The following is a 57,671-nucleotide window of genomic DNA, read 5'->3' on the forward strand; positions in this document are numbered from 1 at the left end:
GGATCCAGCCATGCCAAGGCTGCTTTTTTAATTTTATGTTCCTGCTCAACAGGAGTCCCGCCGCCTTCTAGGCCTGACCACAAGCGAAAAACAAGTTCAACTGTCGTATTGCAGAAGATCTCAGACAGGAAAACTTCTTTATGATTGGAGTCTACTCCCTGATAAGGCTGACCATTTACATAAAGTAATGATTCAAATCCGGAGTTATTACCCGACCCTGTTTTACCAAAATCAAATAGTCCAACAACATCATGACCTTCCCAACTATTTGGAATATGAACTTCTGTCTTAAGCCATAAATAGGAATCCCTGCCGGACCAATTATCCCCGACTTTCATTTCATGCCATACACCATTTTCCGGCGGCCTGGTTCCAACTTCTCCCTTTTCATCCTGCTGACTGTCAAATGTTGAAATATGAAACAGATCGCGATAACGGAATTTTTCCAGTTCTTGAATACGGGCATGAAGTTTTTCATTCTTAAAAAACATTTAATATCCACCTTTCCGATTTAACAAATCACCCTTCTTTTCACCTGAACGCAAAAAAGTTCGTATGGCCACCTTTTAAAATCGGTGACCATACAAATTTCTATTACTCTTTCGTAACATTCTCCGAACCAGCATCCCGCTTAACATCTTTAGCAAATCTTTCCATAGCTTCTTCAGGAGTCATCGAATCCGTTGTTACCGCCTCTACTGCAGCCTGAATATTGGTCGAAATAGTTGGATACGTACTATACGATGGCCGGAAATGTGTATATTCAAGTAAATCCGTCATTTTATCCTGGTACGTGATTTTTAAATACTCATCCAATTTTGCAATATCTTTTCGCGGTGTCAGTTGTGTCCCATACCTTAAGTTTTCCTTACTAGTTGCCAATTTGATAAATTTCCATGCAAGATCTTTCTTATCCGCCTTGGCAGGGATGGCAAGTGTCCAGCCCCCAGATACAGTGGTTTTCCCGGGTTCTTGTCCGTTTTGTGTGGGCATAGCAGTAAATCCGTACGTTTCACTCCACTCCGGCCAAGGTACTGCCCCATCTTCAACCCAATTTCCTGACATCCAATTTCCATCCAGTGCTATCCCAACTTCCCCTTTCGGCATAAGCTGCTGGGCTATTTTCGTACCTGCCTGACCTGTGATACCCCAACTCAGACTTGGACCAAGATCTTCTTCATAAATGGTATCAAAAAATTGTAACGAATCGACGAATCCATCACTTTCAATCACCCATTTACCGCTATCTTCATGATAAAGCTTGCTGCCTGTTCCGGTGAGCAGCATCAAGAAACTTTGCATTGTAGTTGCTTCCCCCATTGCTTTTCCGGAATTCAGCCAAAAAGGAACTTCAACTTCTCCTTTAAGCTTTTTAGCAGCATTTATTACATCTTCCCAGCTTTCAGGCTTCCATGGTGTTGGAATCCCTACTTTTTCAAAAACCTTTTTGTTATACCAAAGCCCTCTTACATCTGTCGAAAAAGGAACACCATATATCTTGCCATCGCTGCCGGTTACCCCGCTTTTAACGGAATCATAAAATTTATTCCAATCATTCCATTTGTTAACCCTGTCTGAAATAGGTTGTAAATAGCCAGCTTCAGCATCTGCCTTGACCTGATACGAATCTTCCTGAATTATATCCGGGGCGGTTTCTTCAGATTTCATCATTAAAACCTTTTTACTCGGATAATTTCCTTCACTGCCGGTTATTGTGGATAATTTCACAGAGACATCCTTATGTTTCTTTTCGAATTCTTTTTTAACAGATTCCAGCCAATTCGTTGCTTGTTCATCTGGCGTTCTATAAACAATCTCCAGTACATTTTCCCCGGAGTCCTCTCCATCGGCTGAACCGCTGCAGGCTGCCAGCAAAGCTAATGGAACAAGAATTACAACCAGCATCACGATTGTTTTTCGCTTTATCCATTTCATGTAAATTACCTCCTTGATTCGAAATCTCAACTTATCTTGTTGCGCCAACAGATCGTTCTGTTATACACCTCCCGTTAATGATCAGACTAACTTTTGGATCATAGAAGACCGAACAATTAATCAAATGGTTTAAATAAGAATCCATATAAAACGCTTACATAACTAGATATAAAAAATAATCGCGCTTAATAAAGGCTAGTTTTAAAAATAGTTTTAATAAGTGATTGGAGATAATATAACATTTCAGAATATTAGTGTCAATACATATTTTCAGAAATTTAAAACGCCATTAGGTTATTCAAATTAAGAAGGGACAATAAAACAGGCTGGGACAAAACGTGCTTTATTAAAATAAAATCCAAACCATACGGAAAGGGCATATATCCAATACGGAAATATACGTTGCAAAATTCCTGCATCGTCTGTCTTTTCATTTACACGTTATCGATATGTCCCAACCCTACATAGATTTTGATAAGTGGATTAAATTGCTTATACCCAACTTACAATAAACTCCGCATTACCCGACAGAGAATAGGAACCAATACCGTTCGGCAAAATAAAATGCATTCCTTTTTGAATTTCAAAACGCTTGCCATGCACTTCCAGCACTGCTTCACCATCAATGACACTAACCTGCAAAAAGTCCTCTGATAATTTTTGCTTTGCTTCGCCTTCCAAATTCCAGTGACTAACAGCAAAATAATCGTTTCTGGCAAGCTTTTTCATAAATAACCCTCCAGAAACCATCTCGTTTTGATCCAAAGCCGGATCCTGATGCGGTACGGCACTCACCTGTTTTGCTTTCTCCAGGTGCAATTCCCGTTTGTTCCCTTCTGCATCCGTCCGGTCATAATCATACACACGATAGGTAATATCAGAGCTCTGCTGGGTTTCCAGAATGACAATACCTTTTCCAATTGCATGAATGGTACCGCTTGGCACATAAACAAAATCCCCTGGCTTCACCTTCACACGCCTTAAGAGACTATTCCATTCCCCATCGTCAATCATTTGTACGAATTCATCATATGTGGAAGCTTGGTGCCCAAAGACAATTTCCGCATCCGGTTCTGCATCCAACACATACCAACATTCCGTTTTCCCATACGGTTGGTCTTCCACCTTAAACGCATATGTATCGTCCGGATGAACTTGCACAGATAAATCAGCATTTGCATCCAATATTTTAACGAGAAGCGGGTATGCTTCATCATTTTCTGTTGCTTTATGGAATAATTCCCCATGGTTCTCCCATGCATCCTTAAGTGTCTTACCTTTCAATGGTCCGTTTTCAATGATGCTTGGACCATTCGGATGTGCCGAAATAACCCATGCCTCGCCAGTCTGATCGGAAGGGATGTCATAATTGTATTCTGTCTTTAACTTTTGGCCGCCCCAAATCCGCTCCTGGAAAACAGGCTTTAGAAAAATTGGTTCATTATACATTGGGTAATCTCTCCATTCTTTAACCATATAGAAATATTCTACCATAAAGTTAATCATTCCAAATCAAACAACTCCACTAAAAGCAGTGAAACCGCCCCGAGAATTGTTGCATCACCACCCAACTTACTGATGACAACTTCTGTTTTTGCCGTTTCTGAAGTCAAAGCAAGCTGTTTAATGCTTTGACGGGCGGGTTCAAGAATAAAGGCTTCGGCATTTGTAACGCCGCCACTTAAAATTATTTTCCCGGGATTAAACATATGGATTAAGTTAGTTAACCCGATTCCAATATATGTACCGGTTTCTTTCAGAATATTATCGCATATTTTATTACCGTCACACGCCAACTGAAATACTTTTTGACCCGTTAGTGACTCAATCTCAGGCTGGGTAATAAGCTGCAATGCCCTTTTCGCCCGTCTCACAATGGCAGGTCCGGAAACCATTGTTTGCAAGCACCCGCGATTTCCGCATTCACAAATTTCTCCTTGCAGATCAATCATCATATGGCCGATTTCACCGGCAATATCCGTCGCCCCATGGTAAAGCTTACCGTTGATGACATGACCGGCTCCGACACCTCGCCCAAGGTTTACCGCAGTCATACTTTCAACATGACCATGATTTCCAAACCAGGATTCCCCCAGTGCCATTGCCCGTGCATCGTTCTCCACTTTTGCCATAATCCCAAATTCCTTTTCCAGTTCTGCTTTAATTGGGATGTTGGACAGGTTCAGGTTTGGGGCATAAATGGATGTACCTGTTTCCACATTAACTACACCATGCATCGCAATTCCAATCCCGACCAATTTTTCCATTTCAACCGTAAATGTTTTCAGTATCGCCCCGATCGTTTCTTTCAGGATTTTCAGAAATTGGTTATTCGTTATGGGAAGTACTAATTTTTGGGAGGTCCGTTCCACAATCACACCCGACAAGTCTGCCAAAACACAATCAACCGTTTCCGGTCCTGCATCAACGCCGATAATATAAAAGTGCTCATTATCAATCATAAGCATTGTCGGTTTCCTGCCGCCCTTAGATTCCCCAACATCACTTTCCATAACAATCCCCTGTTCAATCAACTCTTTTACAATACTTCCTACAGTCGGGGGTGTAATGGCCGTATCCTTAGCAATTTGCGCTCTCGATATTGGCGCATCTGTGCGTATTTTATTGAGTATGATTGACTTATTCATCGATTTCATCCATTGAAAAGTACCCCGTCGCATCACTTTATCCTCCATTATATGTACTTATTGCAGTATATCACAGCTGATTTATCCCCCCTCACAGTATGGTTGGTAACATGTTGCCGAATCTCACCGGGCTTTCAGCATGGTTTAATCCAAATTTTTGCTTTTGGCTTAAGTTGTCACGGAATCGGCTTAAATTGTCACAGAATCCGCTGAAAACGCCCTCAAGCCGGCCCAAGTTCACAAATTTTCCGCTTAAGTTCACAATTACTCCTCCCTTATCCCATACCTGCCAGGCGGACCACGCATTTCATTACATACCCCGGCTTTAATGAGTGAATAAATAGTCTCGTATTCTATAATAAGTTAGGTTAAAAGAACGAAATTTCTGTCATTTTGTTGAATGGTGACTGGAAAAATTTTATAATGGGCTATGATATTAAATTAAATTAATTTACTAAGGATGGTGATTATAGTGTAAGCACTTAAAAGAAGAATAGTCAAGGTGATTAAAAACTATTAATCGAAAGGAGAAAGCAAATGTACAAAAAACTGATTGGTTTTGTTACGTTGGTTTCTCTTCTCTGTCTCAGCTCACACATGATGTCAACCTCCGCAGAAGAAAAAAGCACTCCGGAATGGAATAACAATCCGGAAACCGTTGAAGTAAACCGGGAGCCGGCACATGCAACATTGATGCCGTATAAAGATGTTAAATCAGCTTTAAAGGGTGATCCAACAAATTCAAATTATTATAAGTCTTTAAATGGAAAATGGAGATTCAAATGGTCCAAAAATCCAGCTGAAAGGCCCAAAAACTTTTATAAGGCGGATTATAATGCAACAAACTGGGATAAAATTAAGGTTCCAAGCAACTGGCAAGTAAAGGGGTACGGTCACCCCATTTATTTAAATGCCCGTCACCCATGGATTGGTTATGAGCGATTACAGGCACCTATGGCCCCTACGAAATACAACCCGGTTGGCTCTTATCGGACCAAGTTTACAGTACCTGGTAATTGGAAAAAGCGGAAAACCTTTATTTCTTTCCAGGGAGTAAAATCCGCATTCTATTTGTGGATCAATGGGGAAAAAGTAGGCTACAGTGAGGGAAGTTTTACACCAGCGGAATTTGATATCTCAAAATACCTGAAGAATGGAACAAATACGTTGGCTGTGGAAGTTTATCAATGGTCAGACGGAAGTTGGCTTGAGAATCAGGATATGGTTGACTTAAGCGGTATATTCCGCGATGTATATCTTTTTTCGATGCCTGAAATTCACATGCAGGATTTCAAAGTTACAACTGATTTGGATAAAGAATACAAGGATGCAACGTTGAACGTTAATGTAGATGTGTCAAACTATGGAAAAAATAATCCAAAAACGCATTATATCGAGGCAATGCTCTATAATGAGAAAGAAGAAAAAATTTTGAAACAGCCAATTAAAATGGATGTATCGTTCAATGGTGAAAAAGAGGTAAGCATTGAAAAAGAACGATTCGTGGAAAATCCATTAAAATGGTCTGCGGAGCATCCGAACCTTTATACACTCGTACTCCGTTTAAAGGATTCATCGGGGGATACCATTGAAATCGAAAGCACAAAGGTTGGTTTCCGTGAATTTGAAATGAAAAATAATATAATGCATATCAATGGAAAGCCGATTACATTTAAAGGTGTTAACCGTCATGAGATGAGTCCTTACACAGGCCAGACCCTCACAAAAGAACGAATGATTGAAGAAATTAAAATGATGAAGAAGTTTAATATTAACGCAGTACGAACATCTCATTATCCTAATGATCCACTATGGTATAAACTAACGGATAAGTATGGGTTATATGTAATTGACGAAACTAATCTTGAGTCACATCGTTCAGCAGGGGAACTGCCTAAGAGTGACCCCCAATGGCTGCCATCTGCAATGGACAGATTAAAAAGGATGGTCGAAAGGGACAAGAACCACCCATCTGTCCTCATCTGGTCCCTGGGAAATGAAGCTGGCGAAGGAGACACGTTTAGAAAAATGTCTGATTGGGTTCATGAAAATGATCCGACAAGAATTGTACACTACCCTGGAATGGGCCATGGTCCTGTCCCGGAAGATATGTCAGATATTGCAACAGATATGTACCCAAAAGTTGAACTTGTTGAAGCTTATGCAAAATCAGATGCCAACAGACCTTATATAATGTCGGAATATGCACATGCAATGGGGAACAGTGTTGGAAACCTGTATCAATACTGGGAAGTGGTTGATAAATATCCGAAGATCCAAGGCGGCTTTATTTGGGATTGGGTAGACCAGTCAATATGGTGGCCAACACCTGATGGATATGAAGAAGATGGATTCTTCTCTTATGGTGGTGACTGGAAGAAAGGCTACCCAAACAGTGACAATTTCCTGGCAGACGGGCTGGTTTATCCTGATTTATCCGTACAGCCGGAACTATGGGAAGTTAAAAAAGTATACCAGAACATTGAAATTGACTCTATTAATCTTAAAAAAGGAAAGGTCAAGATTAAAAATGAGCATCTTTTTACAAATGTAAATGCGTTCAATGTTTCATGGGAACTAATGGCAGATGATAAAGTTGTACAAAAAGGACAGTTGAAGAACTTGGATATTGCACCGTTAACCAGTAAGGAGATTGCTGTTCCTTTTGAAAAGCCTCAACTTAAATCTGGAGTAGAATACTGGCTGAACTTCAGCTTTACACTCAAAGAAGACAAATTATGGGCAAACAAGGGCCATGAGATAGCCTCCGAGCAATTTAAAGTACCGTTTGAGACACCTGAAATACCGGTAAAAAATTTAACTGAAATGGCAGATTTGAATGTAGATCAATCAGATAACTCGATTAAAATAACCAGTGAAAACTTTGAAGTGATTTTTGATAAGAAAACAGGTACCCTTTCATCCTATAAGTTTGATGGAACTCAACTCATCAAAAACGGTCCAGTTCCAAATTTCTGGAGGGCACCTACGGACAATGATAATGGTAACGGAATGCCAGATCGAACCGGTACTTGGCGGGATGCCGGAACGAATCGTGACATTAATGGGGTGACAGTTGAGAAAATCGGCAATAAAGCAGTTCGGATAAGTGTTGATAACACACTGCCAACAACAAATACATCGCAGTATAATGTTTCTTATGTTGTTTTCGGAAGTGGCGATATTGTCGTGAACAATACACTGAAACCCGGCGAGCACCTGCCTGAAATTCCAAAAGTCGGAACAACGCTTATGTTGCCGAAAGAATTCAATAACATCTCCTGGTATGGTAAAGGTCCGCAAAACAATTATTGGGATCGTAAAACCGGGTATGATGTAGGTGTATATGAAGGTACTGTGGAAGAACAATTCGTTCCGCAAGTTGAAACCCAGGAAACAGGAAATAAAACCGAAGTCCGTTGGGTTACAATGACAAACGAGCAGGGTAATGGATTGATGGCAATCGGTTTGCCGCTGCTGAATGTCAGTGCACTGCCATATACAGAATCTGATCTGGAAAATGCTGACCATCCATATGAATTAAAGGAAAGAGATGCTATTGTGTTGGATCTGGACTATAAACAAATGGGACTTGGCGGAGATGACAGCTGGGGTGCAAGAACACATCCGGAATTCACGCTGCATGCTGATAAGACATACTCTTACAGTTACAGATTACGTCCAATTACCCATCAAATGTCATCACCAATGGAGTTAAGCAATCAGAGGGTAACGACTGATTTGGTGAAAAATATTACAATTGACGGTGAATCTTTAGAAAGCTTCAATACAGAAGTAACCGACTACACCAAAACCTATTTGAAAGGAACCATTGATGAGGTGCCTGAAGTGGAAGTCACACCAATAAGTGAAGATGTAACGGTTGAAATAACACCGGCAGAGGAACTTCCGGGTAAAACAGTCATTGAAGTCACTTCAGATGATGGACTTTTGACTGCCACCTATGAAATTAACTTTGAAATCGTGGACGAGCTGTATTTAAGTGATACCGAATGGAAAAGCGCTACAGTCGGCTGGCGAACCATTCAGATGAACAGATCCATCGAGGGGAATCCAATACGGCTATGGGATGGAAGTAAAACAGTTACCTTTGATAAAGGTATAGGAACACATGCCCATTCTGAGATAGTCTATGATCTGGAAGGAAAAGGCTATACACATTTTCAATCATACGTTGGTATAGATCAGGAAATCCACAATGGGTCCATTTCATTTGAAGTGTGGCTGGACGGTGAACTTGCCTTTAACAGCGGTGTTATGCATAACAATACACCAATGAAAAAAGTCGACCTTAACATTGAGGATAAAAAGACAATGAAACTGGTTGTAACTGAAGCGGGCGATGGCAACGCTGAGGATCACGGAAACTGGGCCGGCGCTAAATTTACAGCTGAATAAAGAACAAGAACTCCGATTCCCATTTGAGAATCGGAGTTCTTTTTTGAAAAAACCTGACATCGGACTGTTCCAGTTCTATCGGCGAAATTCTATCAATCAGGTCTATCAGGAATTTTCACCTTCCTATCAGCAAAAACCAGGTTCTATCAGGATTTTCTACCATTATATCAGGAATTTATCCTTTAACCGATCCCGCCAGCAGCCCGCGTACAAAATACTTCCCTAGTATGATATAAACGAGCAGTGTCGGCAGTGCTGCAACAAGCGCACCGGCCATCTGCACATTCCACTGGACAATCTGACTGCCGGACAAATTCTGCAGCGCAACCATTACCGGTTGATTCTCATTCGTTGTAACGGTTACGGCAAAAAGGAATTCATTCCAAATGTTCGTAAACTGCCAGATTGCCACAACGACAAATCCTGTTATCGACAACGGGATCATTATATGCCGGAACACACCAAGAAAACTTGCTCCGTCAATTTTTGCTGCTTCAATCATCTGATCCGGAATACTCGCATAAAAATTCCGGAACATCAGTGTTGTGATTGGCAGGCCGTACACAACATGTACCAGCACGAGCCCTGCAATCGTGTCATACAGTCCAATTGTCCGCAAAAACTGAATCAACGGAATCAAAATACTTTGATACGGGATAAACATGCCGAATAAAATAATCGTAAATATTGTTTCGGAGCCTTTAAACTTCCACTTGGATAATACGTATCCATTCATCGCACCGAATAACGCTGACAACAGTGTCGCCGGGATGACCAGGTAAATACTGTTCATAAAATTAGGCGCCAGTTCCATAATCGCCTGCCCGTATGAATTGAAATTAATGGACGTCGGCAAAGCCCACATTTGCTCCAGTGAAACCTCATCAAGCGGTTTTAGGCTTGTTACGATAATGACATAAACAGGCATCAGAAATAATACTGCAAACACAACCAATACCAAATACTTTATCACTTTCCCAATCGGAAATGCTGCCATTACTGACCACCCCTTCTGCTGTTCCACAAATATGGAATGATGAATACTGCCACCAGAAGCAGCATGATAATTGCAATCGCAGCACCATTTGCATAATAATGCCCCTTAAATGTTGTCTCAAACATGTATACTGCTGGTACATCGGTGACAAAGTTTGCACCGGACCCTGTCATGGCGTATATCAAGTCAAAAATTTTCAATGAAATGTGCGCCATAATAATAATGACGCTAACCGTAATCGGCATCAGCATTGGAATGACAACTTTCCAGTAAATCTGGAACTCACTCGCACCATCAATACGTGCCGCTTCACGCAGTTCATCCGGTATGCCCCGCAAACCTGCCAGATACATCGCAAGTGAAAAGCCGGTCATCTGCCAGACAGCTGCAATTACAACTGCGATAATTGCAACCGGTATCCCGAACTCAATACTCCCCCACTCAAAGCCAGCTAGAATATTCGTATCTGTATACCATTTCGGCGTAATGCCAAAAAACTTCAGAAACTGATTAAATCCGGTTGACGGGTTCAGCAGCCATTGCCATACAACCCCCGTCACAATGAAAGACAGTGCCATCGGAAACAAGAAAATATTGCGGAAAAATGATTCACCTTTTAACTTCTGATCAATCAATATCCCGAGTCCAAGTCCCATTACAATTACCAAACCAATGAAAAAGATTGTGAAAAATACGGTATTCCGTAAATCAGCCTGGAAACGAAAGTCCTGGAATAAAAAGAGATAGTTTTTCAGGCCGGCGAAAGAAAAGTCAGGTGTCAGCGTGTTCCAGTTACTGACAGAAACGTATCCGGTCCATCCGATAAACCCGTATACGAAAATGAGAATAAGGATAATTGACGGCATCAGAAATGCGACCGCTGTCCAGTGGTCCTTCGTGAGTTTCTTTCGATTCTTTCGCTTACCTACTGCTTCACTCACCATACATCCCCCTTTCGAAGAGGTTTTTATTTTATCTAAAAAAACGAAGAGGCTGCCCCCAATTCCAGGCAGCCTCAGGGATCATACATTTACATTTCAGAAGATGCAGCTTTTAATGCTTTAATAAAGTTATCAACATCACGCTGTGTTACAAAAATATTTACTGCCTGATTAGCTTTGGTCAGAAAACCTGCAGCTGCCGCAGATCCGTGCGCCAGACTTGGTACCAATCGTGCGTCTTTAAAGTCTTTCATTGCTTCTTTTCCATATGCGTCATATTTTGATTTGTCAGCATCCGTACGTGCCGGAATCGAACCTTTAAGCGGATTGAAAATATCCTGTGCTTTTGTGGACCCAAGGAACGTCAGGAACTTCTTCACGTCTTTCGGATTGGAAATCCCTTTCGGCAAGCCGAATGTATCGGTAATAACCGCAAATTCACCTTTTGTTCCAGGAAATTCGAAATAGCCAAAGTCTTTATTTGTTTTCATATTCAAATCGTTGACAAAATAACCTTTTGCCCAGTCACCCATATTCAGCATTGCCGCTTCCCCGTCAGCAACAAGCTGTGCGGAATCCTGCCAGTTGCGGGCGGAATGGTCTTCATTCACATAATCAAGGATTTTTCCAAACTTTTCTGCTGCCTTGACGACACGTTCATCGTCCCAAGCAATTTCACCTTCAAATAACTTCTTGTAATCGTCGGGACCGAGCACGCTCAACAGGGTATTTTCAAAAATTTGCGTTGCCGGCCAGGAGTTTTTGTCTCCCAATGCCATTGGAGTAATCCCCGCTTTTTTCAATTTATCAGCCGCAGCAAGGAATTCATCCAACGTCTTCGGCACATCAATATGATGTTGTTCAAAAACTTTCTTATTGTAGAAAATCACATTTCCTCGGTGAATATTTACCGGAACCGAATAAATTTTCCCATCTTTACTTACAAGATCAATCAGTTCTTCCGGAAACTTATTTTTCCAGCCATTCTTTTCATACAAATCGTTCAGTGACTCCATTTTTCCGGCTGCCACCCAGCCTTCATTTAATTCATCCCCGCCGTGAACCTGGAATGTGGACGGTGGATCGTCACCCTGCATCCGGGTAGCAAGAACCGCCTTCGCGTTTGTACCGGCACCACCGGCAACCGCAGCATTCTTCACTTTAATGTCCGGATATTTCTTCTCAAAGGCATCAATTAAAGCAAGCAGGCCATCTTCTTCCCCTGCCCCTGTCCACCAGCTGAAAATTTCAACGGTGTTCGATTTTTCTCCGCTGTCTGAACCCGAACTTCCTTTTGCATCGTCCGATCCACCGCTGCATGCAGCAAGAACCAGTACGATAGCAGTAAAAAGTACAATACCATATAATTTCCTCAAAACATCTGCCCCCTTATTGAATGATAACGTTTTCAAACCCTATTATATAATTTTCTGAAGACAGACTTGTGCTTCAATTTCTGTATTTTTTTATGATTTTCTGCATTATTTTAAGATTTGCTGCTGAAATTTTTTCGGAGACATGTGGAAATGCTTTTTAAATACCCTGCTGAAGTAATTCGGATCCTTATACCCGAGCATGTAGCATATTTCCTTAAGGGTATATTCATTTTCCATCAGCAACTGTTTCGCCTCATTCATTCGCTTCTCTGTTACATATTCAACAAACGTACAGCCAAATTCCTTCTTGAACACATTGGAAAAATAATTCGGGCTTAGTTCTGCATGGGCCGCCATATCCTCCAATGTAATGCCATCCCTATAATGTTTCTCAATATAGTCCTTTACCCTTTCAATCAGTTTTTTGGATTGATAGAATTCCTGATATTTCAAACAGCACAACGAAATAAACTGCTGCCACGCCTCGTCGGTATGCAATTCTGAAATCGACTGCCCAGGTAATGTCAGATGTTGTTCTTCCAGCATCTGCTTCACATTAAAATAAAGCCTCTCATATGCTTCAGTTGAAATAAATGCTTTGTTGTTCACAAAAAACCGGACCGCTTCCTGTTCATTGCCCCTTTCCATTTCAGCAAGCAATTTCTTGATGATATCCGCTCCGGCTTCTTTTTCTTCCGTAACATCCGGAAAGCCATATTTTCGCTTGTTTTGCCTGGTCAGCTGATAAACTGCGGTAAGTGCTTCATGATACGACTTGGGCAGATTTTCCAATGTGCTATAGGGATAACCAAGACCCAGAAAACAGGCGTCACCAAATTCCAAATGTATCTTGCGTGCCTGAACCAACACAGTTGATTTGTCCAATTTTGTGTCCCCCAACACACAGCACAAAGCCTTGCTGTCCGTGGAATTCACAATAAACGGCTGGTCCAGGTGCATGCCGAATTTCGCGCGCACCACCTCTTTTTCAAGAGCTGCATCCATCTGTATCACCAGGAAAAAACCGCTTTTAAAATCAGGGAAATATTCCTTCAACAGTTTATAATCTTCATCATTCAACGATTGCTGCATGACGTTGGCAAGCAAACGTTCCTCAATCAAACTCCTTTTCTCAGCCTTTTGTGCTGCTTCCAGTTCCATTTCCTTCTTCACCCGCAAAATAGATTCCACAATTTCCGTTTTCCTGCCTGGTTTTAATATGTATTCTTTCACGCCATAATGCATTGCCTGCTTTGCAAAATTAAACGAGTCATAAGCAGACACCAGAATGAACTTACTTTCCGGACGAACCTGCTGGATTTTTTCAATCGCTTCCAGTCCATTGATTCCAGGCATTTTAATATCCATAAAAATAATATCGGGGTCCATGTCCGCCGCTTGTTTGATTGCCTCTCTTCCATTCGCGGCCTCCGCAATTACACTTATTTCATTGAAATGATCCTCCAGAAACTTTCGCATTGCTTTCCGTTCCAGCAATTCATCTTCCGCAATCAGCACTCTCATTTGACACCTCCTTATCAACCGGCAGCAACAGCCGGATCACAGTTCCTTTTCCCGGTTCAGATTCCATCTCCATTACATGTTCTTTTTTGAAAAACAATTGCAGACGCCGGATGACATTCGTCAAACCAATTCCGGTTGAATGCCCGACATGTTCTTCCTGTTTGGTCAGGGAAATAATCTGTTTGATTTTTTCCTGTTCCATTCCGACACCATCATCCCTTATTTCAACCACTGCATTCCATTCATTCTGAAAAATTACCAGCGAAATCGTACCGCCTTCCTCTTTGCCTTCAATTCCGTGGATAAATGCATTTTCAACCAGTGGCTGCAGCGTCAATTGTGGTACTTCAATATCCAGACATTTCGCATCCACATCCAATTGAAACGTCACCCGCTCCGAAAACCTTACCTGCTGAATATGGAAATAGTCCTGCACTACCTTCACTTCATCGTTTAATGGAACACTGTGGTCCAACTCGCCAAGACTGTGCCGAAGTAATGCTGCCGCTGAATCAATCAGCCCGGAAGTAGCCTTGGCATCCTCCAGATAGGCCATTTTGGATATTGTATTTAACGTATTAAACAAAAAATGCGGATTCACCTGATTTTGGAGGTGCTTCAACTCCATTTCTTTTACGAGGCGATCAAGCTCTGACTGGTCTTGTATCTCCTCAAACAATTCATAAATATTCGTCCGCATCTGGTTAAAAGTATCACCAAGGAGCCGCAGTTCATCATTTGTCCGAATGTTCACCGGATCGCCCTTCAGCTCACCTTTAGAAACTTCCTCCGCTGCTGCTGAAAGCTTTTCAACCGGCCGTGTGATCCCTTTGGAAAACCATAGCGCGAAAAACACCGCCAGCAATATCGTTGTTAAAAACAAAAATAGGATAAACAGCAAAAAATGATGATTCCGCTGCTGCAAATCTTCATAAAAAGATTGATAGGCAGTCAATTCCAGCTTAATAATTTCCAATGTGGATGCCGCAATATAGTCCGATGCATTCCCCGATTCCTCCAAGTGATTGATGTATTGTTCCGTATCATCCCGAAGGACAAAGCCCATTGTCAGGTCTGTCTCATGAATATATGTATCAATCAGATTGATATAATTCTTCATCTCAATTGTATCAATATAATAGACAGATTCAGTAAGCTGGTGAACATTGTTTTCAAGTTCCGATTTAATATCAAAATATGCATCAGAATTCACAGCATTCGGTTCATTCACAAAAGCTTTTGTTGTGGAATACAGTTCCGAAGCGTTCTGTGAAATTTTATTCAATAGCAGGAACCGTTGAAAACTGTCATGATACGTATTGGTTAATTCATTGGAGCTGACAAAGATGGAGACTGCCGTTATTTGAAACAGGAAGACAAAAACAAAGAAATAGACGATTAATTTGCCGCGTATCGTTTTCATTTTTGCTCACCACGCGAACGTAAATCCCCTTTTTCAATCACTTTTGTTCCGGTATATTTTTCATTATCCAACAGATCATGTTCTTGCAGTTCAATTAGCACATTTACAGCCTTCGTTCCCATTCGCTCAGGATATTGCGCAACCGTAGCATTGATTTTCCCATCCCGGATTAACGCAAGTGTTTCCGGGATTAGATCAAAAGCAATAATGGTAAAATTTCGATCAGGGGCAATCTCCTGAATCCCATCCGTAATTCCAATTCCATCCAGCGCACTCATCCCCACAAAGGTATTAATCGATGGGAATTCTTTCAGCAGATCATACGCGGCCTGTGCAGCACCAATTGATGAAATGTTTGACTCCTTCATTGCGACAATATGTATGCGCGAATGCTCGTTAATAACTTCTTGAAATCCCTGCAGGCGCAGCTTCTGATTAATTGCATTAAATCTCCCCAGCACAACTCCGACATGTTGTTTCCCGCTTGTCTTTTTAATAAGCGCCTTCCCGGCAAGTTTGCCCGCCTGAAAATTGTCTGTCCCAACATATGCTTTCCGCTCACTTTCTGGAACGTCCGTATCCACGGTAATAATCGGGATTCCCCGCTCCACTCCTTTATGGACCAGATCCACAAATCGTTCCCCCTCAACCCCCTGTACGATGATGCCATCCACCTTGGCTGAAATCATCCGGTCCAGCAGTTTGAGCAGGTTATCATTATCAGCCCTTGTCGGTGCAAGGTACTCTAGGTAGATATCATGTTCCGCGGCAGCTTTTTTTGCACCCTTTTCAATCATCCGCCAGTACGCGTTATCCGCTTCCTCAGCGATTAAGGCAAAATGATATTGATAATCTTCCGAAGTCACTTTTTTCGTTTCAATAAAAAAAGTTTTATAGCCATAAATAATCATACCTATAAAACTTATACAAAAGATAACCCCGCACAATGTGTACAGAAACAATCTGGAATTGCTCATTTCCCCTCACCCCAAACCTGAACTGATTCTCTCTTTTTGCAAAATTCGTATATTCAGTTTATCATGAAATAATCTGCAAAGGGGAGAGTCTCTTGCGCGGGGGTTGAGGATGGATTTTTTTCATAGGTTTGGGTACCCGCCGCGCGATTTTGGTGGCCTTCCGGACTTGTGCTGCTTTCGCACAAGTTGCTCAAGTAAGTCTACCACTTGAGAGAGACTGCTTCACCAAGTTTAATAGATTCATAACATGCATCAATCACGCGCATGTTGTTGATTGTATTTTCCAGATCATGATACAGTTCCTTTTTCCCTTCCAATATCGCCTGTGATAAATGCTCCACTTCCATACGGTACTGGTCATTATTCAACGTTTCTGTTCTTTCTTCATTCGCTTTTTTAACAATAACCAATCCATCGCCGCCGTGGTTATCCGGACGATACGCCCGTGGAACAATAATTCTGCCTTTCGTTCCAACCACTTCATATTCAGACCGGAAAGTCATATTAAAGCTGGAATCAAACACGGCACGGACTCCATTTGAAAATTCCAGACACCCGACCGCATCCGTTTCGACATTATAAGCCGGATCCACTGTCCCCTGAACGGATACTTTTTCCGGTTCATCCCGAAGAATATTCCGTATGGAGTGTATCGCGTAGCAGCCGATATCGTAAATACTGCCGCCGCCTTTTTCACTGCTCATCCGGATATTGTTATCCTTCTCGGCAAGGTAAAAGGAAAAGGCAGCACGCATCAACTGAACATTGCCAATTTCACCGGAATCAATAATCTCCTTTACCCGCTCATGCTGCGGATGGAAATGATACATGAATGCCTCCATAAACAGAACACCATGTTCCTCACAAACCTTTTTCATCTCAAGCACATCGTCAGCATTGATGGATGCCGGTTTCTCACATAAAATATGCTTGCCTTTTTTGGCAGCTTCCATCACCCATTCTTTATGCAAATGGTTTGGAAGCGGGATATAGACCGCATCAATATTTGGATCCTCCAGCAATTTTTCATAACTGTCATATGTGTTTGGAATATTAAATTTCTCCGCAACCGCTTCAGCCTTCCTCACATCACTTCCACTCGCAATCGCCAGCACTTCAGCATGATCAGCCCTTGCAAAAGCAGGCAGCAGAGCTTTCTGCGCAATGCCTGCTGTACTCAAAACTCCCCAACGCACCCTCGTCATAAAATCTCCTCCAATTTTAAAATTATCATTCTCGCTATAATAGAAAAACCTATACAAGAAATTCTTGCATAGGTTTCACACGTAATCAACACTTTAAAACAAACCGACGCATTCCGACAAAATTCTTATGGAGCCTGTCGAATAAGCTTCGGATGAACCGTGGACTTTTTATAGACGCTGGTACAGGTCAATGAATTCTTTGGCGAGGTCTTTAAAGGTTGTTGCAGTCATTAGGTGATCTTGTGCGTGGACCAGCAATAATGATAGCTCTGTTTTTTCACCGCGTGCTTCTTTTTGTATTAAACCGGTCTGTTTTCCATGTGCTTCCAACAATTCCTGTTCAGCTTTTTCCAGTAAATCTCTTGCCTCTTCCATTTCATTTGCTTTTGCGTGCTGAATAGCTTCCATGGCATTGCTTTTTGCATCGCCGCTGTGCATAATAATTCCCATAATCACCTGTTCCATTTCCATCCTAGTTCTCCTCCTGTATCACGCTGATTCTGAATTTGCATCCGAATTCGTTGTGTTTTGTTTTTGAAAATAGTTCTTTGCTGCAATTTTTACAAATGGCACATACATTACGACAGCAATTGCAAAGTTAACGGCAGCAAGCATCGCACCGCGCCAGGAACCTGTTGCCAAAAATCCACCAATGACAGGCGGCGTTGTCCACGGAATAAACGCAACCGTCTTCGGCACAAGTCCAATTGAAATAACAATATAACTGAATGTAGTCAAAACAACAGGTGTTAAAATAAATGGAATAAATAAAATTGGGTTCAATACAACCGGAAATCCAAACAAAATCGGTTCATTTATGTTAAACAATCCCGGTGCCACAGATAACTTCGAAACCTGGTAATAGTGTTTATGACTCCTTGCAGCAATAAATACTGCTGTAATCAGGGCAAGTGTCGCCCCCGTTCCGCCCAGATACATAAACGCATCGAAAAACGGTTTAGTCACGATATACGGAATCGCCTCACCTGTCTTAAATGCCTCCGCATTTGCCTCAATTGCCGGTAAATAAACCGCCTGCATGATCGGTTCCATCATGTTCGATCCATGCAGCCCAAAGAACCACAAGATATGAATTAATAATGCAATCAGAATAGCGGCAAATAGTGTATTGGACAAATGCGATATTGGTGCCTGAATAAGTTCGTAAAACCATTGATGAATATCCGGAATATCAATTGCCAATAAAATCACTTCAACAAGTGCGAATACGGACAGTGTTATCATCGATGGAAAAAGAGAGGAAAACGATTTGGAAACTGCCGGCGGTACCCCTTCAGGCATATTGATCTGCAATCGTTTATTCCCCAGCAGACGTATGAAAATTTCCGTAGATACAAGTGCTGTAATAATTGCGATAAACAATCCTTGTGCCCCTGCCCAAATAATCGGCAGTCCGGCACCCTCGGCAATTGGCTGCATAATGATGACAAGCGATGCCACCGATACAATCCCGGACGACAGCGCATCCTTATCATATGACCTGGCCAGCTGATAGGCTATTGTAAACGCCACCAAAATTGATATGACTTGAAATGTGCCTTCCCATAAATTCCCGCCAAATTTCTTCCAAATATCTCCCCCAAATATGGAAGTCAGGAAATCCTGATACGGTGCAATCGGCAAATTATTAATCAGGACCGCCATCGATCCTAAAATCATTAAAGGCATTATTGTTACAAAACCATCACGGATTGCAACAAGATGCCGTTGTGAACCAATTCTGGATGCAACAGGTACAAAATGTCTTTCCATAAACTCAATAAATCTGTTCATCTCATACACCCGCCTCTACTTATTTGATAGTGTTTCCAACGCCTTCTCCAGTACTTTACCGCCATGAAGCATACCGTAGTCAACACTTTCAATCACCTGAACCGGCACATTGTAACCAGCAAGCCGCTTTTCCAATTTTCCTTTTAAAAAACGTACTTGCGGTCCAAGCAGCAAAATATCAATCGAATCAAAGTGATTGCTTGCCTCTGCTTCGGATACAGCAAAAATTTTAATTTCCTCTCCCTTTTCTGCAGCTGCTTTCTCCATTTTGGTTACGAGTAAACTTGTTGACATACCCGCTGAGCAAACCAACATAATATTTTTCATCTTATTCGACCCCTTCCTTAACATTTTTCTGATTAAATTGCGGTAAATGATCCTGATGCGCTTCCAGCAGTTCATCGAGCAAAACTTTACTGTCCCTCTCATCTGCAACTAATGGATTCATAACCATTGCGGCATAGGCATCATGGTAACTTCCGGTGACACCCGCCTGGATTACCAATTCCTCAAAGCTTTTCATTTGACTGATGATTCCACGTATCATATATGGCAACGGCCCTGAAGCAATCGGCCGCGGACCGTGCTTCGTAATCACACTGTTGACCTCAATGACACATTCATCCGGTAAATCCGGCAGTGCCCCTTGATTGAGCGTATTCACCGTCTGTACATCTTCCCTGTCATTATAGATGGAATCCATTAAACTGCAGGCTACATCACTGTAATAAGCACCCCCTCTTTCCTCTAGTTCTTTCGGTTTCTCTGTTAATTCCGGATTTTTATATAAATCAAATAAAGCCTTCTCCAGCTTCTTCACTACCTCCGCCCGGGTTCCATTTTCCCGAAAAGCGGTTAAATCTTTTACCAGTACATCTTTTGTCTGGAAGTAATATTGATGGTAAGGATTTGGCAGTAATTCAACCGACTCGATAAATGTCTTGGACCACCCAAGGCTGACAATATTGGCAGGCGAATAATCAATTTTTTCTTCGGCCAAATTATGCAGCACTTCCGCAGTCCGATCAATCCCTTTCACAAACACCTTTTTTCCGAATACAAAATGATTCATGCCCAAAAACTCAATCTTGACATCATCAGGCGGTACATTCAGAATTTCAGCAGTGGAATGCCGCATATTGAACGGAATATTACAGACGCCGATTACCCGTCTATGCGGTGAATGCTTCAGCAGCGCCTCCGTAATAATTCCGGCCGGGTTGGTAAAGTTGATAATCCATGCATCCGGACAAACTTCATGCACATCTGCGGCAATATCAAGTAATACAGGTATTGTCCGGAACGCCTTGAAAATTCCTCCCGCACCATTAGTTTCCTGACCGATATAGCCATGACTGAGCGGAATCCGTTCATCTTTCTCCCGTGCTGCCAATCCACCAACCCGAATTTGGGTGGAAACAAAGTCAGCCCCCTGCAATGCTTTTTTCCGGTCAAGTGTGCATGAAAGATTAATAGGTTTTCCTGACTTTTCAATCATCCGTTCGGCCAATCTGCCGACAATGTCCAGCTTTTCTTTTCCCGGCTCAATATCGACAAGGACAACATCTGTTACCGGAAATGAATCATGCCGTTTAATAATACCTTCCATTATTTCTGGCGTATAACTGGACCCTCCACCAATAATAACCACCTTCAATGACATATTGGTTCCATCTCCTTTACGCTAAAACGCTTTCAAAATTATCTTACTATTACACTAAAAATGTACCATACAAATAAGTCAATGTCCAGACAATATTTAAATTTGTTATTACAAATATAATTCATTTGTTATTACCTTGATAATATTGTAAAATTTATAATATACAAATTGAAGGAGTACGTCATGGATAAAAAACAAGCATTACACGCCTATATCAAAGAGGAACTGCTTAAGAGGATTAAGTCCGGAGAATACAAAGTCGGCGAGAAAATCCCAACCGAACATGAACTATGCCAGACATTCAATACAAGCCGGACCACTATCCGTACTGCGTTAAACCAGCTGACGCTTGAGGGATATCTAACAAGACAGCAAGGAAGCGGCACATTTGTAGCTGACAAAAAGGTAAAACAAACCCTTTCCAATACCGTTCACCGATACAGTGACCAGGTAAAGGTCCAAGGAAAGAAACCCGAAATTTCATTACTCAGCATATCAGTTATTCCGGCTGACGATGTGCTGCAAGAAACACTTCCTGTCCATACAAATGACCCCATACAGCGCATTGAACGGGTCCGGAAAGCAAATGATGAACCGACACAATATGAAATTTCCTTTATTCCTTGGAGCATCGCCCCAGGAATTACACAACACCATGCCGAGACATCTCTGTATCGAACATTAAAGGAAACGTTTCATATTCACGTTGCCAAAACAACTGAACACATTGAAATCACGCTTGCCGACGAAAGGCTAAGCACCCATTTGAAATGCGAACCGGGTCTGCCATGTTTTTATATTGAAACAGTTGCTGAGGATTCGACTGGCAAAAAAGTCGAATATTCCCGGTCTTATTTTCGGGGAGACAAAACCAATTTTATGATTGAGCGTAACTACCCACACCGGGAGGAAGAGTAATGAAGGTACTGTTTAATGCCGATGATTTCGGTTTAACAAAGGGAATAACTGATGGAATCATCAAAGCACATCTTGATGGTGCAGTGAACTCAACGACTATGATGATGAATGGAAATGCTGTTAATTATGCCGTTCAACAGGCAAAAAAGACTCCCACATTAAAAACTGGAATTCACCTTGTCTTAACTTGGGGAAAGCCAATCAGCGCATCTGTCCCCGGGTTAATCGCAAATGATGGTAATTTTAAATACAATAATACATTTGCAGACATGGAGCCGCCGAACCCGCCCGAAGTGGAAAAAGAGTGGCGGGCACAAATTGAAGCTTTTTTAAAAACCGGACTGACACTCCACCACATTGACAGTCATCACCATGTACATGGATGGCTTCCTTTAAAAGAAACTATCCGGAAGCTCGCAACTGAATATGGTGTGCCAGTACGCTATACAGATACCCTCCAGGATGACCCGGATTTGCTATTGACTGAAAAACTATGGCTGGAATTTTATGGGGCAGGAGTGAATGACCAGATATTTGAAGATCTGAAGTATTTGGAGGCGAAATCAGTAGAAGTTATGACACATCCAGCTTTTTTGGATGAAGAATTAATGTCAGTAAGTTCCTATCATCAAAAGCGAAAAGAGGAACTGGATATATTATGCAGCTTAAATATACCGGATTGGGTTGAGAGGCATGATGGACTTAAATAGAAGAGGGCGCCACTTAGGCACCCTCTTCTATTATGGCTTCATCACAAATCACAATCGCAGCTCTTCATTGTACTTATTTTTTACATAACTTAGATGCTGCATTGTATAAAATTTCAACAGCTGGTAAAAGTGTCTCTTCGTTAATATCAAATTTTTCATTATGATGACCCGCAGCTAAGTCTGTCCCAAATATACAGTATGTTCCGTAACCACCCTGCCTTTGAACAGCATCAATAAAAAATGTTGCGTCTTCCGATCCCGCACTTTCATTACTTTCAAGAGCTCCTGTCAGACCAGCATTCACTGTGCTTTCATGAACAACGGCAGCAAGTTCATTTGAACATGTACAGCTAATCCCTTCTCCGACAAGTTCCATATCATAATCCACCCCATACATTGCTGCTGCTCCAGACACAATGGACTTTGCCTGTTGTTTTACAAAGTCGTTGATTTCGGAAGTCTCTCCACGGGTTTCCACTTTTAATGCTGCTTTATCCGGAATAACGTTCCTTCCGCTTCCTGCATGCATCTCTCCAACATTAACCCTGCTTACACCTTTGGAGTGACGAGGAATGGCACTAAGGTTAAGAGCAATGTTGGCTGCTGCTAGTAAAGCGTTTTTCCCCTGTTCCGGATTTCCGCCGGCATGTGATGCAACACCTGTAAACGAAACGTCCAGCTTGGATGTCGCCAAAAAACCATTATTTGCAGCCACCACATGCATATATGGAACCCCAGTACCAATATGTGATGCAATTAAATAATCAACATCAGATACAACACCCGCCTCAACCATTGACCTGGCACCACGCGTTCCCTCTTCCGCCGGTTGAAATATTAATTTAAATTTCCCCTGTAATGATTCTTGGTTTTCCGCGAGCAGTGCAGCCAGCCCAAGTCCTATTGATGTATGGGCATCATGACCGCAAGCATGCATATTATCATTTACGGAACGGAACCCTTTTTGCAAAGGGATATGGTTTTCACTAGTCGATTCATAAATCGGAAGGGCATCCATATCAACCCGAAAAGCAACAGTGGGACCGTTTTTTCCGGTATCCAATGTAGCCACGATTCCGGTATAACCCTCCGAAAAATAGTCCAGGTAATTTGTATTTGCACCATTCTCTTTTGCCCATGCCAGATGTTTTTTTGTTTCCTCTTCATTCGGCTTACCCATGCAATGATCTGCAGACATAACTTCTTTTCCCATTTTCAATTCAAGTCCATAGCTTTCCAAAATTCCCGCCGCAATTGATGCAGTACGCATTTCCAAAAAACCGGTTTCCGGGTATTGGTGAAAATCTCTTCTCCACTCGATTATTTTTTTCGCTAATGTATCGTTTTGCATGATATTTTCCTCCTGATAAATGATTACCTACATATACGTATGGACACCAGGTCCATAAGGCAGACCTGTGAAGTAAAAGATTAGCAGCAAGACAATCCATGAAAGCAGGAATGTTATGGAATATGGCAGCATTAGTGAAATATAGCTTCCTATATTCGTATTCTTATCATACTTGCGCATAAACGCAAGAATAATAACCATGTAAGGAAACAATGGTGTTACAATGTTCATCGATGAATCGGCAATACGATAGGCAACTTGCGTAAATGCAGGATCATACCCCAACTGCATAAACATTGGGACAAATATTGGTGCCTCGATTGCCCACTTTGCTGAACCGGATGTAATTAAAAAGTTCATTAAACCGGTAAAAATGACATAGCCGATGATTAATCCAATACCCGTAAACTCAATATCTTTCAGAAACTCTGCACCATTAACAGCTACCCATGTACCTAAATTGGACCAATTAAAAAAGGCGATGAACTGTGCGATAGCAAATACGAGTACAATATAGTTAGCCATATCTTTCATAGATTCTGCCATATAATCACTGACATCTTTACTCGTTTTAATCTTCTTAACCGTTATACCAAAAGTGACCCCAATAATAATAAAGAATACAAAGATGATTGGGACAATTCCTTCCAGCAATGGAGATGGCACGATTCCACCTTCATCATTTCGTAATGGACTATTCGGTAAAAATACAGTAATGGCAATAATTGCAATATATACTAATCCCGCAATCAATGCATTGATAAAACCTTTTTTCGCATTCGGAAGTTCCTCACTGTCTTCCGCCTCCACTTCATCCCCTTCATATTTGCCTAACCGTGGTTCGATAAATTTAGTAGTTACAATCCCGCCAACAATCGTTAGCATAAAAACAGATACAATATTGAAATACCAGTTATCTACTGGGGTTACAGTTGCAGAATCACTAATTAATTGGGCAGCCTCCGTTGATATTCCGGCCAACAAAGCATCCGTTCCCGCGATAAATAGGTTTGCTGTAAAACCGGCACCAGCCCCAGCGAAACCGGCAGCCAGACCCGCCAATGGATGTCTTCCTACTTTATAGAAAACCAAAGCACCCAAAGGAGGGATTAACACAACTGCAGCGTCGGATGCAAGATTACCCATTATACCCACAAATACTACGGTATACGTCAGTAAGAATGGCGGTGATTTTAAAATGGTTTTTCGAATGGCATAATCCAATAGTCCAACTTTTTCAGCTAATCCAATCCCCAACATCATGACCAATACAAGTCCTAAAGGAGCAAAGCCGGTGAAATTCTCCAACATCGATGTAAGAATAAATTGCAATCCATCACCAGAGAGCAGATTCTTAATCGGTACTTCTTCCCCGCTCCCCGGATGAACAACAGAAGCTCCAGTAAGGTTGAGCAAATAAGATACAATAACCATTAAAAATGCCAAACCGATAAACAACACAAATGGATCAGGTAATTTATTTCCAACACGTTCTACAATGTCTAAAAATCTTTGAAACAGGCCTTTTTTGTTTTTCATCAAATCCCTCACTTATGAAAATAGATTGTTAACGTTCATTCAGTTTAGAAGGACGTACACCTTCTGGAATGGGATTGGTGTAGTCATGTTTGTTTCGAAAGGCTTGAAATTCCTTTTTAACATTATTCAAATCTTCTTCTGATTCAAATAAGGTAATTCCTGTTAATGCCATACTTCCGGCAGCCCGCAGCATTCCTCGGTTTGCAAAGCTGCTCAGCCCTTGTGACGTCATTTGCCACGTGTGCAACGCAGTGCCTAATGTTGATGTTGCAGAAGTTAATTGCGCTGTTGGCACAACCCAGCTGACATCAGCCACATCAGTAGATCCCGCCAAAATATTTTTTGATTCATAATATGGGGAGATTGTATCTGCCAAATATTTACCGTCAAATTCACTTCCATCACCGTAATAACCGAAACCAGTCATCGGATCCAAAAAGTTCTCCCTTTCCAACTCGTTGAATGTGGACCATATCTCCTTGGCAAATTCTTTCTCGCTCCCCGTTGGATTCCCCGTGCCGATGTCTTTTAAGTTTTTATATAGTATTTTCTCCAGGCTGCGATTTTGAATATAGTTGGAACATGCTTTGTCAAACTCAATCGTTACTTCCGTTTCCGTCATCATAGCAGCACCTTCAGCAATTTTCTTTATTCGTTTATACATCCCATCAACCTGTTGTACTTTTGGTGCACGAATCAAATACAGAACCTCAGCATTTGCCTGGACAACATTTGGAGAGATACCTCCCGTATTTGTTACGGCATAATGGATACGTGCTTCTGGAATAACGTGTTCGCGCATATAGTTAACACCGACATTCATTAGCTCCACAGCATCCAGCGCGCTCCTTCCCAGGTGTGGAACATTGGCAGCATGGGCGGCTGTACCTTTAAACCGGAAAAATATTTGATAGTTTGCCAGACTTGATAGGCTCATAATCGCATTCGCCGGCGAAGGGTGCCAAGTCAGAGCAGCATCTACGCCTTCAAATACTCTTTCACGAACCATAAATGTTTTCCCGGAACCACCTTCTTCTCCAGGGCAGCCGAAAAACTTCACAGTACCGGGAAGATTGTTCTCTTCAAGATACTTTTTGACGGCACAGGCACTTGCAAATGCTCCTGTTCCTAAGAGGTTATGCCCACATCCATGACCAACATCGTGTTCCATTGGCTTATAAGACGTTTTATTTGGTTCTTGACTTAACCCGGATAATGCATCAAATTCGCCCAAAAATCCAATGACAGGGCCTCCCGATCCGTAAGTTGCCGTAAAAGCAGTTTCAATATTGGCAACATTCTGTTTCACTATAAATCCCTGCTTTTCACATTCCTTCGCCAAAAATTCAGATGAAGTGTATTCTTCAAATCTCGTTTCAGGATGATGATAGATAAAAGAACTTACTTCTTTAAAATAGGACTCATGATCTTTTAAATACTGTTCTACAAACGTTTTCATTTTTTTATTCCTCCATATAGACTTCATGCTGCACTACTGTATTGATTCTGTTTGAAGGTATTCCGACATTACCTTCGTTCCGTTTATAAGATTGCTTACTTCTGTATACTCCAAGGCTTTGTGGCCTAAATTTGGTTAATTCAACCACGTAAATTTGCCAATAACTCCACTACCTCATTTTCATCAAAATTAATAATTATGGAGAAAACAGAATGTTCTCTGTAAACTGGTACATAATTTTGGGTCTGCCTTTTTGTTTGGAATAGGCCGTTCCGCATTTTTCAATGACTTTGGCGTTTTCTAAATTCTTTAAAATCCTTCTGCCATTCCTGTCCGTACTTTGTAACCACCTGGAAATATCCTGTGATGTAAATGCCTGTTTATTGTATTTATGGGAATACATGATAAGTCGAACAGCATCCCTAATATTTATTGTTTCACCATACTTTTCCATCAGTACCTGCTCAATATATTTCAAATCGAGCAAAGCGCTTTCATCGCTCGGATATTTAATAGTCGCTGCCTGTTGTTCATTAATGACCAGGATATGCGGCCGTTCGTCCTGTTTCATTTCATTTAAACCATAACGAACGTTTCGCTCAGCATGGGATACATTCTCGCCATAACCAATAACGACTCCAATGGACAACTTATCCCGTACCATAAATTCATGGATGAATTGAAAAAGACTTTTTTCAGACTCATCATCTATTTCGCCTTTAGTAGTAAAAATAAAGTGCAATCCATCACCGACATCCACAAAGGATCCATTCATTTCCTCTGTAAGATGCATCAGCGCTTTCTTAATATCCAGCTCGTGGTGTTTCCACCTAAATAAATCATAAGCTTCATCTTCTGAAATTTCGTTCACAATTTTACATCCAACTACTGCCATCTGCATGCTCTCATACCGATTTGCCTGTGCACGTTCACACAACAGTTGAATGGTCAATTTAATGGATATATAGGAAGGTGTCAGTCGGTATGCCGGAATCCCTTCCGTTTTTAAAGCATCATACGTTGATTTAAGAGCGGTAATGGCAACTTCTGTTTTACCTTTTTCGTAAAGCGTTTTATGAAACTTTGTTAATTTAGCCAGGGTGTCATAACCCTCATAAGGCTCATTATAGTAAGTCAAAGCATCTAGATTATAAAATGCCATCACTTTGGACATTTCCTCATTGGTTATCGCATCAATGCTAATATTTCGAAAAATCTTCCCCTGATTTAGCTGCGCATCCATTAAAATACCGAAAAAACTCGAACCATGAAGTGTAGGATAGCTTCCTTCCCCTGCAGTAATGTACTTCCGCTCTATAGCCAGCGAATAATTCATAATTCCGGAAAACAGCCACTGATCAACCAATAATCTATTTTGCTTCAGAATTGATTTAATTTCACTTACTTCCTGATAAATAAAGGGCTTAAATTCAATTTCCGGAAAATCATCAGCAACCTTTAATATGCGGCCAACTGACTCCCTCGGTCCAATAACCCCAATCGTGATATGCAACATTCATCACCACCTTATGAAATTTTCTGCTCACTCCCCCTTTTTTATATTTAAGGAATTTATCCTTTATTATTCCTTAAATGCATATTACTAAAAATATTCAGTTATGTCTATATTTTTTCAACTCTTAGAAATCATTTTTTTCCATCCTTTTTTGGTACCTGTTTAAACACAAAAAAAGACTTATCCTTCAAGTCACAAATGACCTTTTGGATTAGCCTTTTTTGAAAAAATGGTTTTTATGAATTGGTTACCCGATTGCCGGGACAGGGATCACTTACTTCTCCCTTATCACCCCTGCAAATCCTCAATAAACGTCTTCAAAACTTGAATCGCCTTCACACAATCGTTTAATTCCGACCACTCCGCCGGATTATGACTAATGCCATCTTTACTTTGAACAAACAGCATGGCAATTGGCAATTCCGTTCCGACAATCATTGCATCGTGTCCCGCTCCGCTTGGCAACTTGAAACACTCCATATTATTACCTTCGAAAGCTCTTTCCAAGTCTTTTTGTATTGTCTTCTTCACCGGAACCGGAGCAACACGTGTCTTTTCTTGTGTATCCAAGGCAACCTCATATGTTTTTGCAATACTTGTTGCAATCTTTAGCGTTTCATTGACTAGCCGATCCCTTGTTTCAGTATGAATATCCCGGATATCAACGTACAGCGTGACTTTTCCAGGAATTACATTAACCCCGTTTGGTTCCACAAATTGTTTCCCTACAGTTGCAACAGCGGAATCACTAATCGTTGCAGGTAATTTATTTACCTCAACAATAAATTCACTGGCAGCAACCAGTGCATCATGCCGGTCATTCATTGGGGTGTTCCCTGCATGACCTGCCTTCCCTTCAAAAGTTAGTTCGAGCCAGCAGGGTCCGGCAATACCGGTTACAATGCCACACGGAAGTCCTTTTTTCTCAAGGCGCTTTCCCTGCTCAATATGTACTTCAATGAACATTTCAATGTCAGTTGGATTACGCTTGGCATTTGAATAACTGTCCACACTCAAATCAATATCTTCCAATACTTCGGAAAAACTCCAACCATTTTGGTCGTGAAACTTTTTCTTTTCTTCCAAATTGCCTTTACCCATCATCGCTTCACTGCCATTCAGACCACCGCTGAACCGGGAACCTTCCTCATCGGAAAAAATCACCACTTCAAAAGGTTTATTCGGATGATACCCGGTTTCCCTCCATGCCTCGGCAACCTCCAGCGCTGCCAACACACCTAATGGCCCGTCGAAATGACCGCCATTAGGCACACTGTCAACATGGGAACCACTCAAAATTGCCGGAACATTGGAATGCTTTCCTTCCAGACGTCCAAACACATTACCGGCACCATCTGTATGTACGTCCAAACCAGCTTCCCGCATCCAGCCAGCAACCAGATCCTTTGCCCTCTTTTCTCCTTTTGAAAACCCTGGACGGTTGGAACCGTTATCCTTGGTCAGTCCAATTTTTGCTATTTCATGCAGACGATTGGCCAGCCTTTCGCCATATATACCGTTTCCATCATTACCATCGTCATATGATTTAAGCAGCTCCGCACACAAATCGTTCACCATTATGATTACCCTCCTGTACATAAAAATAAAAGGAAACATGCCCAATACAAGACACATTTCCTTATAACGTATTTATTCCAACACGTTTTTTTCAATCTTTCCGTTTTTCACGACAACCTGGATTGTATCATTATCCGCTAACGCATGAATATCATCTAATGGATTCCCCTGCACTACCACAACATCGGCAAGTTTTCCTTCCTCGAGCGTCCCAATGTCACTTTCCCAGCCAAGACATTCTGCAGCTGTTTTTGTTGAAGCAACAATTGATTCCATTGGTGTCATCCCAATGTCTGTCATCAGACCCAGTTCGCGAAGATTCGTACCATGTTTCATCACACCGGCATCGGTCCCCATCGCAATTTTGACTCCGGCCTCATGCGCTTTTGCAATACTTGCTTTATGATATTCAATTACCTCTTTTGATTTTTCAACTGCTGTATCCGGCATCCCTTTTTCGTTTGCCGTTTCAAGCACCGCTACCGGGGCAAGCAATGTCGGCACCAGAAATGTCCCATTCTCCAGCATCATCTCAATTGCTTCATCATCCAGAAAAATACCATGTTCAATTGAGTGCACTCCTGCTTTTACCGCATTTTTAATCCCTTCCGCACCTTGGGCATGCGCCATTACTTTAACACCTTTTCGGAACTTACCCTCCTGAACAATTGTTTGCAATTCCTCCGGTGAAAACTGTGTAAATTCCGGATGATCAGTTGCACTTAACACACCACCTGTTGCGTGTACCTTGATCACCTCTGCCCCTGCACGAAGCATTTCACGTGTTTTTTTCCGTACTTCTTCCACCCCATCACATTTTCCATGAGGCATGCCGGGATAACCCGAAGGAAGCAAGTCCTGTACACTTCCCGAAACAGTATAACCGTCTCCATGCCCTCCCGTTATTGTCAAAGCATTAATACTTAACTGGAGCCGCGGTCCGGAAATCAGACCTTCTTCCACAGCTTTTTTCACACCCAGATCGGTCCCCAATGCATCACGTACAGAAGTAACACCGGCATGCAGTGTATTTTTCAAATATTGCGCTGCCTGAAAATACATGAACGAGAATGGTGTCTCTAATCGCTGGGCAATTGGAGCAAATTCCATCATCATATGAACGTGCGAATCAATAATTCCCGGAAGAATTGTACCGCCTTTCGCATCCACAATCGATTCATCACCAGATACGGTATAGCCTTCTTCAGCGCCGGCATATACGATTTTATTTCCTTCGATTGCCACCAATGCCTGTTGCTTAGGCTCTCCACCGTTCCCGTCTATTAATAATCCATTTTTAATAATTGTTTTCCCCATTGATAACACTCCCATTTACAAAGTTTGAACTAGAATACCCGCTATAAGAACGGACACAATTGTCACGGTTGTAAAACCGCCAATTAACATTGGAGTTAGCAGTTCATTAAAAATTTGTTTTTCCTCTTCCTCATTCTCTGCAACACTCCGACTTACCTCTTCACACAAAATATAATCACCAGGAAAGCCGAACAACGCGGTTAATGCAACTGGCATTCCTTTATATGGATGCCAATTGACCAGTTTCGAGGTTAAATAGCCCCCAATACTAAGTCCGGCCGTTCCAAGCACCAATATCAAAATAATGCTTGGCAGATTCTCCAGTGCATCCTGTGGACTTACATTCCCCATCGTTCCAATAACAACGAAAATGATTGCAAGCATCGTAATCGTGAATGAATTCGCCCTTTCAAGAGATTTTTCCTCAAATAAGCCGAGCTTCAGGCCAACTACACCAATTGCCAAACACCACAGACTGTAGTGAATCGGCGTAATTTCTCCTAGCGCAATACCAATGGATGCACCAACAAAGATGAAAAACAGCTTTAACGTTGCACTGGATTTCAGCGGGCTTACCTTTTTGGCACCCTTTTCTTCTTTTATCGTTGCTGCTGCCAGTTGATCCGCAGCAACATAGCTGCCATTATTCATCTCTTTTTTCATCTTCACCGCATATCGCCGCATAAAATTCATCGCAAGCGGCATTCCGAGAACTCCCTGAAATGCTACGATTAATGCAGGAATTACAACAAGACTGGAAAGACCCAGCTCAGTCAGTTTTTCCGATGTAACAATTAATGCTATGATACCGCCGCTTACCGGTCCAACACCAGCAACTGCCGTCGGATAGTCGTAAACCAATGGAACAATAATCAAAATCAGCGTCCCGGATACCAAAATACCACCTAAAGCAACAAGCACAGCCTTATACTGGCGCTTCAAAGTAGTAAAAGGTATGAGCGTACCCATATGCAAAATGGCCGGACCGACTAAAATAGCACCCAAAGCCGCAAACGTTGACTTCTCTAAGATATCTTCCGGAAAGATACCCGTCCATTTACAAACGAGGAATCCGACCATTGCTGTTAAAAGCATTGGTACTCTTGCCCTGGATATAATGGATAACCATTCACCCAGTGCGATTAACGCAAAAATGATAACTGTTGCTATAAGTGGATTGCTTAGCATAAAATTCCTCTCCCCCCCTTATTGAAAAAACCAAGCATATTAATATCAGAAGATACTAATAATTACGTGTTTACAATTATACATCAACACATCAATTAGCGATAAATGTGCTTGGCAATTTTCTTAAAATTCAATGGATAATAAAAATAATGTTACTAGATTATCATACATTTTTGATAAATGAAAGAATGCTATCCAAGTAATGTTAGTGTCATATTATACCATGGTTTTACATTGACAAAATCACCGTCCAGACAGCATAGTAAATATAAGAAAACCATCATAGAAAGGTAAATAACAATGGCTAAAAATGATACTCGATATAAAATTCTGGAAGCAGCTTCAAGTATTGTACAGGAAGACGGAATATTAGATTTAACCTTGGAAGCAGCGGCTGATCGGGCTGGTGTCAGTAAGGGCGGGCTGCTGTATCACTTTCCTTCCAAGGATGCGCTCATCGGGGGAATGGTTCAATATCTGATGGAGAATTACGCAGCCAGTATGCAGCAGGAAGCGGATCAGGATCCTGACGAAAAAGGGAGATGGACACGTGCTTTTATTAAAGAAACCTTTCAACAGAGCACACCATCAAAAAATATGGATGCCGGATTAATGGCAGCAGCAGCCTTCAATCCCGATTTGTTAAAACCGGTGCAGGATGCATATGAAAATTGGCAGCAAAAAATTGAAAATGATGGATTTGAACCAGTTAATGCCACCATCTTACGTCTTGCAGTGGACGGCCTCTGGTTTTCAGAAATTTTTGGACTGGCCCCCCTTGAAAAAAACAGGCGCGCTAAAGTTCTGGAAAGGCTGATTCAATTGACAAAGGAAAAATAAGCAATGGCTACAGCAATTTTGTCTCGTCCATTATTTCCTTCCCGAACACGAAAAGTGTCACAAGCGGCTGAAAATGAAAACCCCGTACCACCAAACATGGTACGGGAAATCCTTTCGACATATTACGGCAAATTCCGGGTGGTGCCAGAAACCTATATTTACCCCTTCTTCCCACTCAAAGCAATCCCTTCAACAAAGGCCTTTTGAAAAAATACAAATATAATAATAAGTGGCCAGGATGCCAAAAATGTTCCTGCCATTAAGAGTGGATAATTAGTGCTATACTGCCCCTGCAATGAAGCCAATCCTGCCGATAAAGGCATTTTCTCCGGTGAACTATTCACAATTAACGGCCATAATAAATCATTCCAAGACCAGATAATAGTAAATATCGCCAAGGCAATTAAACCCGGCTTTGCCAATGGAAGCATAATCCTCCAATAAATCTGGAAGTGATTACACCCATCCAGTTTAGCAGCTTCTTCCAGTTCATCAGGCATTGTCATAAAGAATTGCCTTAATAAAAATGTTCCAAACGCACTGAACAGTCCAGGCAGTACTAGAGCTGTTAATGTATTAAGCAAACCTAAATTTGCTATAATTTGATACTGCGGAATTAAAAAGGCCTGAGGAGGAACCATTAATACTGAAAGATAAAGTATAAAAAAGAAATTCCTTCCTGGAAACTTTATTCTCGCAAAGGCATAGGCAGCTAAAGAACAAAGGAATAATTGCCCTACTGTTTTTGCAACTGTTGTTATAAACGTATTCCAATAAAACCTTCCAAATGGCAATGATTCAAATACATCCTTGTAATTGCTCCATTGAAAATCAGATGGAAAAATGACAGGTGGTACATGGACGGCCTCTTCCAATGATTTTAAGGATGTTAACACCATCCATAAAAATGGTCCGAACATTAAAATCGAGCCTGAAATAAGCAAAATATGAATAACAAGTTTACGTGATTTGGACAGAGTATTCATTCAAAACACTCCCTTTAGCTATAGTGAACCCATTTCTTTTGCAACCTGAATTGTATAATTGTAAGCACTAAAATAACGATAAATAGGACAAACGCCATTGCCGCGGCTATTCCCTTATCACCTACTACAAAGGCATATTGATAAAATAAATAAATAATTGATTGGGCATTATCAATTGCTGGATTGGTTGGACTAACCATCATAAAAATAAAATCAAACACCTGGAATGCTCCAATGAACGATATAACGGTTACAAAAAAGATAGTAGGCGAAAGTAATGGCAAGGTAATTCGAAAAAATGTATAGAATACTCCAGCACCATCCAACGATGCAGATTCATAGAGAGATTTAGGAATACCTTGAAGCCCGGATAACAATATAACCATATTGGTACCAATAACACTCCATGCTCCAACTACTATAATGGATATAAGTACCCAATCCGGGTCAGTCAACCAACTGGGACCGTGAATAGAAAACCATCCCAAAATTTGATTGATAACACCATATTCGGAATTATATAGCCACTTCCAGATCATCCCGATTGCGGCGGGCATTGTAACAACAGGAAGAAAGTATAGTGTCCGGTACAGTGTTAACCCCTTTATTTTTTGATTTAACAAAACTGCTACTATTATCGAGACGGCAATACTAAGCGGAACCATTAAAAATGCGTATATAAATGTATTCCTGAATGAATACCAAACATCCGGGTCTTCAAGCATTTGACTATAATTTTCCAAACCTGACCAGGTGTAATTACCGAATGCCCCCCACTCATTAAAACTGTAATAAAAGGTCTGAAGTACCGGGAAAATGTAAAAGATTAATAGACCCAATAGGGTTGGGGCTATGAATAAATAGCCCCAAAAGATATCACTATTACGTATCTTATTAAAAATGTTATTATGTTCCATTGAATCACCCCGATGAGTGGTTATTTCTGTTCCTCCGATAAAACGCTTTCCACTTTTTTATCAATAACTTCACTGGCCTCTTCAATTGAAATTTGCCCAGACCATGCCTTAGCAATATTCTCCTGTACAATTGTTGACCACTTGGAGGTATCACGTGATACAGGGTAAGGCTCGGACACTTCAGCCATATCCAAAAAAGCTTGAAGGTTAAATTCCGGTGTTGCTTCTACCCATGCATCTTGAGTTCCCTTATAGGCTGGAATGATACCTGCTTCCGCTTGCATCTTGGCTGCTTTTTTTGAACTTAAAAATTTCACAAATTTCCATGCTGCGTCTTTGTTTTTTGAATTAGCAGCAATCACATTACCCAAACCGTGAATAACATTGGATCTTTTTTGCATCTTTGGTAAAACTGCAACATCAGCATTTTTTAGTGTATATTCATTATTTTTAAACTCTGGAATCATATAGGATGCCTGAAATAACATAGCAACTTTACCAGATTCAAACATTGCATTTGCTTCAGTTGTTTCCATTTGTGCATGTGTTGGTGAAATTTTATATTTGTCGATTAAATCATAATATTTCTGTAAGCCTTCTATTGTATTGGATTTGTCAAATCCCGCCTTCGTTTTGTCTTCGGATATAATATATCCGCCATTAGATAGTATTACATTAAAATAACTGGCTTGAGGATCAGCTATTGATGCCGCTATCCCATAGATGCCTTTTGAAGAGTTAGTCAACTTTTTACCTGCCTTGATTAAATCATCCCAGGTCCATGACTTATCCGGATAATCTACTCCTGCCTTATCAAATAATTTTTTGTTATACCATAAACCGATCGTGTCATAATCTTTTGGCAGGGCATAAGTTTTATTATTAAATTGATATAGGCCCAACAACCCTTTGGGATATGGTGATAAATCGAGGTTATCATTTTTAATATATTCACCAATTGGCTCAATCATATTGTTAGCTGCATATTTCACGAAGTTAGGACCATTCATCCAAAAGACATCTGGCAGTTCGCCTCCCGCAGCTGCAGCATTAAGTTTAGTAAAATATTGATCATACGGAGTTAACTCAAGCTTTATATTTATATCTGGATGATCCTTGTTAAACTCTGTAATTAAGTCTTTCATTAAATTCTCTTGTTTTTTATCCCAATATGCATATCGTATTGTTTTTTCCCCATCTGCACCCTCTGTTTCGTTTCCTGAAGAGCAGGCTGAAATTAATAGAACCATTAACAGAATACCGAAAACTGCCAATAATTTCTTCAAGTCATCACCCTTTCTATTAATCTTTAATCACTAAACAAACCTTAATTAAAACCTCCCTTTAATAGAATTATTCATTTTTTAGTAAACTATTAAATAAAATATTTATTAAACATTATCATATAAAAAGTAATTTGTCTATGGCGAATAGAGTGACACCTTTAATAAAAAACATCCCCACAGCTAAAAGCCATGAGGATGTCCTGCAGATGTCTTCTAATGCTTATACACCTTTGCCTCTCTAAAGTACGTTTCAATACCAAAGCTTTGGAAAACGATTCCTTCCACATATGGTTTTATGATCATGGATTCACCGCTCTGATAAGTTGGGATGGTATAGGCATTTTCAATTAATACTTTTTCAGCCTTTTTTAAAGCTTCCCAGCGTTTTTTCGGTTTTTGTTCCTTTGCATATTGACGTGCCTGATCAATTAACTTATCGTAATCATCTGTTTTCATGCCGACTGCATCATTTGGTCCTTGTGAATGCCAATATCCCAGAAAAGTCATCGGGTCTTTATAGTCAGGGCACCAGCCGGATCCGGCATCCAGTTCTTGCTTATGATTCTGAACATAGTCCAAATATGCATTCCATGGTAATTTTTTAATTGTGATGTTCAAACCATCCAGTTGTTCAAGCTGATTCGCCATGTATTCGCCCATTTCAGCTGCTGAATCGCCATCAGTTGTAACATATTCAACATCCAATTTATCAAATCCATGTTCTTTCTTGGCTTCTTCCCATAGTTTCTTTGCCTCTTCAACACCACCAGGAAGATAATCCCCCGTACCTTCACGGAAGTCTTTTCCTTCTGGCCCCTTGGCAAAATCTTTTGGAACAACATATTGTGCCGGAATGGATCCGTTATTCAACAGCACATTTACAAGGCTTTCACGATCGATTACCATAGACATGGCTTTTCGGACTTTAGCATACTTGAATTCAGGAACATTCTCTGCGTTTAACTGCCACCAGAAAATACAGTTCCCGGGCACCTGTTGAAAATCCGGTTTATCTTTATATGCATTTACCTGCTCAGATGAAAGAGAATCAACCTGAATTTCATCTGATTTATAAAGACTTAATTGTGTGTTTTTCTCTTTCACCACTTTAAAGGTCGCTTTCGTAATATTGACTTCATCGGCCGCATAATAATCCGGATTCTTCTCCAGCGTCCAACCAACACCATGATCCCAATTAGTCAGCTTATAAGGACCAATTGTAAGCAGATTTTCCGGTTCTTTCGCATAATTTTCACCTTGTTTCTTCACATAGTCCGCATTTAACGGAGCAAATTTATTAAAAGCCATTAAACTGGTAAAGTAAGGAATTGGTGATTCCAGTGTTACCTGTAAAGTTTGGTCATCAATTGCTTTGACTCCCAGTTTATCCACTTGACCATAGATATCACTTTCTTCATTCATGATCTTATTCGCATTTTTCACATTGGCAATTCCCATAATGTATGCATATTGTGATTTTGTTTTCGGGTCTATCAGACGCTGCCATGCAAAGACAAAGTCCTGGGCTGTCAGCGGATCCCCATTCGACCATTTTACATCTTCACGGATTTTAAACGTGTAAACCGTTCCATCTTTGTTTTTCTTTGGCATTTCTGCAGCCATTTCGGGTACGATCTCTTTATTCTTAAAAGTAATCAATCCCGGGTGCGTACGCTGGAGTACCTCACCGGAAGTCGTGTCTGTCGCCATGGACAAATCAACTGTTGGCAAATCCGCTGTTCGCACAAAATGCAGCACCTGTTCGTCAGCAAGCTCTTCATTTTTTTGCTTTGATCCTTTTTCATCATTGGATGAATTCTCATTTTTACTGCCTGAATCACTGCATCCAACAACAAATAACCCAATTAAAAAAACCAACAAGACTGCTAATGGCTTATAAAACTTCCCCTCCATCAAAAAACCTCCCCTATAAATTTAAAAAAACAAACATTACGTCTATTCCATCCCCTTCTGTTATTCACTAAATTTAGCAAGTAAATAATTTACTAATTTTTTAAATAATAGCATAAGCAGCAAAACTTGTCCAGAATATGCGAAAAATTTACAACAAAAAAACGAAACCAGTCCTTTAAGCCCGGTTCCGTCTCCAACATGCTGTATCCTATTCGTTTCTATTATGCGCCATTTCCTGTTTCACACTCTTACGAACAACTAATTTAGTCGAAACAAATACCTTTTTCGGGATACCTCTTCCTTCAAAACGCTCCGTTAACAAATCAACAGCAGTTTCTCCCATGAGTTCCGTATAAACTTTAATCGTGCTTAAAGACGGATAAACATATTTGGAAATCGACATATCATTGAGACCGATTAAACTGACTCTTTCCGGCACCTGGATACCATATTCATGCAAAGCACGCAGGCAGCCTATCGCCATTACATCACTGCTTGCGAAAATAGCGGTTGGCAGGTCATCATCCAATTCCTTAATAGCTTTTTCCATCAGATTATACCCATCATCAACAGAAAAAGATCCGACATATACAAAACGCTCTTCCAAAAGCCCATTTTCATGCATATATCGTTTAAATGTATTTTCGCGCAGATCTTCTACAGCGTTTGTTTCCCCCGCAAGATACTCCCGGCCGCCAATAAATCCGATCCGGGTATGGTCTGTCGATAGAAAATAATCAATGATTTTTTTGGTCGCTTTTGCAAAGTCAATTACTACCGCATCAAACCTGTCTTCATCAGGGCTGTAATCAACAAATATGATATTTTCATTAATCGCAGTCAGTTCCTGTATCTGCTGTTCACTAAATTTCCCTACTGCGATAATCCCATCAATATCAGCGGCATTAATATCCCCGATATTATCAAAAAAATAAATGTCCGGAGTCAACTCCAACTGTTTACATCGCTGTTCAATACCAAGTCTGATGGATAGATAATATAAATCACTTAGTTCCTCTTCTTCTGTATACCAATGGACAACGCCGATTTTTTGTCCGGCATAGCGTTTCCCGTTTCGTTTTTTATATGAAAGTGCCTCTGCTGCCTCAAATACTTTTTTCCTTGTTTCATCCGCAACAGACAAGCTGGCATCATAATTTAATACTCGTGACACCGTTGCCGAAGAAACTCCGGCCTTTTTTGCAATATCTTTAATGGTCGCCATGTAAACATGTTCTCCTTCCGTTCAGCGGTGTTATGTTCAGTATAGCATTTTATGCGATAATCATGCTGCATTTGACCGGCGGGAATCTGAACATGAAGCAGGACATCACTGAAAATGAACGTACAGCCCTAATTTTCAGATTTTATTTTCAGTCAAAAAAGCATCCAGTTCAATTGCCTTCCCATTCTCCAGCCTGGAGGCTTCAGCAGCGAACGCCAGCAAATGACTGTCCAATGATACCACAGCTGAAGGAGTATCCGTATTCCTGTGACTTCTGACCTCCTGGAGAAAGTCCCTGACTATTGCCTCATCGCCACCACCATGGCCGCTCAACTGTTTCGCAAGATTAACGGTCGTTTCGTTTTGGGTAAGAAAATCAAAAACAGATATGGAATTCTCATCCATCTTGCCCCGAATTTCACCTTTTGTCCCCATTATTTGCACGATTCTCGTTTGTTCCCTGGTGAAGCCGCACATACTGAACGTTGCGGTAGCCTCATTCTCAAACTCTAAATTAACAACCTGATGATCGACCACATTATTATCAGATTGGTAGACACACTTTCCATATGGAGTTGTTTTCAGCGCCTCAATAATCCCTTCTCTTGAATGATCGGTGGTGAACTTTTTCGCCCAGCCTCTGCCTTCACCTAAGTAATAACGTCCGGCATGAAACGGACATTCATTTTCGACGGGACAGCCATCAAGACACCGCAATGGTGCCCCTTCTGGTTTATTGGCTTCATTAAAATGCATAAGTGATCCGAACGAGCTGATATGTTTACACTTTTGCCCCATCAAATACATTAGTATATCCATGTCATGGCAGGATTTTTGCAAAATCATCGGACTCGATTCATCGCTGTTGTTCCAATTTCCCCGAACAAAACTGTGTGACATATGCAAAATCTCCACATTCTCGTTCAACTGAATCGAAACAATATCGCCTATATCCCCGCGGTCAATAATTTTTTTGATATTCCTCCAAAATGGCGTATACCGCAATACATGGCAAATGGTTAAAAGCTTATTATGTTTCGTTGCAGTATCCACCATTTCTATACATTCTTTCGGGTCAGGTGACATCGGTTTTTCCAGTAACACATGGTACCCGGCTTCAATGGCCCGTATTGTCGGCTGATAATGATACCGGTCCAGCGTACATACGAAGGCAACATCCGCATCGATGTTTTCTTCCAGCATGTCTTCCCATGTTTCGAAACAATTTTCTTCCGCAAGTCCATGAGCCTCGGCAAATGCCTTCCTTTTTTCGGGATTCAGCTCCGCCACAGCTACAAATTCAAGTTCATGCGGAAAAGACACTGCATACGGTCCATACGCATTTGCACCACGGTCACCGGCTCCGATTAAAAGTGCTTTTATTTTTTTCAATAAACTCTCCTCCTTTTTTTTATGAATCAATTCCCATACGCAAAGCGTGTTCACTTATAGCTTTTAGGCCTGCTCCGACAACTCCCGAATCTCCTTTCAACTGACTCATCTGCATCCTTGCCAAAGAATCTTTTTGCGCATCTATTAAAAAATCACCGATCTCCGCTTTCAGCAATTCCAGTAAATACGGATGGTGATTCATCACACCACCACCGAATACAATTTTGTGAGGGTCAAGCAGACTGACAATCGAATAAACCCCGCCTGCAAGGTATCGCACTGCATCATTCAAGACAGTTTTCGTCTTTACATTTCCATTCTCATATTCCTGAAAAAATTCTTGTGCCGTCATATCAGCTCTCCCAAAACGTTTAACAGCAGTTTTCTGGATAGCCGGTCCTGATGCTGCATTTTCCAACCGTTGAATATTTTCCATACCTGAATTACCAACCGGCAGTAAACCAAGTTCACCTGCAAAACCGGCACCACGCAGAAACGAGCCATTTTGAATGATGGAACAGGAAATGCCAGTGCTGACAGTTACATATACAAAGGTGTCTTCCTGATTCATATTTGCTGCCATCCACTCTGCAAAAGCTGCCATATAGACATCATTATCTATGACAACATGATCGAAACCAAAGTAATCTTGTAATCTGTCAGCAATCGGGAAATTTTTCCACTGCAGGTTATTTTGAAAAACAGCAACACCATTTTTCCGATCAACCTTGCCGGGGACCCCAACCCCAATCCCATCCAACATGGAAACCGTAAAATGAGATTTTGAAAAAAGCCTTTGAATCGTGCAGATAACCTGATTAAACATTTCTTCCTTGTCATCCGGTTCGCTTGGCATTTCCGTCCGATGTAGAATGATTCCGTTTTGATCAAGGATTACTGCCGCGATTTTAGTACCGCCAATATCAACTCCTAAACTATATTTCAAAAGCATTCACCCCAGTTTCTCATTTCTAAACACCCTATAATATGTAAAGTAAAAGTTTAATAAATATTTTACCTATGAATTTCATCGTACCATCTGTTTTCTGATTTGTCTATTAAATAATGCCTTATTTGCATTCTTTCACGCTGTTTTATCAGCTTGTGAGTATTGGCAACACAAAGGATTCCTGGTTTTCCTCTCAAAGAACAAAAGCGCAAGCGCCCGTTTAGCAACGTACAAACTGGAGCACCCCGCAATGAGATAAAGGAAACACGGTGAGCTGGAAGCGAACCGATGTTGACTTATCGTAGTGGAGGAGTGTGAAGTTTGCTAGTTGCTGGGCGCTGGAGCTGGACTCGGCTGATTAGTTAATGTTAATTATCCACAGGTGAAAATTCTACAATTTCCTGGACTAAAATCAAACTGGCATGTTCACCTTCTCGGAAACATGCCAGCAAATTCGTTTCGTTCATTTTTTCATATAATAATTCTGAAGGGGGCCGCTTTTGGCTGAGATTGTCACAGAATCGCCTGAAGTATTCACAGTTCCCGCTCAAGCCGTTACAAATTCATCTGAAGTTCACAATATTTCCGCTGAAACTGTCACATATACAAGCAAAGTTCTCTAATCGACATCACGCACACAACGAAAACCCATGTTCCCCGCAGAAGAATCAGGGGTATTCGAAGATCTTGCCGCAACCCGGTAACGATTACAATAAGAATGATGGCACAAGTAGGATCCTCCACGGATAACACGACTGGCTCCTGTTTCAGGACCGTTCGGATTATCCCGTCCGCCCCGTTTATGAATATTCGTTGCAAACCAGTCTGAACACCATTCCCACACATTTCCGGAAACATTGTACAGACCATATCCATTTGCGGAAAAGGATTCGGCCGGTGCAGTTCCGGCATAGCCATCGTCTTCGGTGTTTTCATTCGGGAATGTCCCTTGCCAAATATTGCATTGGTGAACTCCATTCAGCATCAAGTCATCGCCCCACGGGAATTCTTTTTGTTCCAATCCGCCTCGTGCCGCATATTCCCATTCCGCTTCAGTCGGCAGTCGCTTTCCCGCCCACTTGCAATAAGCATTGGCGTCATTCCATGAAATATGAATTACAGGGTGATCCAGCCGGTTTTCAATGCTGGAATCCGGTCCCTCCGGATGTTTCCAGTCTGATCCGTCAACTACCCACCACCATGGTGTGTGCTTCACTTTATTGGATACCTTTCCAGCTGTTTCCTGACTAAGAAATTGATAAAAAACAAATGACCATCCGTATTGTTCCGCTTCTGTTATATATCCCGTTTCCTCCACAAATGTTGCGAACTCCGCGTTTGTCACCGTATATGCATCCATGTAAAAAGATTTCACGTTAACCTTATGAATTGGACCCTCGCCATCTGCGGGAAAACCGGCTTTGCTATTTGTTCCCATCATAAAACTGCCGCCGGGGATATATATCATTTTGCCGGATGAAAACGGTTCTTCCCTGACTTTGACATGCTGCTCTGTTATACTTTTTTCCCCATGAATCCCTTCATCTCTGCTCGCTGCACAGCAATGCGGTTGCTTTTCCATCAGTACCCCACTCCCTTAAATCGTTACCCTAATATCGCTGAATCCCGAAGACGTACCATCGGCTTTTCCATTCCGTGTAATTCAAAGATAACTAATTCATTGACACCTGTCTTTAACAACGGTGCCGGTATGTATAATGTTTGTTGCGGACCGATATTCCAGTACCTTCCAAGATTAAAACCATTCAGAAAAGCTGCCCCTTTTGTCCAGCCAGGAAGTTCCAAAAATGTATCTGCCGTCTCGTCCACTTGAAACGTCCCTTTATAAAATCCCGGTGCCGTTTTCACTTTTCCGAATTCGTATGTTATAGCAGACAAATCATTCAGAGGCAGTGGGAAGATAGTCCAATTATATAAAAATTCCCCATTCAATTGAACCCCTTTCGTTATTCCTTTTGAATCTGCAAGTTTTGAACCATAATTAATTCGCCCCATATTTTCCACCAGTATATCAATTTCGGCACCTCCAGGCGGAATATCAATGATAAGCTGTTGATTTTCCCAACGTTCTATTACATCAAGAAAATTGCCATTAACAAAAACCAGCGCCCTGTCATGTACCGCATCAATATATAATGCGGCATTGGAAATTGGACCGCTTACAATCGTTCGGTAAAGAATAAATCCAAAATTCTGCCCGAGTTTCTCCATCGGTTCGGGATGCGTCCGCTCAATTGGATTCGTTATATTCTTCAAGGCATGAAATAAAGAAACAGATTGATCAAGGCTGACGGCACCAAAACCCTTCTTCTTGATTGGTTCGGGCAGTTTTAAATCGTTTACATCCCTTTTCCCGGCAATTACCTCCCGGACTGCGTGGAATTTTGGTGTGATATCCCCTGCTTCCGTTAACAGACTGTCATAGTCGTAGCTCGTAATAGTCGGTCTGTAGATTGTGTCAAAATTTGCCCCGTTATAAAAACCAAAATTCGTCCCGCCATGGAACATATAAAAATTGACGGATGCACCGCAGTCCAGCATCTCTGCAAATACTTCCGCCACATCTTGGTCATCCCGTGTATGATGTTTTTCTCCCCAGTGGTCAAACCATCCATTCCAGTACTCCATACAAAAAAGAGGACTGTTCGGCCGATGTTTCTTCAACTGGGCAAATGATTCGTTTGGGCGGGAACCAAAATTGACGGCAGCCAAAACATCAGGCAGTGTCCCTCCCTGCAGCATTTCATCTGTCGGACCATCCGAGGTAAACAACAATACATCGATACCTCGTGTTGTCATCGCATCCTTCAAATAGGTCAAATATTTCTTATCACTTCCATAGCTGCCATATTCGTTCTCAATTTGCATAGCAATAATCGGACCGCCATTCGTGCTAAGATACGGTTTTAATTTTTCCATCAGTACATCATAGTACAAGTCAACCCTGTTTAAAAATTTGGGATCAGATGATCTTACCTGCATATTGCTGTCTGCCAGCAGCCAGGCAGGGAGGCCGCCAAATTCCCATTCCGCACAAATATACGGGCTTGGCCTGATTATGACGAACAGTCCTAATTCCCCGGCTGTTTTGATAAACTTTACGACATCCGCCATCCCGCTAAAATTGAAATTACCCGGTTTCGGTTCATGAACATTCCACGGGATATACGTTTCGACGGTGTTAAACCCGCAAGCATTCAATTTTAATAACCGATCTTCCCAATACTCAGGCACCACACGTGTATAGTGAATAGCTCCCGAAATCAGTTGAATGGCTTCTCCATCATATATCAATTCTCCATTATGAACAGTTAACTTAGCCAATGAACATACTCCTTCTATAAAGAATTTGTGACAGGCTGCAGGGCTTCCTTCAGGTATGTGCGCGGTTCCCGTCCGGCAATCAATTTCTGCCCATCCGTATATCCTTCTTCCCTGCCTACCAATTCCGTGATCAGTTTTTTCCGCCAATAAACGATACGTTCACTATATTCAGGATTGTCTGCCTGATTGTTTAATTCATCCGGATCCTCCTCCAGGTCGAAAAATTGCTCCTTTCCAGTCTGGGAAAACCAGATATATTTCGCTTTTCCATTTGTAATATAGTGATACGAATCAGCGCCGTATGCATGCTCTCCATGAATATACGCGCGCCAATGCGTTTTTTTGCCCCTTGCGAGCGGCAGCACACTCTTTCCCTCGACTTGCGCCGGAACCGGAACACCGGCGGCATCCAATAGTGTCGGCATAATGTCCCGCAGCTCAATGATGTGGTCAGAACCCACAGTACCTTTATTTAAATGCAGGTGATTTCCCGGGTCAGAAATGATAAACGGTATTTTCGCACTTCCTTCATACGGAAGTGCTTTTGCAAACAAATGATGATCTCCCAGCAATTCACCATGATCAGATGCAAACAGAATAACGGTATTATGCAACTCCCCGAATTCCTGTAATTTGTTCAAAAATCGTCCAATTTGATAATCAATCTGAGTAATTAGTGCATAGTAAGCGGCCTGAGCACGTTTAAACCTGTTTTTTGGCACGATTCCTTTTTTCGTAACCGGGTTAAGACCGTTACGCTCAGTATCTGCATGATCTGCCCAATTCCCCACAACAGGATTCGGAAGATCTGAATGAATATATTGATCAAAAAACACTTGCGGCGGATCAAACGGCGGGTGTGGCCGGACAAACGACATTTTCAGGAAAAACGGTTTGGACGGATCCCTTCTCCGCAGAAAATCAATGGACTGTGTCACAACCCAATTGGTCGGATGCAGTTCTTCCGGCAGATGCCACGGCCGAGCCATTGTTGAGGCATTACAGTCAAGGCCGAGATCCGTTATATCATGATGATACCCCGCCTTGTCCCGCAGCCAATTCAGGTAATCATCGGTGGCATCAAACGACTCAACTGTTGTCGTCCGGTCTTTAAAACGATTGTAATGCATATAGCCATCATGCAGCACAACATTATGAAACCCGCAAAGTTTCCGCGTCGGATACACATGCATTTTTCCGATACATTGCGTGTGATAACCTGCATTGGCTAATTCCCCGGGCATGGTACGCTCATAGTCCCACGGAATTTTATCTTCATATCCTACCCTTCCATGTGACCGCTGGCCCATCCCGGTAAGAATAGCCGCTCTGGCCGGCACACATGTCGGTGTCGCGGAATAAGCATTTTCAAACGATACCCCATCAAGTGCCAGCTGATCGATATTCGGTGTTTCCACAACAGAATGATTCAAGAGACTCAAACAGTCATGCCGCATCTGGTCTACATTTATAAATAGAATATTCGGTTTCATTACTGTCCCTCCTGTGACAAATCTATTTTTTTGGCAATGCCCCTGATGAACGATGTATGAAGGGGACTTGATTGTGAACTTCAGCGGAAACTTTGTGAACTTCAGCCGATTCTGTGACAATTTGAGCGGGCTTTGTAACAATTCCAGCCAATTCTATGCCAGCTTAAGCCAAACCTGCCATATTCATCAAAACTGTAAACAATCACCCCATCACACGAACATTGGATTGCTGAAACACACTCAATCCTGCTCCGATTACACCCTGACCGCTCCCAAGCTGGCTCACTTCCATTGCATCCAGAATGTGCATTTGTTCCGCAAGCAAATAACGCTTCAGTTTTTGTTTGATAATATCAAGCAAAACCGGATTGTGTGCAATTACACTGCCACCAAAAACAATTTTATGCGGATCGATGACACTATTGATGATGTAAACTGCTTGGGCGATGGACGAACCCGCATCTTCCACCAATTGTTTGGCAGAAGCATCCCCGCGGTAATATGCGGTAAATATATCTTTCGTTGTCATTTGATCATCTTGATACAGTTGCCGGGCACGTTTTTCCAATGCAGGGCCGGATGCAACTTTCTCCAGCCGCTCCCATCCATTCCCATTGCGGGATGCAACGACCGGAATCAGTCCTATTTCACCCGCGAACCCGGCACCGCGCAAAAATTCACCATCCTGCATAATTGAACTGGAAATACCTGTACTGATTGTTACATATACAAACGTTTCCCCAGCGTGTAATTCAGCGTTTCTCCATTCCGCAAAGGCAGCCATGTAAACATCATTATCCATGACGATTCGTTCAAACCCCAATTTATCCCTCAACCGTTTCACAAACGGGAAATTCTCCCACGGCAGATTATTTTGATAAACCGCAATACCATTATCCCAATCTACTTTTCCCGGAACACCTGCACCGACTCCGTAAATGTCGTGCACTGAGATACTGGAATGATCCATCAATTGTTCCACACACTTGAGTACCCGACCAAACATACTTTCTTTATCAGACGGATCACTTGAAACCGTTTCCTGCTGAATTAGATCCCCTGCTTCATTAACAATCCCACTCGAAATTTTAGTTCCTCCTATATCTATTCCAATCGCATATCTCACATTATCCCCCGCATTCCCGACATTTCAGCTTTGGAGAACATTGATTTGTCCCCAATTATTTAAATTTTCGATTGTAATTCCAGAGTAATAACAACAACCCTGCCAGACCAATCAGCTGTATCAGCAGTTGCACCTTTCCGACGGTCTGCTGGCCGTATACGATTAAAAACAGGCAAAAGAGAAAGAAAATAATTTTCAGGATGCGTTTCAAATTATCGTTCATCCAAAATTTCCTCCCATACGATTTCACTTGCTTCCAGTGTTATGACCTGTTTCTTGCCATTGCCATCGTATACATCTGTTTGTTGTCTTTCATTCGAATTATTGACCACTGCATATTTATGAATGGCAGGATATGCATGAACCTCACAATGAATGTTCGAAGCATGCCATTTTTTGAAGTTATCTTCTTTATGTGCTGCATAATACATCGCCCGCATCAGCAAACGTGTGTTTTCGTGACTGTACGGAAGTCCGGCAATATACACACCGCGTCCTTTGCCAAAACCGGAACTGGCCAGGTGAACGCCGCCATCCGAGTATTCCAGAATTTCTGTTTCCGCTTGCAGGGCAAAAATATTTTTCATGCTTTCCCCAAAATCGTATGCCTTCATATCTTCTGTTATAAAGTGGGAATTTGCCGGCTCCGTAAAATATTTGTTCGTTGATAAACCGAATCCTAATTCCTTATCAACCCCAAGCACGTTGGCAAGCTGGAAAAAACGTCCTTCATGTTGAATTGCGGATGGTTCCCCGATACCGATAAAACCGCCGCCGTTATGAACCCATTCCCTGATCGCCGACGTCAGTTTTTCGTCCATCCATTTTTCACCGCCTGAAAATGCTGTACCACTGTCACCTGCATTAATGATTACATCCAAATCGTCCGGAATACCTTTTTCCACAATATCTTCAAAACTGATAAACGACACTTCTGCCGCTGATCCGCTTAGTGCTTCCAGGACACCTTGATAAGAATACGCTTGTTTATACCATTTACCGTGGGCCACCATATGTGTCTGCCATGTCCTGATCTTGCCCCAGGCATTCAGAACAGCCACTTTAATTCCTGTATATGGTTTAATACCGTTGATAGTATGATGGATTTCCCGGAATTCATCCGTAATTTTTTCAACATAGCTGACAAACGATGGGAATTCGTATGCCAAACTTAAGTATCCGCCATAGCCGATTCTGTCCAAAGGGCTGCGCATCATTGCTCTCCGTGCCGTCAGCCAGTTATCTTCCGCTTCAATTACCGGATCGTTCCCTTCATAAAAGGTATCCGGGAAAAAGTAAGGCAAAAATCTCCCCTCCGTATACGTTACATGCGGGATATCTGCAATCATTCTTAATGTTGTCCCGTCACCGACACTTCCGACAACCGCATCCAGACCGGTTTTCTGAAAATAATTCCCGTACGGTTCCGTTCCAATCCAGTTATCACCCAGAAACATCATTGCTTCCTTATCTTTTTTATGAACCATATCCACCAGTTCTTTTACTTCCCTGGCGACAAACTCCTGGATAAAGTCGATGTAATCCAAATATGCCTTCGAAGGCACCCGGAATGTCGAATTGTAATAACCCTTGTCAACGATATCTTCAGGTCGGAGCTGGTATCCTTTTTTCTGTTCAAAAGCCTCCAGTGCCGCAACAGAAACACTGGCACCATATCCAAACCAATCCACAAATTTTTCTTTTGCCAAATGATTAAATACCAATGTAAAGTGATAAAAAAAGGTGGTGAAACGAACAACGTCAGTATCTTGATTTTCATCCAGCCATTTTCGCAAATAGTCCTTAACGAATTGATTGGAATACGGCTGTCGGACGTCAAACGGAATCTCATGGGGTTTATCCCCCCAATCATTCGTTATATGGTTATACATCTGCGTTGGATCCCATTTCATATAAGCCAAAAAGGATACTGTGTACTCATGCCACCGCTTGGCATGTTGAATAGTCAGCTTATTCGTTTCCTGATTTATGTACCAGTCGGCAGGATTTACCACGTCCCCGCTAGTCCGGTCAATCACTTCCCACCATTTCGCCGGATCATGCACATAATCCGGTTCAATCTGATCTTCAAAATAGCCTTCCAGAAACGCTATCTCAAGCTCCGTATCTGCAGCTGTATGATAGTTGGACATGAGATACAATTGCTGCATTTCTTCCGGATGCTCCGCGGCGAATTCATTCTGGCCGCGAGCCACAAAGTAAGTGGTATAGATTTTTGCATCCAGCTGCTTGATCGCATCATCCAATTTTGTCCCGTCACTATCCCGAAGCGCGTCAGCCCCCCAGCGTTTTATCAGTTCTTTTGTGGGCTCCAAAAAATTCTGCTCACTTGGCAGGGTAACCCGACCCGTTTGTTTACTCATATTACAACACCTACCCTTTCACTCCACCGACAGTCATACCTTCTGTCAGACGTTTTTGCACGATAATATATAAAATCAGCGTCGGCAGCATAACAATCACCATACCTGCATACATTGGCCCGTAATTAACAGCTGCCCTTTCCGCCGCCATCAGATTCAACAATCCCACAGGCAGTGTTTTGTCTTCGCCCGGAAGAAGTGTCAACGCTAAAATATACTCATTCCAGAACAAGAGAAAATTAAATAGAATGACAATCACAATGCTTGGGGTTGCCATGGGAAACATAACCGAAATCATCGTTTTGAAATAACCCGCGCCATCGATACTTGCTGCCTCTTCAAAATCAGTAGGAAGTGTCTGAAAATAACTGGACAACAGAAAAATAGTAAATGGCAATGCGGTTGCAGCATAGATTACCGCAAGTACAAACAGATTATTGATAAAAAAAGCCTCATCAAAAATAGGATTCAATACGTTATCCCATTCCAAAAGCATTAAAAAGATTGGAACAACAATATAACTTACATTAATGAACAGCCCGGCCTTCACGAAGGCGTTCAACAGGCCGCTTCCGATAAATTTAAACCGTGATAAAACATATGCTGCCGGCAGTGCCACGCCAATCAGCACAATAAGAGCCACTACTGTTACAATGACTGAGTTTAATAGATAGTCGCCCATATTTGCCTGAACAAATGCCTCCACAAAGTTCTGGAAGTGGAAGCCGTCCGGAATTGACCATGGCGTACTGTAAAACTCTGAATTCTCTTTAATGGAAGCGGTGAATACCCACGCTACCGGTACAATGATTGATACTGCCAAACCAATCAGGACAACATAGATAAAAATTTTGATAAGACGATCTGTACTGATGCCTTTCTTTTTCTTCATATGGACACCTCCCTCAATAAATTAATATTTTCTTAGAAATGCTTCGTTTTTCTCCGAATTTCTTTTGATTAATTGAAGTCCATAGCGGCCTTTAATCCTTTTAATTACATTTAAGGATAAATGTGGAACTAGCAGGTTAAACCGAATAGGCTTTAATGGGTATTTTCCATTAAATGGATAATTAATCTTATGATCGCACCTTGGATCTCCACGTTTTCATGGCGGTGGACCCTCCCATGTCTCTCGGCGTCTATGCGCGCAAATTCCTTCGTTCGACCTGACCATGGTGGATGCCGGAAATGCTCCTTAGGTGGGTCTATGCCCTAACGGATGAAATACTGACCGGCTAATCCGTGCTTCAATTGTCAAAAGGTGGTTCAAAACGATAGCTGTACGTCTTGTTAAGCTACTTCCTGTAATGTCGAAATCATGGGAATATCACGTATCATGCGCTCTTCACTGAATGTACACTTCCGTGTACCTAATACATAAAAGATCTTGATGAGTTTACGGCTTAATGCGATAAACGACTGTTTTCCTGTCAGCGGATTATCGGATCGACGACGATAATAATGATGCAACTGCTTAAAACCTTCATTATGCAGGGATAATGGGCGTGCGACTTGATACAGTAAGCTTCGCAGCCTTTTTCGTCCTCGCTTAGTGATGGTTGTTTGGCCTTTGAACAGGCCTGACTGATTCATCTTAAGATTGAATCCCGCTAATTTAATGATTTGGCGTGGATCCTGATAATTCGATAAATCACCAACTTCAGCGAAAAAACCGGCCACTGTTATGGCACTTACGCCTTTAATCGCTATCATCTGATCAGCTCCAGGGATATGAAGAACAAATTCTTCCAATTGTGCTTCAAGAGCGATAAGACGTTCTTCAAAAGCCTTATACTGATCAATCAAATAACGAATTTCTTGACGTGCCATACGTAATCCCACTGTGAGGCCAATACTATCTTTGGCCGCCTGTTTCAAATCCCGAATGCGTTTGATACCCACACCACGTTTGGCAGCCTTTTTGACTTCAAGAAGTAAATCTTCTTCCGACGTTTTACGGATATCTTCCGGCAAATAGCCCTTTTCCAATAGATAAAAAGCAGCCTTTCCGGTCCAATCTTTAAAGACATTAAGAAACTCCGGGAAATATCGATCCAGCGCATTGTGCATTTGGGCTTTGATCGAGGACATATCCTCCTGGATAATGTCATAGAGTTTCATGCCTTCACGTAATTCGGCGTACACATCCTCTGGTAATGTAGGTTCATGAAAACGGCCATCTCGCACGATCTGAGCGATGACTTTCGCATCTTTTGTATCATTTTTCGTAGGTGAATCATCATCCATTTCCTTGAACCGTTTCACCTTCATCGGATTGACGACAACTGCGCGGATGCTTTTAGCCTTCATGTGATAAGCTAAGTTGAGCCAGTAATGGCCGGTTGGTTCCATCCCAATAATGATATTGGGACGGCTGTACTTTTCAGACAGGCTGCCAGCCCAATCCACAAGATCTGAGAATCCCTGCAGCGAATTGGTGAATACCAGCCGTTTGGCAAGGTCCCGGCCCCGATCATCTATCGCTCGAGCTACATGTTTACGTTTGGCTACATCAACCCCGATAATTAATGTTTGTTCATTGATTTGCGCTAATCGATTATTTTGTGTAAAATCCATTGTAGAAGTCCTCCTTCGGTACTAAATTCGAGGTCACCGCGATGACACTCTCTATCGTACCAAGGGGACTTTTTTTATGCATTTGTCATTTTCTCCGATTTCCCCTCAAATTTTTTCATTACAGGAATGCTCCTTAATACTCCAGTGGCTCACGCTTCGTGACGAAACTGATGGCTGCTGCCAGCGCAAATGAAAAGAGAAATACGACAACACCAATAGCCATCCCGTAGCCGTAGGTAGAGTTTCCGTAAGCCTGTGAATACATATAGGATAGAAATACTTCTGTTGATCCATCCGGTCCACCGCCTGTCATCGCCTTAACCAACAAAAAACTCAGATTGATGGTGCTGATAATATAGAAAGCAAGTGTTGTGCGGATGTTCGTCCAAATAAGCGGCAGCGTGATGCTGGTAAATTGTTTGAACCGACCTGCACCTTCCAACGATGCCGCTTCATAGTAACTTGCTGGTATACTGGCCATGCTGGACATGTACATCACCATATAATAGCCGAGCGCCTGCCAAACAAGGGCGCCTGCCAGGCAGTAAATGACGATATCCTGATTGCCAAGCCACATTTGCTGCAAACTTTCCAAGCTGAAACTATCAAATACGGAATTCAACAATCCGCTGTCCGGTGCATAAATCGCCGAAAATATCCCCGCTATAACGACAATTGATAATATATTCGGAATGTAAAAAACAACCCGGAAAAAGTTATCGCCAACGATATTCTCTTTCGTTAGAATTGCTGCGAAGGTCAACGCAAAAAATAATGTGACAATCGCTACAACAACAATCAAAAAGATGGAGTTTTGAAATGACTGAATAAAATCCATATCATTCCATAGAATTTTAAAGTTTTCCAATCCGACAAACGACTTTGTATTGGACAAACCGCCCCAACGGTATAAGGACATCCGGAAAACTTCAATTGTCGGAATTACCATAAATACAACAAATAAAAGCAACGCAGGCAACATGCATACGCTGATAAATATTCCCCGTGAAAGTCTTTTGCTCAACGGTATCACCTCTCTTAATCAAGCAAAACGGCGAGTCAGTTGCCCGCCGTTTTCATTTTATATAATCAGTTGCAGTTTATTTCATCGCGGATCTTAATTTGTCGCTTGTTTCTTCAAGGCTTTTCTGCCACGCTTCTACCGTTAGATCGCCGCTGATAACACTATCAATCTGACCATACAATGTTTCTTGAATACTTACCCCGGGCACGGGTTTCGTGGAAGCAAATGTCCCCATTGCAGGCAATGCTCCTTCTTCTTCATAAATACTGTAAAATGCTTTTTTCTGGCCCTTCAGTTTATCTGTGATTCCCTCAATCGGCTGAACAGCACCAGCTTTCAAAAAGATGGAGGCGGCTTCATCTGAATACATATACGCAATGAATTCTTTTGCGGCATCTTTATCTTCCGCCTTTGCAGGTATCCAAATTTGTTCAAAGAAAGTAAATGCATAACGATCTCCGCCTTTTTCAAATGCCGGAACAGAAGTCATTCCCCATTTGAACCCATCCGCTTTAGGTGCTTCAGCCATTTCGCCGGTAACCCATGTGCCATTTGGCATGAATAACGCTTTATTTTCCATGACAAGCTGCTGGTTCTTTGTATAATTTTGCGGATTTGCATTCGCTATTGTATTCGGATGCACATATTTTGATAGTTTACCAATTGTCTCTAAAACCTTCGTTGCTTCATCCGATGTCCAAATGCCATCTTCATACGTCATAACAGACTCATAAAAATCAGGTCCTCCGGATGCGTAAAGCATGGAACCAATCAGCGTATCAAAGTAACCCGAGATTGGATACGTGAAAAGTGACATATCCTCTTTACTGGCTTTTTCCCCCAGTTTCCACATACCATCCCACGTAGCAGGCACCTCCCAACCTTTTTCCTTAAACAATCCCGCATTATAGAATAAACCGGTTGGGCTGTAGAACATTGGAGCCATATACATCTCACCATCACCATACGGATTGGTAGCAAGTGTATCCGTAAACCCTTCCAATAGTTTTTCCTTTACCGTTACATCCTCACCCGGCACCTGCATGTCCAGCACATCTGAAATATTTTCCAATCCGTTTTCTTTGATCAGTGTTTCCGTTAGTGCCTGCTCTCTTCCTGTAGCCAGGAGCATAACATCCGGATAATTTCCTGCTTGCATTTTCGGTCGGATAACCTCTTCAATATTTTTCTCCACTGTCAGTTTTACGTCCACATTTTTATGAGAAGCTTCAAATTTCTTGGCAATTTCTTTCCACATATCCGCGCCATATGCCGATTCCAATGCAGCAAGATTCAATGTAACCTTGCCATCGGACCCTTCAGCGCTTGACTCCTTTTCATCCCCGCTGCATGCAACTAAACCTATTGTCAACAATGCCAAAAACAATGCAAATAATGATTTTTTAAAACTCATGCATGGTACCCCCTCGGTTATTTAACTTATAATTATTTTACAAATATTAAAAGCGTTTTCACAATAAACATCTTGTTCAGATTTTTATATATATTGTTTTTTTACTGATATCCCGATAAAATGAAATCGGATAAGGAGGAATATCGAATGTCGTATGAGGTGTATAAGGTCAAGAACTTCCCAATTAATAAGATGCGTTTTAAGCTTTTATATGTAACCCGCTCGGAATATGACAAAGGCTGGCACAGTACACAGCACTCCCACCACTTCACAGAACTTTTTTATATCGTAAAAGGACAGGGCTCCTTTGTACTGCCCGATGATGAAATACCGGTTAAAGAAAATGATTTGGTCATAATCAATCCTAATGTAGAGCATACGGAAAAGTCCAACTGGAAAGATTCGCTTGAATACATTGCACTTGGTATCGAAGGGTTTTCTTTCTCCCTCACAGATGAAAAAGAATCACAAATGGGGTTGTTTACTTATCAGGGGGACCGTGACGATATTCTTTTCTACTTGAATAAATTACTTGATGAAATTCAACACAACAACGAAGAATATGAAATCATCTGCCAAAATATTATTGAGATACTTATCGTCAAGCTGCGCCGCGGAAAAAGATTCACCATTAAGAAGACCGAAAGTAAAAATATAAACAAAGCGACAGCATTTATAAAATATTACATTAATCAAAATTACCGTGATCCCATTACGCTTGATACACTGGCCAAAGTGGGACATCTCAACAAATATTACCTTGCCCACACGTTTAAACATGATATGGGTATTTCTCCAATCGAATATTTAAATAAGATCCGAATAAGGGAAGCTAAAATCCTGCTGGACACTACCGACTATAATATCGCTGAAATCGCGGCCATTACTGGTTTTTCGTCACAGTCCTTTTTTGCCCAGGCATTTAAGCGGACAACCAATAAGACTCCTACTTCATATCGTAGGGAATTCAAGAAATAAACACACCGTTAAACACTATTTGGAGTGTTTAACGGTGTGTTGGTATCAAGCATTAATTACATTGTTCTTAAGGTAACCAGTAAGGCTTACCATTACGGAATGGCGATTATTTTTGCATTTGCCCAATCACCATGATCGCTTCCTTTACCGTTGCCTCCATCATTGACGACCAATTCAAGTTCATGTACTCCTTCAATACTAATATCTATCTTTTGCGCACTATCTTTTCCAGTCATAAGACCACTGTCAAAAAGTTTTTCTCCATCTCCCCAAACTTGGAAAACAACACTTGCTGCTGAGGAAGCAGATACTTCATCATCCACCCCTACAGCTGCTGTAAACCTTGAAAAATTGCCGCCAAGGTTATACAAAATTTTGGAGTAGGCATGTACACCAAGTCCTTTTTCATACGTTTCACCGTTAATTGTCAACACGTCTCCGTCTTCAGCACCGCTTCCTCCAACACTAGTATCCCGTTCCACAGGGCCCCAGCCGTTCATAGCACTGACCCATCCTACATCACTCAGGTAAGATGTTTCTGTTGGTGTTTCCGGCAACAATTGTATTTTTGTTGATGCGGTTGTTCCTTCCTGATTGCCTCTTATCATAAAGGATGCTGCAGCGGTCAGGTCATAGGTCCCCGCTTTGGCAGTTTCTTTCGGAGTCACTTCCCAGGCAACTTCTTCGGATTCGCCAGGCTTAATGTGCTTAAAATCTGCCGGGCGTAGTTCTTTCACTTTCCAGCCTTTTGGAGCATCCAGTTTTACTTTAACTTCCCTTTCCAATTTTTCACTATGATTGGTAAAGGTTCCTTTTACCATCACCGCCTTGCCCGGTTCAATCTGTTCCGGTGCTTGCAGCCTAATGTTTGAAGCACCTAATATCCAATCCTTGTTAAACTGTGCAAAAACAATTTTTTCTCCCATCGGTTTTTCATATAACATATTAATTGTTTTATCCGGTCCGACATAAACATCCGAATAACCTGTCAGTCCCGCGTATATTTCTTTGGATGCGAACCATGTTTTGCCATCATCATCACTCATTCTTATCGTCATATTTGTACGAGATGAGGTATTTGCCGTATTTGTAAACAAAATGGTATCTTCATCATACTTGGCCAGGCTTGCCTGATTAACGGGATCAATCAACTTTTTATCAGAAACCGGAATCGACCATGGTTCGTTTAATCCGCTTGTTACGGATACTGCCCTGTAGTTACTGTCCGGGTTCCGCATATTCGTCATTAATCCTCCGTCGGAAAGCTCCACCATCATATTCTCGTGTATTTTTGAAAAACCTCCCGGATTCGGCACTTTAGGTCCTGCCTTCCATGTCTT

At 41.6% G+C, this 57,671-nt stretch carries 46 protein-coding genes (2 of these 46 only partly in view); 6 read left to right on the forward strand and 40 right to left on the reverse strand.

Annotation, left to right across the window (positions count from 1 at the left end; translation table 11 throughout):
* The 4 genes from B1K71_RS15480 to B1K71_RS15495 all read right to left on the reverse strand — a co-directional run.
* On the reverse strand, positions 1-491 hold the beginning of the coding sequence (locus B1K71_RS15480) for an alpha-mannosidase (RefSeq protein WP_077328615.1). Its footprint begins 2,641 nt before the window's first position; 491 of the gene's 3,132 nt are visible here — the first part of the coding sequence; its start codon is at positions 489-491; its stop codon lies off the left edge, out of view.
* A 103-nt stretch (positions 492-594) separates the two neighbouring features.
* Positions 595-1,935 carry an extracellular solute-binding protein gene (locus B1K71_RS15485; RefSeq protein ID WP_245799312.1) on the reverse strand — a complete coding sequence of 447 codons (1,341 nt, stop codon included), beginning with the start codon at positions 1,933-1,935 and terminating at the stop codon, positions 595-597.
* Positions 1,936-2,427: 492 nt separating this feature from the next.
* Entirely contained in the window at positions 2,428-3,384 is a 957-nt protein-coding gene (gene manA / locus B1K71_RS15490) for a mannose-6-phosphate isomerase, class I (RefSeq protein WP_077330305.1), read from the reverse strand.
* 53 nt (positions 3,385-3,437) lie between these two features.
* Positions 3,438-4,616 carry an ROK family transcriptional regulator gene (locus B1K71_RS15495; RefSeq protein WP_077328617.1) on the reverse strand — a complete coding sequence of 393 codons (1,179 nt, stop codon included), beginning with the start codon at positions 4,614-4,616 and terminating at the stop codon, positions 3,438-3,440.
* 504 nt (positions 4,617-5,120) lie between these two features.
* Here B1K71_RS15495 and B1K71_RS15500 point away from each other — a divergent pair.
* Positions 5,121-9,002, forward strand: coding sequence for a glycoside hydrolase family 2 TIM barrel-domain containing protein (locus B1K71_RS15500; protein ID WP_077328619.1), 3,882 nt, complete (start codon positions 5,121-5,123; stop codon positions 9,000-9,002).
* Between the two features lie 175 nt (positions 9,003-9,177).
* Here the strand turns inward: B1K71_RS15500 and B1K71_RS15505 are convergent, their stop codons facing one another.
* The 11 genes from B1K71_RS15505 to B1K71_RS15555 all read right to left on the reverse strand — a co-directional run bounded on the left by B1K71_RS15505 (position 9,178) and on the right by B1K71_RS15555 (position 20,902).
* Positions 9,178-9,999, reverse strand: a complete 822-nt coding sequence (locus B1K71_RS15505) for a carbohydrate ABC transporter permease (protein ID WP_077328621.1) — start codon at positions 9,997-9,999, stop codon at positions 9,178-9,180.
* Positions 9,999-10,943: a carbohydrate ABC transporter permease gene (locus tag B1K71_RS15510; protein ID WP_077328623.1), complete on the reverse strand. Its 945-nt coding sequence runs from the start codon at positions 10,941-10,943 to the stop codon at positions 9,999-10,001. The genes B1K71_RS15505 and B1K71_RS15510 overlap by 1 nt, the downstream gene beginning before the upstream one ends.
* Positions 10,944-11,029: 86 nt before the next feature.
* On the reverse strand, positions 11,030-12,316 hold the full coding sequence (locus B1K71_RS15515; RefSeq protein ID WP_077328625.1) for an ABC transporter substrate-binding protein: 1,287 nt from the start codon (positions 12,314-12,316) through the stop codon (positions 11,030-11,032).
* Positions 12,317-12,421: 105 nt separating this feature from the next.
* Positions 12,422-13,840 (reverse strand): response regulator transcription factor, encoded by a 1,419-nt coding sequence (locus B1K71_RS15520; protein WP_077328627.1) that lies wholly within the window; start codon positions 13,838-13,840, stop codon positions 12,422-12,424.
* Positions 13,815-15,263, reverse strand: a complete 1,449-nt coding sequence (locus B1K71_RS15525; protein WP_077328629.1) for a sensor histidine kinase — start codon at positions 15,261-15,263, stop codon at positions 13,815-13,817. Before B1K71_RS15525 ends, B1K71_RS15520 begins: the two co-directional genes overlap by 26 nt.
* Positions 15,260-16,240 carry a sugar-binding protein gene (locus tag B1K71_RS15530; RefSeq protein WP_077328631.1) on the reverse strand — a complete coding sequence of 327 codons (981 nt, stop codon included), beginning with the start codon at positions 16,238-16,240 and terminating at the stop codon, positions 15,260-15,262. Before B1K71_RS15530 ends, B1K71_RS15525 begins: the two co-directional genes overlap by 4 nt.
* 200 nt (positions 16,241-16,440) lie before the next feature.
* Entirely contained in the window at positions 16,441-17,445 is a 1,005-nt protein-coding gene (locus B1K71_RS15535; RefSeq protein ID WP_077328633.1) for a Gfo/Idh/MocA family protein, read from the reverse strand.
* A gap of 168 nt (positions 17,446-17,613) precedes the next feature.
* Positions 17,614-17,916 carry a PTS lactose/cellobiose transporter subunit IIA gene (locus tag B1K71_RS15540; protein ID WP_077328635.1) on the reverse strand — a complete coding sequence of 101 codons (303 nt, stop codon included), beginning with the start codon at positions 17,914-17,916 and terminating at the stop codon, positions 17,614-17,616.
* Between the two features lie 18 nt (positions 17,917-17,934).
* Positions 17,935-19,239: a PTS sugar transporter subunit IIC gene (locus B1K71_RS15545; protein ID WP_077328636.1), complete on the reverse strand. Its 1,305-nt coding sequence runs from the start codon at positions 19,237-19,239 to the stop codon at positions 17,935-17,937.
* 15 nt (positions 19,240-19,254) lie between these two features.
* The gene (locus tag B1K71_RS15550) at positions 19,255-19,566 is read right to left on the reverse strand and encodes a PTS sugar transporter subunit IIB (protein ID WP_077328638.1); all 312 of its coding nucleotides are present in this window, start codon (positions 19,564-19,566) and stop codon (positions 19,255-19,257) included.
* A 1-nt stretch (position 19,567) separates the two neighbouring features.
* Positions 19,568-20,902: a 6-phospho-beta-glucosidase gene (locus B1K71_RS15555; protein WP_077328640.1), complete on the reverse strand. Its 1,335-nt coding sequence runs from the start codon at positions 20,900-20,902 to the stop codon at positions 19,568-19,570.
* 183 nt (positions 20,903-21,085) lie between these two features.
* Here B1K71_RS15555 and B1K71_RS15560 point away from each other — a divergent pair, with 183 nt between their 5' ends.
* Positions 21,086-21,820: a GntR family transcriptional regulator gene (locus B1K71_RS15560; protein ID WP_077328642.1), complete on the forward strand. Its 735-nt coding sequence runs from the start codon at positions 21,086-21,088 to the stop codon at positions 21,818-21,820.
* Positions 21,820-22,530: a chitin disaccharide deacetylase gene (chbG, locus tag B1K71_RS15565; protein WP_077328644.1), complete on the forward strand. Its 711-nt coding sequence runs from the start codon at positions 21,820-21,822 to the stop codon at positions 22,528-22,530. Before B1K71_RS15560 ends, chbG begins: the two co-directional genes overlap by 1 nt.
* 73 nt (positions 22,531-22,603) lie before the next feature.
* Here chbG and B1K71_RS15570 read toward each other — a convergent pair whose 3' ends face one another.
* The 7 genes from B1K71_RS15570 to B1K71_RS15600 all read right to left on the reverse strand — a co-directional run bounded on the left by B1K71_RS15570 (position 22,604) and on the right by B1K71_RS15600 (position 32,478).
* Positions 22,604-23,881 (reverse strand): amidohydrolase, encoded by a 1,278-nt coding sequence (locus B1K71_RS15570; RefSeq protein WP_077328646.1) that lies wholly within the window; start codon positions 23,879-23,881, stop codon positions 22,604-22,606.
* Positions 23,882-23,908: 27 nt separating this feature from the next.
* Entirely contained in the window at positions 23,909-25,420 is a 1,512-nt protein-coding gene (locus B1K71_RS15575) for an AbgT family transporter (RefSeq protein WP_077328648.1), read from the reverse strand.
* Positions 25,421-25,448: 28 nt separating this feature from the next.
* Positions 25,449-26,879, reverse strand: coding sequence for a M20 family metallopeptidase (locus B1K71_RS15580; RefSeq protein ID WP_077328649.1), 1,431 nt, complete (start codon positions 26,877-26,879; stop codon positions 25,449-25,451).
* A gap of 196 nt (positions 26,880-27,075) precedes the next feature.
* On the reverse strand, positions 27,076-28,395 hold the full coding sequence (locus B1K71_RS15585) for a hypothetical protein (protein WP_077328651.1): 1,320 nt from the start codon (positions 28,393-28,395) through the stop codon (positions 27,076-27,078).
* 288 nt (positions 28,396-28,683) lie between these two features.
* Positions 28,684-29,973, reverse strand: a complete 1,290-nt coding sequence (locus tag B1K71_RS15590; RefSeq protein ID WP_217697240.1) for a M20 family metallo-hydrolase — start codon at positions 29,971-29,973, stop codon at positions 28,684-28,686.
* Between the two features lie 72 nt (positions 29,974-30,045).
* A complete protein-coding gene (locus B1K71_RS15595; RefSeq protein ID WP_077328653.1) occupies positions 30,046-31,290 on the reverse strand; it encodes a metal-dependent hydrolase family protein in 1,245 nt (414 codons plus the stop codon).
* A gap of 15 nt (positions 31,291-31,305) precedes the next feature.
* On the reverse strand, positions 31,306-32,478 hold the full coding sequence (locus B1K71_RS15600) for a hypothetical protein (RefSeq protein WP_077328655.1): 1,173 nt from the start codon (positions 32,476-32,478) through the stop codon (positions 31,306-31,308).
* Between the two features lie 300 nt (positions 32,479-32,778).
* Here B1K71_RS15600 and B1K71_RS15605 point away from each other — a divergent pair, with 300 nt between their 5' ends.
* On the forward strand, positions 32,779-33,318 hold the full coding sequence (locus B1K71_RS15605; protein WP_077328657.1) for a TetR/AcrR family transcriptional regulator: 540 nt from the start codon (positions 32,779-32,781) through the stop codon (positions 33,316-33,318).
* 158 nt (positions 33,319-33,476) lie between these two features.
* Here B1K71_RS15605 and B1K71_RS15610 read toward each other — a convergent pair whose 3' ends face one another.
* From B1K71_RS15610 to B1K71_RS15640, 7 genes are all read right to left on the reverse strand, one after another.
* Positions 33,477-34,304 carry a carbohydrate ABC transporter permease gene (locus B1K71_RS15610; RefSeq protein WP_077328658.1) on the reverse strand — a complete coding sequence of 276 codons (828 nt, stop codon included), beginning with the start codon at positions 34,302-34,304 and terminating at the stop codon, positions 33,477-33,479.
* Positions 34,305-34,318: 14 nt separating this feature from the next.
* Positions 34,319-35,221 (reverse strand): carbohydrate ABC transporter permease, encoded by a 903-nt coding sequence (locus tag B1K71_RS15615; RefSeq protein WP_077328660.1) that lies wholly within the window; start codon positions 35,219-35,221, stop codon positions 34,319-34,321.
* Between the two features lie 20 nt (positions 35,222-35,241).
* Positions 35,242-36,507: an ABC transporter substrate-binding protein gene (locus B1K71_RS15620; protein ID WP_077328662.1), complete on the reverse strand. Its 1,266-nt coding sequence runs from the start codon at positions 36,505-36,507 to the stop codon at positions 35,242-35,244.
* 213 nt (positions 36,508-36,720) lie between these two features.
* Positions 36,721-38,421, reverse strand: a complete 1,701-nt coding sequence (locus B1K71_RS15625) for a peptide ABC transporter substrate-binding protein (RefSeq protein ID WP_077328664.1) — start codon at positions 38,419-38,421, stop codon at positions 36,721-36,723.
* 208 nt (positions 38,422-38,629) lie between these two features.
* Positions 38,630-39,646 carry a LacI family DNA-binding transcriptional regulator gene (locus B1K71_RS15630; RefSeq protein ID WP_077328666.1) on the reverse strand — a complete coding sequence of 339 codons (1,017 nt, stop codon included), beginning with the start codon at positions 39,644-39,646 and terminating at the stop codon, positions 38,630-38,632.
* 135 nt (positions 39,647-39,781) lie between these two features.
* Entirely contained in the window at positions 39,782-41,038 is a 1,257-nt protein-coding gene (locus B1K71_RS15635; RefSeq protein WP_077328668.1) for a Gfo/Idh/MocA family protein, read from the reverse strand.
* A gap of 19 nt (positions 41,039-41,057) precedes the next feature.
* Positions 41,058-41,984 carry an ROK family protein gene (locus B1K71_RS15640; RefSeq protein ID WP_077328670.1) on the reverse strand — a complete coding sequence of 309 codons (927 nt, stop codon included), beginning with the start codon at positions 41,982-41,984 and terminating at the stop codon, positions 41,058-41,060.
* 503 nt (positions 41,985-42,487) lie between these two features.
* Between B1K71_RS15640 and B1K71_RS20290 the strand changes: the two genes are divergently transcribed.
* Complete coding sequence (locus B1K71_RS20290) at positions 42,488-42,610, forward strand: hypothetical protein (protein ID WP_281250353.1); 123 nt, start codon at positions 42,488-42,490, stop codon at positions 42,608-42,610.
* Here B1K71_RS20290 and B1K71_RS15645 read toward each other — a convergent pair.
* The 10 genes from B1K71_RS15645 to B1K71_RS15685 form a co-directional block, all read right to left on the reverse strand.
* Entirely contained in the window at positions 42,607-43,569 is a 963-nt protein-coding gene (locus tag B1K71_RS15645; RefSeq protein WP_077328671.1) for a formylglycine-generating enzyme family protein, read from the reverse strand. The two genes, B1K71_RS20290 and B1K71_RS15645, sit on opposite strands and share 4 nt — an antisense overlap.
* Positions 43,570-43,592: 23 nt before the next feature.
* Positions 43,593-45,332, reverse strand: a complete 1,740-nt coding sequence (locus B1K71_RS15650) for a glycoside hydrolase family 35 protein (RefSeq protein ID WP_077328673.1) — start codon at positions 45,330-45,332, stop codon at positions 43,593-43,595.
* Between the two features lie 14 nt (positions 45,333-45,346).
* Complete coding sequence (locus tag B1K71_RS15655) at positions 45,347-46,825, reverse strand: arylsulfatase (RefSeq protein ID WP_077328675.1); 1,479 nt, start codon at positions 46,823-46,825, stop codon at positions 45,347-45,349.
* Between the two features lie 202 nt (positions 46,826-47,027).
* Entirely contained in the window at positions 47,028-47,951 is a 924-nt protein-coding gene (locus tag B1K71_RS15660; protein WP_077328677.1) for an ROK family protein, read from the reverse strand.
* A 55-nt stretch (positions 47,952-48,006) separates the two neighbouring features.
* On the reverse strand, positions 48,007-48,174 hold the full coding sequence (locus tag B1K71_RS19990) for a DUF6903 family protein (RefSeq protein WP_175631929.1): 168 nt from the start codon (positions 48,172-48,174) through the stop codon (positions 48,007-48,009).
* The gene (gene gnpA, locus B1K71_RS15665; protein WP_077328679.1) at positions 48,164-50,335 is read right to left on the reverse strand and encodes a 1,3-beta-galactosyl-N-acetylhexosamine phosphorylase; all 2,172 of its coding nucleotides are present in this window, start codon (positions 50,333-50,335) and stop codon (positions 48,164-48,166) included. The genes B1K71_RS19990 and gnpA overlap by 11 nt, the downstream gene beginning before the upstream one ends.
* Positions 50,336-50,345: 10 nt before the next feature.
* The gene (locus B1K71_RS15670) at positions 50,346-51,227 is read right to left on the reverse strand and encodes a carbohydrate ABC transporter permease (protein ID WP_077328681.1); all 882 of its coding nucleotides are present in this window, start codon (positions 51,225-51,227) and stop codon (positions 50,346-50,348) included.
* A 401-nt stretch (positions 51,228-51,628) separates the two neighbouring features.
* Positions 51,629-52,915 carry an IS110 family transposase gene (locus B1K71_RS15675; RefSeq protein ID WP_077328683.1) on the reverse strand — a complete coding sequence of 429 codons (1,287 nt, stop codon included), beginning with the start codon at positions 52,913-52,915 and terminating at the stop codon, positions 51,629-51,631.
* A gap of 133 nt (positions 52,916-53,048) precedes the next feature.
* Positions 53,049-53,939, reverse strand: a complete 891-nt coding sequence (locus B1K71_RS15680) for a carbohydrate ABC transporter permease (RefSeq protein WP_077328686.1) — start codon at positions 53,937-53,939, stop codon at positions 53,049-53,051.
* A gap of 76 nt (positions 53,940-54,015) precedes the next feature.
* The gene (locus tag B1K71_RS15685; RefSeq protein WP_077328688.1) at positions 54,016-55,353 is read right to left on the reverse strand and encodes a carbohydrate ABC transporter substrate-binding protein; all 1,338 of its coding nucleotides are present in this window, start codon (positions 55,351-55,353) and stop codon (positions 54,016-54,018) included.
* A gap of 147 nt (positions 55,354-55,500) precedes the next feature.
* Between B1K71_RS15685 and B1K71_RS15690 the strand changes: the two genes are divergently transcribed.
* Positions 55,501-56,331: an AraC family transcriptional regulator gene (locus B1K71_RS15690; RefSeq protein ID WP_077328690.1), complete on the forward strand. Its 831-nt coding sequence runs from the start codon at positions 55,501-55,503 to the stop codon at positions 56,329-56,331.
* A gap of 92 nt (positions 56,332-56,423) precedes the next feature.
* On the opposite strand, the gene B1K71_RS15695 is transcribed toward B1K71_RS15690, so the two are convergent.
* On the reverse strand, positions 56,424-57,671 hold the 3' portion of the coding sequence (locus B1K71_RS15695; RefSeq protein ID WP_139343342.1) for an NPCBM/NEW2 domain-containing protein. The gene runs 663 nt beyond the window's last position; only the last 1,248 of its 1,911 coding nucleotides appear in the window; its start codon lies beyond the right edge, outside the window; its stop codon occupies positions 56,424-56,426.

The sequence above is a fragment of the Virgibacillus siamensis genome (assembly GCF_900162695.1).
In the GTDB taxonomy this organism is placed as follows: Bacteria; Bacillota; Bacilli; order Bacillales; family Amphibacillaceae; genus Lentibacillus; species Lentibacillus siamensis_A.

What these genes read in the sequence shown, in the direction of transcription:
- B1K71_RS15485 (WP_245799312.1), bottom strand. Translation starts at nt 1,935, where the DNA reads ATGAAATGGATAAAGCGAAAAACAATCGTGATGCTGGTTGTAATTCTT.
- manA (WP_077330305.1), bottom strand. Translation starts at nt 3,384, where the DNA reads ATGTATAATGAACCAATTTTTCTAAAGCCTGTTTTCCAGGAGCGGATT.
- B1K71_RS15495 (WP_077328617.1), bottom strand. Translation starts at nt 4,616, where the DNA reads ATGCGACGGGGTACTTTTCAATGGATGAAATCGATGAATAAGTCAATC.
- B1K71_RS15500 (WP_077328619.1), top strand. Translation starts at nt 5,121, where the DNA reads ATGTACAAAAAACTGATTGGTTTTGTTACGTTGGTTTCTCTTCTCTGT.
- B1K71_RS15505 (WP_077328621.1), bottom strand. Translation starts at nt 9,999, where the DNA reads ATGGCAGCATTTCCGATTGGGAAAGTGATAAAGTATTTGGTATTGGTT.
- B1K71_RS15510 (WP_077328623.1), bottom strand. Translation starts at nt 10,943, where the DNA reads ATGGTGAGTGAAGCAGTAGGTAAGCGAAAGAATCGAAAGAAACTCACG.
- B1K71_RS15520 (WP_077328627.1), bottom strand. Translation starts at nt 13,840, where the DNA reads ATGAGAGTGCTGATTGCGGAAGATGAATTGCTGGAACGGAAAGCAATG.
- B1K71_RS15525 (WP_077328629.1), bottom strand. Translation starts at nt 15,263, where the DNA reads ATGAAAACGATACGCGGCAAATTAATCGTCTATTTCTTTGTTTTTGTC.
- B1K71_RS15530 (WP_077328631.1), bottom strand. Translation starts at nt 16,240, where the DNA reads ATGAGCAATTCCAGATTGTTTCTGTACACATTGTGCGGGGTTATCTTT.
- B1K71_RS15535 (WP_077328633.1), bottom strand. Translation starts at nt 17,445, where the DNA reads ATGACGAGGGTGCGTTGGGGAGTTTTGAGTACAGCAGGCATTGCGCAG.
- B1K71_RS15540 (WP_077328635.1), bottom strand. Translation starts at nt 17,916, where the DNA reads ATGGAAATGGAACAGGTGATTATGGGAATTATTATGCACAGCGGCGAT.
- B1K71_RS15545 (WP_077328636.1), bottom strand. Translation starts at nt 19,239, where the DNA reads ATGAACAGATTTATTGAGTTTATGGAAAGACATTTTGTACCTGTTGCA.
- B1K71_RS15550 (WP_077328638.1), bottom strand. Translation starts at nt 19,566, where the DNA reads ATGAAAAATATTATGTTGGTTTGCTCAGCGGGTATGTCAACAAGTTTA.
- B1K71_RS15555 (WP_077328640.1), bottom strand. Translation starts at nt 20,902, where the DNA reads ATGTCATTGAAGGTGGTTATTATTGGTGGAGGGTCCAGTTATACGCCA.
- B1K71_RS15560 (WP_077328642.1), top strand. Translation starts at nt 21,086, where the DNA reads ATGGATAAAAAACAAGCATTACACGCCTATATCAAAGAGGAACTGCTT.
- chbG (WP_077328644.1), top strand. Translation starts at nt 21,820, where the DNA reads ATGAAGGTACTGTTTAATGCCGATGATTTCGGTTTAACAAAGGGAATA.
- B1K71_RS15570 (WP_077328646.1), bottom strand. Translation starts at nt 23,881, where the DNA reads ATGCAAAACGATACATTAGCGAAAAAAATAATCGAGTGGAGAAGAGAT.
- B1K71_RS15575 (WP_077328648.1), bottom strand. Translation starts at nt 25,420, where the DNA reads ATGAAAAACAAAAAAGGCCTGTTTCAAAGATTTTTAGACATTGTAGAA.
- B1K71_RS15580 (WP_077328649.1), bottom strand. Translation starts at nt 26,879, where the DNA reads ATGAAAACGTTTGTAGAACAGTATTTAAAAGATCATGAGTCCTATTTT.
- B1K71_RS15585 (WP_077328651.1), bottom strand. Translation starts at nt 28,395, where the DNA reads ATGTTGCATATCACGATTGGGGTTATTGGACCGAGGGAGTCAGTTGGC.
- B1K71_RS15590 (WP_217697240.1), bottom strand. Translation starts at nt 29,973, where the DNA reads ATGGTGAACGATTTGTGTGCGGAGCTGCTTAAATCATATGACGATGGT.
- B1K71_RS15595 (WP_077328653.1), bottom strand. Translation starts at nt 31,290, where the DNA reads ATGGGGAAAACAATTATTAAAAATGGATTATTAATAGACGGGAACGGT.
- B1K71_RS15600 (WP_077328655.1), bottom strand. Translation starts at nt 32,478, where the DNA reads ATGCTAAGCAATCCACTTATAGCAACAGTTATCATTTTTGCGTTAATC.
- B1K71_RS15605 (WP_077328657.1), top strand. Translation starts at nt 32,779, where the DNA reads ATGGCTAAAAATGATACTCGATATAAAATTCTGGAAGCAGCTTCAAGT.
- B1K71_RS15610 (WP_077328658.1), bottom strand. Translation starts at nt 34,304, where the DNA reads ATGAATACTCTGTCCAAATCACGTAAACTTGTTATTCATATTTTGCTT.
- B1K71_RS15615 (WP_077328660.1), bottom strand. Translation starts at nt 35,221, where the DNA reads ATGGAACATAATAACATTTTTAATAAGATACGTAATAGTGATATCTTT.
- B1K71_RS15625 (WP_077328664.1), bottom strand. Translation starts at nt 38,421, where the DNA reads ATGGAGGGGAAGTTTTATAAGCCATTAGCAGTCTTGTTGGTTTTTTTA.
- B1K71_RS15630 (WP_077328666.1), bottom strand. Translation starts at nt 39,646, where the DNA reads ATGGCGACCATTAAAGATATTGCAAAAAAGGCCGGAGTTTCTTCGGCA.
- B1K71_RS15645 (WP_077328671.1), bottom strand. Translation starts at nt 43,569, where the DNA reads ATGGAAAAGCAACCGCATTGCTGTGCAGCGAGCAGAGATGAAGGGATT.
- B1K71_RS15655 (WP_077328675.1), bottom strand. Translation starts at nt 46,825, where the DNA reads ATGAAACCGAATATTCTATTTATAAATGTAGACCAGATGCGGCATGAC.
- B1K71_RS19990 (WP_175631929.1), bottom strand. Translation starts at nt 48,174, where the DNA reads ATGAACGATAATTTGAAACGCATCCTGAAAATTATTTTCTTTCTCTTT.
- gnpA (WP_077328679.1), bottom strand. Translation starts at nt 50,335, where the DNA reads ATGAGTAAACAAACGGGTCGGGTTACCCTGCCAAGTGAGCAGAATTTT.
- B1K71_RS15670 (WP_077328681.1), bottom strand. Translation starts at nt 51,227, where the DNA reads ATGAAGAAAAAGAAAGGCATCAGTACAGATCGTCTTATCAAAATTTTT.
- B1K71_RS15675 (WP_077328683.1), bottom strand. Translation starts at nt 52,915, where the DNA reads ATGGATTTTACACAAAATAATCGATTAGCGCAAATCAATGAACAAACA.
- B1K71_RS15685 (WP_077328688.1), bottom strand. Translation starts at nt 55,353, where the DNA reads ATGAGTTTTAAAAAATCATTATTTGCATTGTTTTTGGCATTGTTGACA.
- B1K71_RS15690 (WP_077328690.1), top strand. Translation starts at nt 55,501, where the DNA reads ATGTCGTATGAGGTGTATAAGGTCAAGAACTTCCCAATTAATAAGATG.